This is a genomic window from Haloarcula pellucida, from assembly GCF_014647235.1.
Lineage (GTDB): Archaea > Halobacteriota > Halobacteria > Halobacteriales > Haloarculaceae > Haloarcula > Haloarcula pellucida.
In genome coordinates, this window is the sequence record NZ_BMOU01000003.1 from 346,029 (window position 1) to 402,438 (window position 56,410).

Sequence of the window (56,410 nt, forward strand, 5' to 3'; positions counted from 1 at the left end):
GGACCTTCGAGGTGACCGTTCGCGACGGAGACGCGACGGTCACCGAGAGCACCGAGCGGCCCGACGTCCGACTGGACATCGGGACCTTCACGCAGCTGTTCGTGGGCTATGGCGGCGTCGAGCGGGCCATGCTGACCGGGACTTTCCAGGCCCACACTGACGGCGTGGTCGAGACGCTGGCGACGCTCTACCCCCAGCGGTCGCTGTTCTGTCCCGACCGGTTCTGACGCAGGCCGTCTATCGGACGTTCGCGATCAGTCGGCGCTGGCCGAGGACCGCGCGACGTCGACGATGCCCTCGTCCAGTTCGGCCTCGACCTCTCGGGCGGCCTCGACCATGTTCGCCATCTTCTGGTAGGCGGCCGCACGCGGGAGCAGTTTCACCCCGCAGTCCGGGCTTATCGTCAGTTGCTCTGGCGGGACGACCTCTAGCCCGCGCTTGATATTTGCCTTGATCTCTTCGACGGACTCGACCTCGGACCGGTGGGCGTCGACGACGCCGAAGCCGATGTTCTTGGTGAACGCCGGGTCTTTGAACACGTCCAGTTGCTCGTAGTTCCCGTTGACCAGTTCGAGGTCGAACTCGTCGACGGGGAACTCCAGCATCTCCGGGTAGATACGCGAGTAGTCACCGTAACAGACGTGTAGACCGACGTAGACGTCGTCCGGGAGGTCGCTTACGATCCGCTCCAGACACTCCTCGACGATGGCGTAGTCGTCGGGCGTCGTCGCCAGCGCGGCCTCGTCGATCTGGATGTAGCGAGCGCCCGCGTCGACGAGCTTTTGGATCTCGTCGTTGACCAGTTCTGCCACTTCGAAGGCCAGTGTCGCGTCGTCCTCGTAGACCTCGTTGAAGCACCACTTCGCGAGCGTGTACGGACCGGTGATGGGGACTTTCACCGGTCGATCCGCCACCGAACTGGTGAACTCGTACTCCTCGACGAGCCACGTATCGTCGTATTCGACCTCCGTCCGGACGCTGGGTTTGTTGAAGTAGTTGTGACCCCAGACCTTGACGAGGCCGTTGAACTCGTAGCCCTCGATGCGGTCGGCGAAGTACTCGACCATCTCGTTGCGTCGCATCTCGCCGTCGGTAACGACGTCGATACCGGCCCGCTCGTGTTCGCCCGTGACGAGTCGTGCGGCGTCGTTTTTCGCTTCCTGCCACTCGGAATCGCCGAAATCCGCGTCGGGATTCTCGTACATCTCGCGGGCACGGTCGTGCCATTTCGGTTTCGGATAGGCCCCGACGATAGTCGTCAGCAGGAAGTGGTCGTTCGGGTGGTCCGCCGGCCGGAACTGGTCTCTCAGAGACGTCATGCGGACACCTCCACGGAGTCGACGGCCCGTGCCAACGTCTCCAGTTTGGCCTCACAGCGGTTCGTCGGGAGATAGAACAGTTCGGTGTTGGGGGCCGCGTACACTCGTTCCAGCGTCGCGCCGGCCCGGTCTACGAACTCGTCGATGTCGCGTCGCACGTCTGTGGCGTCCTCTAGGATCGTGTTCTGTCCGTTCACGACACCGAGCACGACCGACTCGGGGGTGCCGTACTCGTCTGCGAGTGACGTCGACCCGACACGCGAGGTGACGAGGTCATAGCCCACGCCTTCGATGGCGGCGTCGAGCAGGTGTCCGTACACGTTCTCGGGGATAGTCTCCCAGTAGGTGTGGACGAGCACCGACGCGTCGACGGCGTCGGCGACGGTGTCGATGGCCTCGCGGACGCGGACGGGTTCCTCGGTGTCGTGTACGGCCAGCGACGGTTCGAGGAGGAACAGCGTGTCGAGATCGGGACACTCCGTGGCTTCTCCCGCGAGGTACGTCGCCAGCGCCTCGAGGAATCGGTCCTCGCCGTAGAACTCGTCGGTCGCCAGTTCCGCGAGCGAATACGGGCCCGGCAGGACGCCGCAGAGAGTACCGTCGGTCGTATCAGCGGCCCGTTCGAGGTCCCGAGCCACGTCGCCGGTCGGTTCGAGCGCACCCGTCACCACGGGCTCTCGATAAAAGTTGTTGTTGTCGTAGTAGCGGACGATACCTCTGGTATCGACGTTATCGTTGACCGAGAGGACGTGTGAGAGCATATCGTCCCACCTGAGTTGCCCCTCGGTCACGAGGTCCAGCCCGGCTTCGGTCTGGGTCGCCAGCACGTCGGCCCTGGCACGGTCGTAGGCGTCCTCTACGTCGTCGTTCGCCGTCCCCGTGATCAGGTCCTGTTTCTGATGGCCCTTCAGTTCGCTGAGCTCTTCTTTGGCCCAGTCCGGGAGTGGTAGCAATCCCGTAGCCGCGGATTCGTATTCTACCATGTGTCCTATATTTTAATCATTCGCGGTTATAATACTTACTGTTCGTATTAACGATCTTGCGAGACTGCTCGGGGTCCGTCTCCTCGTGAATCCGGGTTTCGCCGACCGGTGGCCCTATATTGCATTTTGTATAGTAATAAATTTATGTCTTTGATACTATGTCTGAACCGAATGTCGAAGGCAGGAAACCGAGCAGAACGTGCCGAGGAGCTCATCGAACAGACAGGAGAGGCGTTAGACGACGGGAAACATCCCATGCGTATCTTCAACGACGACGGGATCTACGAGCGTGAACTCCAGCGCATCTTCGCAAAAACGTGGAATTTCATCGGCCACGAGTCGGAACTCGAGGAGCCGGGCGACTACGCGCGACGATACATCGGTGAAGACCCCTACATCTTCGTCCGCGACGAGGAAGGCGAACTCCACGCCTTCTACGATAGCTGCTGTCACCGCGGTGCACAGTTCGTCCGGGCCGAGCAGGGCAACACGTCCCACTTCCAATGCCCCTATCACGGTTGGACCTACCGGAACGACGGCGAGTTGACGGTCGTCCCCTACGAAGACGAACGGTACGACGACCTCGATAAGGAGGCCGCCAGCCTCGTCGAGGCCGAGGTCGAGACGTACAAGGGATTCGTCTTCGCGCGCGTCGTCGAGGACGGCCCGAGCCTCGACGAGTACCTAGAAGAGTTCAAGTGGTACCTCGACATCGCACTCGACCCCACCGAGGAGGGGCTGACCGTCGTCGGCGAACCGCGACGCGTGCGAGCGGAGGTCGACTGGAAGGTCCCCGGCGAGAACTTCGCCGGTGATTCCTACCACCTCGCGCACACGCACGGGTCCAGTTTCGAACTGGAGTACTCCTCCTCGATTTGGGAGCGGTTCGACGCCGCCGGCCCACTCTCCCAGTCGTACTCGGTGATGACCGATACGCACGCCGGGGAGTACTACCTCTTCGACGAGGAGCCGATCTACATGGACTACCCCGAGAAGATCGAAGACCACATGAACTCGGACCTCTCGGAGCGCCAGCGGGAGATGTTCAGCAAGTCGATGTTCATCACGGGGACTATCTTCCCGAACGCCTCCATCTGGCACGGGTTCAACCCCATCGGCGGGCCGTGGGCCAGCATTCGTCTCTGGCGGCCCGTCGGCCCCGGCGAATCCGAGATCGTTAGCTGGCTGCTCGTCCCGAAGGAACTCGAAGACGACGAGGAGTTCCTCGAACGGGCGAAGGCCGGCTACCAGAGCCTCTCGCCGGGTGGCGTGCTCGAAGCAGACGACACGGAGGTCTGGAGCGGTATCTCCGAGAGTTCCAACAGTGCCACCGCCATCGAGCGGGACGTCCGGGCCGACATCAGCGGCGGTCTCGAGGAAAGCGACGCCGTGCCGATCACCGACGGCTCCCACGGCCCCGGGGAGGTCATCCGGGCCGGTCCGTACCTCGACGAGGTGTACGCCCGGACCCTGTTCAACTCCTGGCACGAGTTCATGAGCGAGCAACGGTGACTCCCATGCAATCAGGTACACACCCCCAGTTGGACGAGACCGGCGACGAGTGGACCCCCGAACGGATGCAGCGGTTCTTCGAGGTCCGAGAGTTCCTGCTTCGCGAGGCGAACTTACTTGATCAGTTCGAACTCGAACGGTGGGCCGACCACCTCACGGAAGACGTCGAGATCCGCGTCCCGGTCCGCGTGGCCCGCGATGCGGGGTCGGACCGACCGGAGTACAGCGATTCGAACCACCACCTTGTGGTCGGCCACAGGGACCTCCTAGAGCGTGTGGCCCGTCTGGAGAAGGAGTACGCCTGGGCGGAAAACCCCCGCTCGCGCGTCCGCCACACCATCGGGAACGTCCAGTTGGGCGAGGTCACGGCGGACACCGTCGAGGTGTTCAACAACCAGGTCGTCTACCGCGAGCGCGGGACCGACGGCGAGTCCGACACGATCTCGGCCCGCCGCCGGAGCCACCTTCGGGAGACTGACGAGGGATTCGCACTCGCTGATCGGGACGTGTTCATCGACCACACGATCGTCCCGAGCCGTAACCTCACGCTCCCACTGCTATGACTAGCGACCGAACAGCCCCCACCGAACAGCGGCGTCGTCCCGACGACCGCGGTCTGGTGACCGACGGCGGCCCCCGAACCGACGCCCCGACAGTCACCGTCTCGCGGCTGGTGACACGCCGCGGTAAGCGCGCCTCGGTGTCGGTCCCGGCCTTCGACCAGTCAGTGTCGCTCGACGCCATTGCGCTCGAGAGCCTCACCGACCAAGACGAAGCCACAGACCCCATCGAGGCGCTCCGTCCCCGGATAGAGGATCCCGGGACCGACGCGGAGCCGACGCTGTCGATAGCCGAAGACACCATCCGCATCGTCAACGAGTACTCGGAGGCCGTCCTCACTTCGGCGGCTGACGGGCTCCGAATAACGTCGCCGCCCACCGGTCACAGCGTGGTCCTGTCCCCCCGGCACGTCTTCGACCTCGCCTTCCTCGAAGACACGTACGCGTTCACAGCTCTCCTTGCGGACCCCGTGACACTCGAAGAGAACATCGGTGCCATGCAGTCGGCCTTCGAATAACCCCGGCCGACGCGCCCCCGTCCACGGGGGTGTTTCTCCATCCATCCCAGCCCCCTCACACGTCGCTTAGGGGCCGCTACAGCGGGACATCGACCTGTCCGACCTCCTCTGCGGGTCCGCTGAGAACCGCGTCCTCGGCCCGCACCGCAACCTGTAGTTCGCCGCCCGGCGGGCGGACGGAGACCGTTCCGTCGGCGACGCCCGTCCGATCGGTGTGGTACCCGATGGCCAGCGCGCCGGTCCCGCAGGCGTCGGTCTCGTCCTCGACGCCGACCTCGTAGGTCCGCTGGTCGACGCCGCCGGCCGCCGGCGCCCACAGCGTCACGTTGATCCGCTGGGGCGGTTCGACGGTCCGCCGGACCTGCTCGGTCAGCGCTTCGAGGTTCTCTTTGGCGACGTCCCCGACCTGAACGAGGAGGTGATAGACGCCGGAGTCGACGAGCGAGACGTCGCCAAGTGCCGTCTCGACCGACAGCGTCTCGCGGAGACCGGTCTCGTCGACGCCGTCGACGTAGCTCGGTGAGCCAAGTTCCACCGTCACGCCGCCGTCTGCGTCGATGGTCGCCGCGCAGGTCCGAGCCTCCGTCTCGACGGTCACGTCAGTGTACCCCAGTACGTTGTGTGCCCACTTCGCCACGCATCTGACGCCGTTGCCACACATCGGCGACGTGGTGCCGTCCGGTTCGAAAAGCTCCATCTCGAGTGTCCGCTCCGAAAGCGGTTCGACGCGGAGCAGACCGTCGGCCCCAGTCTCGCCGCCGCGGACCGTCAGCCCGGAGTCGGAGTCACACCACTCCCGTGCCAACGCCGACGGCGAGTCGGTCGTCTCTGCTGCGGACAGGACGAAGAAGTCGTTTCCGAGCGCGTCGTATTTTTTCACAGTATTCATACTTTAAAGTAATACTTCAGGACTTAAAATCTGGCGGTGCAGCGAGATTCGCCCGTCTCACGGCGGGATGGGCCCGCTATCGGGCCTCGACGAATCGGCACGGACCCCTACAGTGGGCCGACGGGGTTGCGCAGTGACTTCCGGCAGAAGGTCTTGACCAGCGTCTTCCCGGCGTCGGTGAGGATGCTCTCTGGGTGGTACTGGATACCGATGTGGGGTTTCCGCGTGTGCCTGACGCTCATTACGACGTCGCCGTGGTCGCCCTCCTCGGCGCTCCCGGTGACCTCGATGCACTCCGGGAGCGTCGCCGGGTCGACGGCCAGCGAGTGGTACCGGCCGACCCGCAACGGGTTCGACACCTCCTCGTAGATCCCTCGACCGTCGTGGCGTATCGTCGAGGACTTTCCGTGGACGACCTCCGGTGCGTGACCCACAGTCGCCCCTTCGGCGGCACACAGTGCCTGATGGCCCAGACAGATTCCCAGCGTCGGAATCTCGGTCTGTTCGAACACCGGGATGGAGACCCCCGCATCCTGCGGTGTGCCCGGCCCCGGCGAGACGACGATGCCATCGGGGTCTAACTCCACTATCTCGTCGACGGTTATCTGGTCGTTCCGCCGGACCTCGATGTCGGCGGTGTACTCGCCGACGTACTGGACCAGATTGTACGCGAAGGAGTCGTAGTTGTCGATGACGAGAATCATCAGTCGGTCACCTCGACGGTGAAGTCGCTCTCACAGTCCAGTGCCTCGCCAACGGCCGTGACCAGTGCTCGGCCCTTGTCGAGTGTCTCGTAGAACTCCGCTTCGGGGTCCGAGTCGTCGACGATGCCGGCCCCGACCCGCAGATAGTACTTCTCGGCTCGGCGGACCAGCGTCCGTATCGTCATGTTGAACGTGGCTCGCTCGTCGAACCCGAGGACGCCGATGCTTCCGGTGTACGGGCCACGGCGTGTCGTCTCCACCTCGTCGATTATCTCCATGGTCCGTGGCTTCGGCGCGCCGGTGATGGTGCCCCCGGGGAACACCGCCGCTATCGAGTCGGGAATAGACTTATCGTCCCGACGGGTCCCCTCGACGACCGAGACGGTGTGCATCACCTCGGAGTAGCGGTCGATGCGCCGGTAGTCGGTCACCTCGACAGACCCGTACTCGGAGACCTTCCCGAGGTCGTTCCGTTCGAGGTCGACGAGCATCGCGTGTTCGGCGTGTTCTTTCTCGCTTTCGAGCAACTCCGATTCGAGCGCCTCGTCGTGTGTCTGGTCGTCCCCGCGGGGACGGGTCCCGGCGATGGGCTCTGTCACGAGGCGGTCACCGTCACAGTGTAACAACAGTTCCGGGCTCGCGGAGATGATGTCGACCCCGGGGAACTCAAGCAGTCCGGAGTATGGGGCAGGATTGACGTCCCTGAGCGCGTCGAACACCGCGACCGGGTGGACGCCGGCGTCGGAAGTGAGCCGCTGTGAGATGTTCGCCTGGAACGTATCACCGTCGCGGATGTACTCCTTGACTGTCTCTATCCGGTCGACGTACTCCGCTTTTCCGGTCTCGTTGGTGAACGTGATGTCGCTGTCGACCGGCGGCTCTGGCACCGTTTTACTTCCTTCCTGTATCGCTTCGACGTGTGTGCGGAGTCGCTTGCGGCCGGCCTCGTAGACCGCTTCGAAGTCCGCTTCGGGGGCGACGGTCGGACAACAGGTGACGACGAGTTCCGTCCGTCCCTCGTCGGTGGGCTCCTGCCAAGAAGCGATGCAGTCGAACACGCCGAACTGTAACCGGGGTAACTCCCGCTGGTCGTCGGTCGTGTTCGGGAGGTCCTCCAGTTCTCTGGCGATGTCGTAGGACAGCCACCCGAACGCGCCACACGGATACGGAACCGTACAGTTCCCCCGGACGAGGCGTTCGTCGTCTACGATGTCCTCTAGTTGGTCGAAGCTGTCGCCCTCGCCCTCGGAGCCATCGACGATGTACGCCGGTTCGACACCGAAGTACCCGTGGCCCGCCTGTCCACCCGTCGTCTCCAAATATACCCCGTTCGTATCGCCTCTGATGCGCTTGTAGGCGGTGAACGGGTCAGCGACCACCGTGGTTGCTTCGATGGGAATCCGGGCCGGTTCCGAGAGCGTCGATGCGACCGACGTGAACTCACTCTGTGTCGTGGTCACGGTCGACTCAGGTTGCATTGGTCGGCACACCCCAGGACAGTTTCATTTAGTGGTTTTATACAGTAGTAGTTTCTACTTAAGTTTTGTCCTATATTTATTAAAATAACGTGCGGCTGCCCCGCTTGCGCTCCCTCGGGTACCTTCTCGTCGCGTCTCGGTATCCACTGGCACTGCTCTGGGCTGTCCCTCTCCGGGTCGGCCCTAGAGGCGGTCCGGGGCGTCGCCAGTTGTCTCCCGGGCGGTCCGGTCTCTCCACTCGGCGGTCATCCCCATATGGACGAACAGCCTGAACGCTGCCGAGACGACGTTCTCGTCGACATCGCGGTCGACGGCGTACTCCCGGGCGCGCTCGACGACCCTGTCAGATTGCGCTTCGTCGACGAAGTCGTGGTCGTCGGACTGGAGTTTCAGCTCCCCGGCTCGTTTTGCCAGTTTCGTTCGCGTCTCGAGTAACTCGGTTATCTGCCGGTCGATATCTGCGATACTCGCTCGAACCTGTTCGAGGTCCGTCTCGGTTGGGTCGTCGGTTTGGGGCGGTACGTCGACGCCCTTCGTGTGGTTTCGCTCCATCGTCTTACCCCCCGTAGAGACACTGCCACGGTTGCTCGCGCTCGAATGCCGCACTGGCGGTCAACACTGTCTCGTCGCCGAACCGGGGGCCGACCACTTGCAGACCGACCGGGATGCCGTCGTCGTCGGTACCCGCCGGTACGGATGCCGCCGGGTGGCCGGTGTAGTTGAACGGCCACACCGGGACGTGGTCCGTCCACCACTCGACGTGCTGCTCGAAGTCCTGCGTGAGGTCGATGTCGTTGTTCCCTACCGTCGGCGTGACCAGGAGGTCGTACTCCTTGAACAGTGATTGGACCCGCTGGAACAAATCCGTCCGGATCGATGCGGTCGCCGCGAGGTCGGCCGTCGAGACCGTCTCGGCGGTGTCGAGAACCGTCTGCAGACTCCGGGAGAGGCCCGCAGGATGGGCCCGCAGGTCGAGGTCCTCCCTGACGTCGATGGTCGTCACCGTCGAAGCCATGAATGTCGAAAACGTCGTCTCGAAGGCCTCGGTGAGGTCCGCATGGGAGAACGGGAACTCCACCTCGACAGTCTCGACGGAGGCACCCGCTGCCCTGAAGGCGTCTAGAGAGTCCGCGACCGTCTCCCGGATCGCCTCGTCGACGTCGAACAGGCCGAGGTCGGGACTGTATGCGATGTCGAGGTCGGCGGCCGGGGCTTCGACTGCCCCTCGGAAATCCATGTCGACGGGTCGACTCGCGGGGTCGCCCGGGAGATGGCCGGCCATCGCCGACAGCATCTCGGCCGCGTCCTCGACCGACCGCGTTATCGGTCCGACGACGGCGTGGTGGATGCGGTTGCCGAGGACGTCCTGAAACTCGTCCCACGGAATCACTCGGTAGGAGGGTTTCAGGCCATAGACGCCACACAGCGCCGCTGGGATACGGATCGAACCACCGGAGTCGCTACCGGTCGCCAGCGGCACCATTCCTGCGGCGACGGCGGCCGCGGAGCCACCGGAGGACCCGCCGGCGTTCCGGCCGGGGTCGTGTGGGTTTGCCGTCGGTCCGACGACCTCGTTGTCGGTCATCGCCTTGTGACCCAGTTCCGGTGTGTTCGTGGTGCCGAGGACGACGGTCCCGGCCGCCTCGAGACGGTCGACGCTCACCGAGTTGGACTCGGGGACCACGTCCGCCTCGGCGAACACGCTCGACCCAGAGGTGTGTGGCACGCCGGCGACCTGCCCGGTCAGGTCCTTGATACCGACCGGGACTCCCGTCAGGGGACCGCCCCCTGTATCGCCCCGGTCGATACGGTCGGCCCGTTCCCGGGCGAGTTCGGGTGCCGTCGCGAGGAACGCGTTGACGTCTCCTTCGACACGCTCGATCCGAGCGATGTGTGCGTCGACTACCTCGCGGGCGCGCAACTCGCCGTCAGCGATCCGTTCGCGCAACTCCACCGCTGACAGGAAGCATATTTCTTCCACAGTAAACGGCTATTAATATTATGGCGACAAAGTTTTTCTGATATAACACTCCTCGTGCCGACGGCGGTCCGTCTGGACACGTGGGCCTCCACGGGCCGAAGCGTCGCGAACGGTGGGGTATCGCGTTCAGTCGGCCAGCATCAGCGTTCGCGTTCGTACTCGGGCTCTAACACGCCGTAGAACACGGCGTCGACGTACTCGCCGTCGACGTAGAAGTGTTCGCGGACCCGGCCTTCCTCCTCGAACCCGACTTTCCGGAGCAGGCGTTTCGAGGCCTCGTTGTAGTCGAACACGCGGGCATACACCTTGTGGAGGTTCAGTTCGTCGAAGCCGTACTCGACGGACAGTCGCGCTGCCGCCGTCGCGAATCCCTGTCCGGACTCCTCGGGAACGACCCAGCCACCGAGTTCCGCGCGTCTATGGACGTCACCGGCCAGTTCTAGCCACTCCATCCCGACCGGTTCTCCGTCGTGGCAGATGAGAAAATACAGGCAGTCGTCTTTCTTTCCCTCGACCAGACTCTGGACGGTCACCGGTTCGTGTTTGTTCGTCCCGTGGCGAACGTCCGGGTGGTTCCAGTGTTTGGCCAGAAACTCGTGGTCCGCTGGCTCGACCGGTCGGAGCGTGATGTCGTCACCGTAAACGTGTGGCGCACCTGGCATATACGCCCCAATAGTGGACGCACCCATATATTTTTGTGGATTCGAACCTAAAATGAATATATTTTGCCGAGGAAGCTGTGCCGGTAGCCGGCCGAGCCACATATCGGGCGACGCCAGACGTTTCGTACAACTGTGAAAGTACTAAATAAATGGGCGTTTCAGGGACCACCATGCGACACTCCCGCAACGATCGGCGGAAACGATTGACCGAGCAGGTCGGCCGGGTCCTCGCGGACGTCGGGACGCCTGTGTTGGTCTTCTTCGAGGCGGATATGCGCGAGAGCTACGACCGACTACGGTCGGCACTCGACGACCAGTACCCGGAGTCGAGCGTCTACGTCGCGGTGAAGGCGAACTTCCTACCGGACGTGTTGGGCCTGTTCTCGGAGTGGGGGGCGCGGGCCGAGGCGTTCGCCAACTGCGAGATCGAGGCCGCGATGCGGGCCGGTTTCGACCCGGGCGACGTCCTCGTGACCGGGATGAACTGGGACGCCGACAGGATCGACCGCGCGCTCGCGAGCGGTGTCGATACGTTTCTCGTCGACAATCGTTCGGACCTCGCGACGCTACGGTCGGTCGCAGTCGAGGCCGACCGCCGCTGTGACGTACTGCTTCGGGTCAACCCGGAACTGGACGTCCCGACCCACCCGGACATCGCGACCGGGACGCCCGGGAGCAAGTTCGGGATGGAGCTATCGGGTGGCGACGTGATGGCGGCCGCACGCACGGTCGCCGGCGACGACCACCTCCGTCTACACGGCCTGCAGACCCATCTTGGCAGCCAGATCGACAGTCCGACGCCCTACCAGACGGCGACGCGGGCACTCGTGGAACTGGCCGCCGATGTCGAACGCGAGACGGGCGTCGCCGTCGACACCATCGACGTAGGGGGTGGGTTTCCGGTGACGTACGACGAACAGGTTCCGCCGATCGAGGAGTACGTGTCGGTCATCGCCGAGACGGTTCACAGTGCCTGTACGGACCTCGGCATCGACCCGCCGGAACTGTGTCTCGAACCGGGGCGGTACCTCTTTGCTCCGAGCGGGGCGCTCCTCTGTTCGGTCGGCCTCCTCAAGGAGACTTCCTCGGCGACCTACGCCGTCCTCGATACGGGCAAGAACACCGTGCTGGCCCAGCAGTCGGTTCCGATTTACGCCCCCTTCACTGACGGGCCGTCCCGGGAGTACAGCGTCGCCGGCCCCCTCTGTTACTCCGGCGACGTGTTCGCAGACGGGGTGCTACTCCCGGCGTTGGACCCCGGCGACGTCGTCGCGCTGGACAGGGTCGGCGCCTACGCCATCGGTCGGGAGACGCACTTCAACGGCATGCCGATGGTCCCGGTCGTGGTCGTAGACGCCGACGGTGGGTACGAGGTCGTCCGCGAGCGCGAGACGTGTGCCGACGTGTTGCCAAGCGACGGGACCGGCGACTGAGTCAGGGCGTGACGGTCAGCAACAGTTCGTCCCGGTCTTCGAGCAACGAGAGCAGCGTCGTCATGAACTCGGTCGCGTCCGTCCCGTCGACGACGCGGTGATCGAACGACAGCGACGTCGTCATGCGCTTGCGGACGCCGATGTCACTGTCGTTTATCGCCACCGGTCTGTTCGTTATCGGGCCCAACGCGAGGATGGCGACCTGTGGGTAATTGATTATCGGGGTGCCATAGCGACCATACTCGTCGTAGCCGCCGAGGTTCGAAACGGTGAACGTCCCGCCCCGAAGGGCCGACGGTGCGAGTGTCCCCTCGCGTGCGGCCTCGGCGTGACGCCGGACCGTTCTGGCGACCTCGACGATTGACTTCTCGTCGACGTCGTCGACGACCGGCACCACCAGTCCGTCGTCGGTGTCGGTCGCGAACCCGATGTTGTAGAACTCCTTTTTGACGAGTTCGTCGGCCCGGTCGTCGACGGCGGCGTTCATCACCGGGTGGGCTTCGAGGGCCGGGACAACGGCCTTCATCAGTAGGGCCGTGTGGCCCACGTCGGTGTCGTACCGCTCGTCGAGCCGGTTCTTGACCGCGAGGAACGCGCCGGCGTCGGACTCGTACCCCGAGGAGACGTGTGGGACGATGGTCTTCGACTCGACCATCCGCTCGGAAATGCGCTTTCGAACACCGGTCAACGGTTCCCGCGTGGTCGGTCCCGCCGGGTCCTCGACCGAGTGTGGCGTCACCTCCGTAGTCGGGTGCCGTATCGCTTTCCGCGTCGACGAATCTCGCCCCGTGTCGGTTCGCACTCGGTCGATGTCGTTTCTGGTCACTCTGCCGTGTTCGGTGTCGATGGCAGTGATGTCGACGTCGTGGCGGCGTGCGTAGCGCCGCGTACTCGGCATCGCGACGACCCGTTCGGTCGTAGAGTGGGTCTGGCCGCCGCCGTTCGCGCCCGGTACCGGTGTGTCCGCAGGCGGGTCGGTCGTCGCCTCGGACCCGTCTGTCTCACCCGTCGGGACCTCGTCCGTCTCGAAGACCGCGATGACGTCACCGACTTCGACACGGCCCCCGGCGTCCACACGGAGGTCCGTCACCGTTCCGTCACAGGGGACGGGTATCTCGACGACGGCTTTCTCTGTCTCGACGTCACACAGCGGTTCGTCCTCCGTGACCGTGCCGTCCGGGTCGACGTACCACTCGAGTACCGTCGCTTCGTGCAGTCCTTCACCGATGTCGGGGAGACGGAATTCGTAGGTTGCCATTGGTCAGTAGGTGTGTTCGACGACGCTGTCCACCGCGTGTGCGATTCGTCGTGCGTCCGGAAGGTAGTCCGCTTCCACGTCGTGGCCGGGAAAGTGGACGTCGTATCCGGTGGCACGTCTGACCGGCGCCAGGAGGTGCTCGACGAGGTGTTCGTTGACGAGCGCCGAGAGTTCTGCGCCCAGACCCATCGTTCGCCGGGCCTCGTGGGCGATGACACAGCGGCCGGTCTTCTTGACCGACGCGAGGATCGTCTCGACGTCTAGCGGTGACAGCGACCGCAGGTCGAGTACCTCCACATCGGCGCTGACGCGGGTCGCCGCCCGCACCGCCTCCGGTACCATCCCACCCCACGTCAGGACTGTCACGTCGCGGCCGGTCTCGACGACGCGTGCACTCCCGAGATCGACTGTGTAAGGCGTCTCGGGAACGGCCTCGGTCTGGCTCCGATAGAGCCGTTTGGGTTCGAGGAACACGACCGGATCGGGATGTCTGATGCTCGCGGCCATGAGCCCCTTCGCGTCGACCGGTGAACTCGGGCAGACGACACGGACGCCAGGGGTGTGGACCAGAAACGACTCCGTGGACTCGGAGTGGTACTCGGCGGCCTCGACGCCGCCGCCGTAGGGAATCCGGACTGTGACGGGGACGTCGATGGCCCCGCCCGACCGCTTGTGCAGTTTCGCCAGCGTGTACATGAACTGGCCGAAAGCGGGGTAAAAAAAGCCCAGAAACTGTATCTCCGGCACCACGCGGTAGCCACGCATCGCCATCCCGACAGCCGTCCCGACGATTCCGTTCTCCGACAGCGGCGTCTCGATGACGCGCTCGGGCCCGAACTCCTCGTACAGCGACTCCGTCGCCCGGAAGACCCCACCCATCGGCCCGATATCGTACCCCAGTAACACGACACTGTCGTCACGGCGCATCTCCTGTCCCAGCGCGTCGTTGATGCCGTCGATGAGCGTCGTCTCGCTCGTCTCGCCGTCGGGGAGGCGCTCCCGGGTCGCAGACAGCGAGACGTCGTCGACGGCCGCGGCCACGTCCGTCGCGGCGTCGAACGGGTTTCCACCCCGTTGTTCGGCTTGGAGGGCGGCCCGCTGTCGCCGTTCCGTCCACGAGTCCCCGTGGAGGTGGTTGTCGAACATCCGCTCTGGGTCCGTCGTTGGGACCGAGCGCGCCCGATCGAGGGCCGCCTCGACGCGCTCAGTCGCCGCCCGCTCGATGTCGGTCACGGCCGCCGGCGTGAGGACACCGGTGTCCAGCAGGTGGGCTTCGAGGCGAGTCTTCGGGTCGCGCTCGGCCCAGAAATCGGCCTCGCGGTCGTCCCGGTAGATACTCGCCTCGTCGGCGGTGTTGTGGTTGCTCCGCCGGTAGGTGACACACTCGATGAAAGTGGCACCGCCCCCATCGGCGGCCCGTTCGACGGCCTCTCGCGTCACCTCGTACACCGCGAGCGGGTCGTTCCCGTCGACGCGTTCGTGCGGGACGCCGTGTGCGACGGCCTTCTGTGCGTACGTCTCTGCGGCCGACTGGGTGTGCGACGGGACGGAGGTCGCCCACTGGTTGTTCTGACAGACGACGACCGCTGGCGCGTCGAACACGCCGGCGAAGTTGAGCGCCTCGTGGAAGTCGCCCTCGCTGGTCGACCCGTCGCCGATGTAGGCAAGCGAGACGTGGTCCCGGTCGGCGAGCGAGTCCGCCATCGCCGACCCGACGGCGTTGGTCACGTTGACCGCCAGCGGCGCGTACATCGGCACGAAGTTGACGCCGTCGGCGCCGTCCCCCGGGAGGTGGTCAGCGACAGTTTCGGGGGCCCGACCCATCAGCCTCGCAAACTGGGCGTCGAGTGGTGCGTCCCAGTACAGCGCCGCTGCCGTCTGCCGGTAGGTCATAAACACCCAGTCGTCGGGACGGAGCGCGGCCGCCGACCCAAGCGCCACCGCCTCCTCGCCCAGCGACCGCGAGGTGATGCTGATGTCGCCGCGTCGCTGGAGGCTGATACACTTCTCCTCGAAGGCCCGTGTCAACACGATACAGCGGTAGAACGATTCGAGTTCGTCCGGACCCAAGGCCGGCATCTCGTCGACGATATCGCCCTCGGGGTCCAGTATCCGATAGAAATCCATGTCCGGCCGCGATTCGGTCCATTTGACCATCCCTGCCGTATCATTTTACTTCAGATAGATATATTTTAATATAACTAGCTAGCGTATATTTTCGACGCATCTCGCGATCCGCTTCCGGGCCGGATTCACTCCTCTAGAAGCTGTCTCGCGATGGCGGACCGTATCGACTCGCTCGTTCCTTCGATAATCGTCGTCGCACGCAGGTCCCGGTAGTACTTCTCGAGCGACGGGCCCGTCGACCCGGTGTCGGGGCCACACAGTTCGAGCCCCCTGTCGACGACGTCGATCGCCGTCTCAGAAGCGTACAGTTTCGCCATATTCGCGAGTCGCTCCGACCGTGCCTCGCCGGGTCGTTCGGACAGTGCGTGCCCGGCACGGTAGGTCAGCGACCGCGCGGCAGCGACTGACGACCTCAGGTCGAGGTAGCACGCGTCGCCACGCGGCTGTGACCGGTGGGACGGCGGACAGTCCTCGGCCGCGATCTGTTCTCCGACCCTCTCGACGACGGCGCTTGCGGCACCGAGCGCCTCGGCGGCGACTGTCGCCCGCCCCGCAGCTAAGAACGTGAGTAGCTGGGCGAACCCGTCGTCGACCTCGCCGACGAGGTTCGTCGCGGGGACCCGGACAGCGTCGAACTCGACGGCGGCGAAGTCGGCCGCACGCAGGCCGAGCGTCCCTGCCAGCGTCTCGGTCTCGATACCGGGTCGGTCACTCGGGACCAAGAACGTACTGATACCGGCGTGTCCGGCGCCGGTGTTGGTCTTTGCGAGTACCACGAGTACGTCGGCGACGCTCCCGTTCGTGACCCACGTCTTCGTTCCGTCGAGGACCCACTCGCTACCGTCGCGACGCGCCGTCGTCTCTATGCTGGCCACGTCGGAGCCGTGGTCCGGTTCCGTGATGGTGATCGCGGAGACGGCTTCCCCAGCGGCGATACGGGGTAACCATCGGGACTTCTGCTGTCGTGTCCCGTAGCGGTCGATGAGCCGAGTGCCGGCGTCGGCGCTGATCAGTGCCGTCCCGATTCCGGGGTCGGCCCGCCACAGTTCCTCCGCGATGAGCAGAGCGTCACGGACGTCCCTGCCCGGGCCGTCGAACGCCGTCGGAACCGTCGGTGCCACGAACCCATTCTCAGCCGCCTTCCGGCGAATCGCCGCCGGATAGCTCTCGTCGCGGTCGTGTTTCGCTGCCGCCGGCCGAACGTGTCGCTCGGCGAAGGACCTGACCGAGTCACGGAGGGCCTGCCGCTCGTCAGACAACGTACAGTGTGACACACCAGTTGTATCCGGCCTCTTCGAACCTTAATCATGGTGGTAAGTGATGAAACGATACAGAATCGACCCGACGAGGGACTCACAGCAGATGCTCTCCGGGTTGTCCCGTCCCGAATCGATCAGCATGGGTGAGTAGGTTCAGACGATCCGACGGTCTCTCCAGACGGTCACTGGGCCATCGACTGGGGTAGTTATCCGGATGTGACCTGCTCAATCGTAGATTGCCTGAACTATATCCCGATAGCCCGTCACTGATGAGACGAACCGATGAAAGCAGCACGTATCGACCACGTTCACCTGCGAATCCCGGAGGACGAACTCGAGCACGCGATCGAATTCTATCAGGGGCTCCTCGGGTTCCAGATCGAGGGGTTCGACGAGTACGAACGGGGCGAAACGCCGATTTTCCACGTCCGTCTCGCGCCAGAGACGATCATCCACATCAGACCGACAGACGACTTCGTACACCCTGAGCGTCAGAACTTCGACCACCTCGCGATCATACTCGAGGCGGATATCGAAGACGTCAAACAGGAACTGGAGGATGCCGGTGTGATCATCGAGCGAGAAGGGACACCAGACGGAGCGACAGGCGAAGCCCCCGCTATCTACGTTCGGGACCCGTTCGGGTATCTCATCGAACTCAAAGAGCCCGTACCGGAGACAGCATAGTCGACTAGAACGAGCAGAAACGCCCGACATTACACTACACGATTATATATGGGACGACTCATCGATGGCGATTGGAAGACTGACGCCGAATTGACCGAGAACGACCGGAAGCAACGACAGGATACCTTCCGAGAGCGGATCCACTCTGGGTCCCGATTTCCGCCGGAGCCGGGGCGCTATCACCTGTACATCGCCCGGGCCTGTCCATGGGCACACGGCGCCGTCTTGGTCCGGGCACTGCTCGGGCTCGAAGACGCGCTCTCGATGGACGTCGTCGACCCGTACCGTGGAGCGAATGGCTGGCAGTTCAGCCCCGAGAAATCCGGGTGTACGCCGGACTCACTCCACGGGTCGGACTTCCTCCACGAAGTGTACACGGAAGCCGACCCGGAGTTTACTGGGCGCGTCACCACGCCCGTCCTCTGGGACCGCGTCGAAGGGACCATCGTCAACAACGAATCTATCGAGATCATGGAGATGCTTGCGACGGCCTTCGGTGGCCACAGCGATGGTGCTGACCTGTACCCGGAGGGGAAGCGCGACCGAATCGACGCCGTCGTCGAGGAACTGTACGAACCGATCAATCAAGGTGTGTACACCGCTGGATTCGCCGACTCACAAGCGGTGTACGAGGAGGCCGTCCGGAACCTGTTCGACGCCCTCGACTACTGGGAGGAGGTCCTCGCTGACCAACGGTTTCTGGTTGGCGACGCGCTGACCCTGGCGGACCTCCGATTGTTCCCCGCGTTGGTCCGGTTCGACCCCGTCTATCACACCCATTTCAAATGTACGCTCCAGCGACTCGTCGAGTATCCGAATCTCTGGGGGTACACGCGAGACATCTATCAACACGATGGCGTTCCGGCGACTGTCAACCTCGACCACATCAAGGAGCACTACTACCAGAGTCACACAGCTATCAACCCGACCGGCTTCGTCCCCGTGGGGCCGGATATCGACTTTACGGCCCCTCACGGTCGAGGGTGACGACACGCGGCGGGTTCGACGCCGGCACGCACGGCAGACAGGACGGTGCGAGGGGCCCTAGGCAAACTATTACATGACGACTCCGAACGACTGGTATGGTCCCAGAGCCCGACGAAGAAATCGACGAGAACCACAACGCGGTTCGAGAACGCACACCGACGGCGTGTGCGGGCGTCCGATCGCTCGACCAGTTCGGAACGAAGTGGCGGCTTCGGATCCTCTACAATCTGTTCGAGGGTGACCACAGGTTCAACGAACTGAAACGAGCGTCGGGGGCGAGTTCGTATACGCTCTCACGAGTCCTCGAATCGCTCGAAGAAGACGGTATCGTCGACCGTCGTGTCGAACCGGGTCCACCCGTCGAGACACACTACAGCCTGACCCGGAAGGGAGAAGCGCTCGAGCCGGTGTTCGACGCAATCGATCAGTGGAGTACAGAGTGGCTAGCGGAGACAGACGAGGGGCCCTCAGTGTAGGTACTCGTCCAGTGCGTGGGCGGCGAGCAGTGGTACCTCGGTACTGACTAGGCGCGCTCGTTGCGCTCGCCTCACACCCTGCTGATACTGACGGCCGAAAGTTCGTGTCTCAGCGGCCATCGACGTAGACCATCGCGTTCAGCTGCGGTGCCTCCACGTGAGACCGACCGCCACCCCGACAGCGTCGAGACGGTCCAAACCGACCGCTGTGACAGCTCTCGGTCGTGGTACACGCTGGCTATGTGGCCTCCACCGATGCACCGAGGACCGACGGCAACCGGCGCCGGCCCGGACTACTGGCCGAGGACCGGCGCTTTCAGGTCGGCGACGTCCGCGAGAATCTGTTCGACTGACGCCTCGTCGACCCCGTTCGCTCGCAGCGCCGCCTCTAAGTGTTGGGCCACCGCCTGAAAGTCGCGCTCGTCGAGGTCGAGATGTGCGTGTGCCTCCCGCATATCCGCACCGGTGTACTCGACCGGACCGCCCGTGACCGAACTGATGAACTGAATCTGGTGTGCGCGCAGATCCGCCATGTTCTGGTCCTCGAAGTAGCCGACGAGTCGTTCGTCGTCGAGCACCGCATCGTAGAAGTCCGAGACGACTGCCTCGACTGCTTCGCGACCACCGATCTCGTCGTAGATGCTTCGTTCCATTGTCGCGGTGGAGAATTTTGCGAGCAGCAATAAAAACCCAGTTCCGAACACGTTCGTTCGCCCTGTGTCAGCACGTGCCGCTGTCGCTCCATCGGTGTGAGTGAATACGGCGACCGCACCCCGCGCTCGAACGACCACGACACCGGCTTCGATCCGTTCGCAGGGTCTCCGTAAGTCCCTACTGCTACCCTATACGGTGCGTAACTAATGGTCGGTCTCCCGACTTCTCGACCGAGCAATGAACGCGACCGTCGACGGGGGCGACGAGGCGCTCACCGAGAAACAGCGGCGCATCCTCGACTACCTGAAAGCGAACGCCGACACGCAAACGTACTTTAAGTCCAGACTCATCGGCCGGGAACTCGGGTTGTCCGCGAAGGAGGTCGGGACGAACATGACCGTCCTCGAGACGGGTGACTACGGTGTCACGGTCGAGAAGTGGGGGTACTCGACGTCGACGACGTGGCGGATCGAGGCGTGACGACGATGCTCGATGCCGTTCGTCGTGTCGGTCTGCGTGGTGGCGAATCCGCCGTCGAGTTCGCCGACAGAATCCCGGCAGTACCCGTCGGATCGTGCTGTGGCCGTCGGTCACGTCCACGACCAACACGCCACCGCGAGCAGTGGGATAGTACTTTGCCACCAGCCAGTCAACACGAGAAAGTGAATGATGCCCTCCGAAGGTAGTCAGTCGCGACTCACTCGTCGGACCGTACTGCACACTATGGCTGGCCTCGGCGTCGGTCTCGCGTCAACGGGGGCCGTCTCGGGTCGCTCGGCGGCCGTGGCGACGCCGACTGTCCTGACACGCAACGTGTATCTCGGACTCGACCTGACTCGACTCTTTCGAGCGGAGTCTCTCGGGGACGTAAAGCGCATCGCAGGGCAGTTTCTCGACGAAATCGACCCGTCGGTGTACGAGGCTCGGGCCGAGGCTATCGCGGGAGAGATAGCCGCGACGGACGCGGATGTCGTCGCCCTGCAGGAGGCGGCAACGTTCCGGAGTCAACGACCGAGCGACTACGGGTCCGAGAGCGAGGCGTCGGCCACAGCGGTCCTCGTCGACATGCTGGCTGAGATAACGTCGGCGCTCGCTGCCCGCGGTCTGGACTACACCGTAGCCGCCGAAACCGTCACGACCGACCTCGAACTTCCCGCGGCCACCGACGAAGGGACCGTCGACGTCCGCATCACCGACAGAGACGTGTTGCTCGTCCGCAGCGACGTAGACGTCGGGTCTGTCGTGACCGACACGTTCGATGCCGCGCTCGAACTCCAGATTCCGGACAGTAGCAAGACGGCCGTCCTCCAGCGCGGGTTCTGTTCTGCGACAGTACAGATGGGCGAGGGGACGTTTACTGCCGTCTCGACGCATCTCGAATCGGTGACAGAGCTGTTCCGCCTCTCACAGGCGAAAGAGCTACTCGACCGCGTGCCCACGGCCCAGCCAGTCGTCCTCTGTGGCGACTTCAACAGCGGTCCGGGCGGGCAGACGTACGACCGCCTGACCGCGTCCTTCGACGACGCCTACGCGGTCCGTCGTCCCGACTCGGAGGGGTACACCTGCTGTCAGGCGTCGGACGTGCGGAACGACGAGTCACAGTTGACCCGTCGAATCGACGCCGTCCTCTACCGCGGCGGGCTCCGACCGACGACGGTCCGGCGAGTCGGCCACGAACCCAGTTCCCGAGTCGAAGCCAGAGCCCACGGAGAGACCATCACTGTGTGGCCCTCGGACCACGCCGGCGTGGCCGCGACGTTCGAACTTCCGACGACGACGCCGACGGCCACACCCGAGCCGACGACGGACCCGCCCGCGTCGCCGACCGAGAGCGACTCGACGGCCACCGAAACCCCGTCGCCGACAGCCACCACGTCACCGACGGCCACAGTGGGTGGGTCTGGACCGGGGATGGGCCTCACTGCGGCCGTCGCCGGGATGGTACTGGGCGTCCTCGCTCGGGCGTTCCGCGATTGAACCGTCCCCGACCGCTGTCGGTATCACGGGATACCGCCGCTACCGGCCGTCGAACGCCGAACGCGGCCGACTCGTGCAGTATAGCTGGACAGATCTACTATCTAGCTATACCACTCCGAACTCCGATTCGAGACCGGCGTCGACGGCGTACTCGTCGTGTGGCCGAGACCGCGTGACGTCTCTGTGTGGAACGCCGATTGCTCCTGACAGATTCGCGCCGTCGACAGACAGATTTGCCAGCGCGTGGCTGCTGACGGACGGTTACGTTTCGAACTCGAAGATACGACGCAGTTCGCTCTCGATATTGGCCGTAAATGCCGCGAGGACGGTCTCGAACGTCTCTTCGCTGCCCGGAAGCGACGCCGCACGCGCGTCGACGTCGTCCGGGAGCGCGATACTGAACTCCCCGTCCCCCTGGTACACTGGTTCGCTCTCGCTGAGGACCTGTCGGTCTATCGCCCGGAGTACCTCGGAATCGTACTGGCCGTGGAGGTTCTGATAGGCGTTCGAGTACGCCGTCTCCAGTTCCTCGAAGTAGTACCGATACTTCTCCTCGAACTTGTCCGGGTCGAACTCGGTCATTGTCGAGTGCTGGCCGCACAGGCAGTAAAGCGTTCTGTGACCGGCCGCTACCCGCGTCGAACGTCACAGCCCAGTCCGTCGAGCGTCTGGAGGGCCGTATCGAGGTCCGACTCTTTGATCAGAACGTGGTCCGTGGAGAACGCCGAGAGGACGAACACCGACACGTCGGCGTCGGCCAGCGCCGACGCGACCACCGCCAGAAACCCGACGAGTTCGAACGGGAGTTCGACGTCGAAGGTCAGTCGCTTCCAGCCACGTTCCACGTCGGTGGCCGCCGCCACGGTGGGACTGGCCTCGTCGACGACGACCGTGGTCTCTGTCTCGTCCTGCACGGTCGCGAACGCGTTCGGGTCCGGTCGGTCGGTGCGGCAGACGGCGTACGCGCCATCGTCGACGCTGACTGTGGCGCCCTCCAGAAAGTCGTGTGGGTCCATGCTGGTGTCTATCGATGCCGTCCCACTAGTAGCGTCCGCTCGTCACACCGGAATGAAATCCGGGTCGACTGCGCTCAGTCGGTTGGTGTTTTCGAAGAACTGATAGAACGACTCGTAGCAGTCCGTACACTTGCCGTCGGCGTCGTACCGGAGCGTATGCCAGTCGGCGACGATGGCGCAGTACCGCTGTGCGCGCGTGAGCGCGACGTTCAGCCGGCGTGGACCGTCGACGGGCCGACCGAGAAAGCCGATATCGCCGTCGCCGTTGCTCCGGACCAGCGAGAGGACGATAGCGGTCCGCTCGCCGCCCTGAAACGAGTCGATAGTGTCGACCGTGACGCGGTCGGCACAGTCGAGGTTGTCGGCGAGCGTGTCGCGGATACACGCGAGTTGTGCCGTGTAGGGCGTGATGACGCCGATCTCCTCGGGCGGGACGTCCGCCAGCAACCCGTCGACGATGTGGGTGACCAGACGCGCCTCCGTCGGGTTGGCCTTCGAGTGCTCGACCGTCTCGACCGATCCGCCGACGTTGTACCCCTCGATAGCGGGCCTGTCGGGGAGCGGCTCGACCGCGCGGCCGTTCCGTAGCGTCCCGTCGTAGAACGTCCTGTTCGAGAAGTACGCGATGTCCCGATGCATCCGGTACTGGGTCTGGAGTTGGAGGCCGACGCCCTCGTAGACGCCGCCGTCGGCGTAGACGTGCTCGAACAGCGAGTGGCCGTAACTCGATTCGGGTGGGGCCTCGCCCGCGCTGTAGGGCGGGAGCTGTCGGTGGTCACCGGCCAGCACCGCCCGCTCGGCGCGCACGAGGGGGATACACGAGGCCGGACAGGTCGACTGGGTCGCTTCGTCGAGGACCAGGAGGTCGAACTCCCGAGCCAGCGTCGCGGCGCTGTTGTTCGTCGCCGCGACCACGTCGGCCCGGCCGGACACGTCGCTATACGCGCGAGCGACGACGTCGCTCGCCGAGTTACTGGCGTTCACGCGGTCGAGCGCGAACTCCCCCTCGCCGTGCTGTCCGTACGCGTGCAGCGACCGACGGTCCGGGCTAGCAGCCGTCGAGGCGCCAGCCACGAGGTTGTCGACGGCCTGATTGGAGTCCGCACAGACGAGGACGCTCTCGCCGGCGGCCGCCGCCCGCCGGACGACTTCGACGAGCGTCCGGGTCTTCCCGGTGCCCGGCGGCCCGTGGATACAAAACAGGTCGTCGGCCAGCAGTGCGTGTTCGACCGCGAGTTGCTGCTCTTGGTTCAGCGCCGCGTCACGCTGCTCGCTCTGTGCAGCGGCGCCGTTCGAGAACGTGATTGGACGCGTCCCCGCGAGTACCTCGCCGAGGCGGTGGTCGCGTACCCCCTCGATTGCGGCCCGCTCTCTGTCGAAGGGCACGGGATTCAACAGCGCCGTGAGTCCGACCGTCGTGTCCCTGCCAGCGAGTACGGTGTCGAGCGTCGTCGCCCCGGAGACGGCACTCCAGTCGACTCTGAGCCAGACGTTCAGCCCGCGAATGCGTTCGACCGTCGCCTCGACGGGGAACTGGTCGGGACTGCGCCCCTCGACGGCGTGGACCAGCACCTCGTTGCCCTCGTGAATCCCGAACTCGGACTCGACGAAGAACGCCCAGTCGCCGTCGCGCCGGGATTCGAGATGTGCCGGCAAGTCGACGCGGAACCGGTACTCCCCGCCATCCTCGGACCCGACTGTGTGGAGTCGTGGGATCGCGTCACCGCCGCCCTCGTACAGCGCCAGCGGCGACTGCCCGAGTGCACGCTCGCGGTTCGCTTCGCGCGTCGCCGCTCGCTCGCTCTCGACGAACGACCGGAGACCGTTTACGAGCGAATCGAGGTCGAGCGGGTTCCGGGCCGGTTCGCTGTCGTCGATCGGCGAGTCGTACGTGGGCGGATACGTCTCCGGGACGTAGTCGGAGTGCCAGAACCGGATGCGGTTCGCGAGTCGGGTCTCGCCGAAGGCGTCGGCGTCGAGGAAGTCCCTGTCGCCGTCGCGCTCGAAGACGAAAATCGGTCCGTGGAGGGAGTGGTCGGTGAACGCGACGAACGTGTCGGTGTGGTCCGCCGAGTCCGCTCCGTGGAGCGGGATACACGTCCAGTCTTCCGACGGATGTGAGAGGGCGTCGTGGTGGCCGGCGAACTCGGCGATCGGTCTGGCTGGAACGGCCGGACCGCCGTCGGCGAGGTCGGCGTCCGTGGCCGCGTGGAGGGTCGCATCCTCGAGCGCGAAGCGCCCGATGATGTGATCGAACAGGAGCGACATCTGTCAGCGCGTTTGTCCCTCTCGAATAAAACACTACGTGCCGTCGGTCCGAATCGCGTCTGACATGTTACACGTGTCTCCAGACGCGTCGGACGGGTGGCCGTATCGGCCGTGCGGCGGCGGTCAGTCGTCGCCGGTCGCTCCAGTCGCGTCAGCAATCTCTCGCACCGTCTGTAGAAGGTCGGCAACGGTTTCGAGAAGTCGTCTAGCTGCTGGAGCAGTCGTTCGGCGTCGTCCACTTCGCTCTCGCCGCTCGGTGTCTCGGTGTGCGCCCCAGCGCGGATCCCGTTCGTCGGCGGGATAGCACCGACGCACATCTCGTTCACGTTTCGTGAACATTTATGCCCTAGCTACGCCTGCTATTCCGGTATGTCCCGTCCGACTATCTCGGATCCAGCGGAGATGGACGGCAGAGTCGCCCGGACGACGGTCACCAGTTTCCGCATCGTCGACGCGCTTCGGGACCGCGACGCCGTCGGCGTCACCGAACTCGCAGACGAGTTGTCGCTCGGTAAAGGAACGGTCCACAAGCACCTGAACACGCTCCACGAGATGGAGTACGTGGTCAAGGAAAGGGGGAAGTATCGCCTCAGTCTGGGGTTTCTCGGGCTCGGTGCCAGCGTCCGCACGCGGATGCCCATCTACCGAGTCATCCAGCAACCACTGGAGAACCTGGCGGAGTCGACCGGCGAGGCCGCGAGCGTGTTGATTCCGGAACACACGTCGGGCATCTACCTCGCTCGCGTGACCACGGGCACTGAGCCGCCGGCGGAGCTGTACGAGGGCAAACGGGTGCCACTGACCGCCACGGCCGCCGGAAAGGCGATTCTCGCGTACCTCCCGGCGGACGAGCGCGACCGGATTCTCGACGAGTCGGGACTGCCGAAACTCACGGACAACACCATCACCGACCGCGAGACGATGCTCGAAGAACTCCAGACGATACACGACGACAGGACCGCACACGACAGGGGCGAACTGGAGGCAGACCGCCACTGCGTTGCGTCGCCGATCACCGACGCGGACAACACCGCCATCGCGGCCGTCTCCGTCTCGGGCCCGGCCGAGCGGATGCGCGAGAAGTCCATCCGGCAAGACTTCCCGAGCATCCTCGGGAGCACGGCGACGTCGATCAAGAACCGTGTCGCAAACGAGCAGTCGAAGCGGCAGGCGAGTGCGGACCCGAATAGATAAACCGTGGATGATACAGGTACACGCATGACCACCGACACGCCACCCAACGTCCTCGTCGTGATGTCGGACCAGCAGCGGTGGGACACGCTGGGTGCGTACGGGTGCCCCCACGACCTGACGCCGACCCTCGACAGCCTCGCCCGTGACGGCACCATCGTCGAGTGCGCGATTACCCCGCAACCGGTCTGTGCGCCGTACAGAGCGGCCTTCCACACCGGGAAGTTCGCGACGGAGGCGGGCGTCTGGCGCGAGGGGTTGGCTATCGACCCCGACGAGACGACGCTCGCCAACTGGTTCGCGGACGCCGGCTACGACGTCGGGTTCGTCGGCAACTGGCACGTCGGGGGCACCTTCGACGTACCCGTCCCCGACGAGATGCGCGGCGGCTACGAGGACTTCTGGCGGGCAGCAGACGTCCCGGAGTTCACCTCACGACCGACCGAAGGATACCTGTACGACGAGGACGGAGCGGAGGCCCCGTTCGACACCTACCGCACCGACGCCTTCGTCGACTTCGCGCTGGACGCGCTGGACGCGCTCTCAGAGCCGTTCTTCCTCGTCGTCTCGCTGGTCGAACCCCACCACCAGAACGATATGTGGACCTTCGTCGCGCCCGAGGGGTACGCCGAGCGCTACGACAAGAACCCCCACGTACCGGCCGACCTCCAGAACTGCCCGGGGGACTGGTACAGCGAACTGCCCGACTACTACGGGATGGTAAGACGGGTGGACGAGGCGATGGGGCGGCTCATCCAGCGACTTCGTGACCTCGGCATCCGCGACGACACCGTCTTCGCGTACACGTCCGACCACGGGAACCACTTCCGTACGCGCCCGGGCGAGTACAAGCGGTCGCCACACGACTCGGCCGTCCGCGTGCCGCTGCTGTTCAGCGGCCCCGGCTTCGAGGGCGGTGGCCGAATCGAACGGGTGGTCAGCGCTATCGACCTCCCGCCGACGCTGCTCGATGCCGCCGGGATAGACGTTCCAGACGAGTTCCAGGGGGATAGCCTCCTCCCGGTGATTCGCGGCGCCGAACCCGACGAGGGCGGGGAGGCGTTCGTCCAGATAAGCGAATCACAGATGGGCCGTGCCCTGCGGACGGACCGATGGAAGTACGCCGTCGCCGCGTCGAAAGAGACCGGCTGGCGCGGCGGCAACGGTGAACCCGCCAGCGATTGCTACGTCGAGCGGTACCTCTATGACCTCCGTCGGGACCCGATAGAGCGAATCAATCTCGCCGGCCGACCGAACTACCGCGACGTGGCCGACCGACTGCAGCGACGACTGCTCGACCACATCGAGACCGTCGAAGGGGACAGGCCGACGATCAAACAACTCGAACGAGGATACAAGGAGTACTGACCGCGGCCACGGGACAGTCGGACAAGACGAGCGGTACGGCCCGTTCGCAGGCCGAGACGGCCACCGACTGGCACCTGCGATATCTCTTCGCCGCCGGTGGGTGCTTCCTGACGATTGCAGCGGTGTCGAACGGACCGCTGTCAGACTCCCTGTTGTCGGGGGCGAACGTCGGCGTCGTCGTCGCGATGGTGTTTACGCTGCTCGCGGTCAGCCACTGGGCGACCGAGTCGTCGGAGACGGCCGGGGTCGCGATTCGGAGTCCGTGACTTCCTCGACCGTACAGACGATGGCCTCCCGACCGTCGGAGACGCGGACGACGAGCCCCTCGTTTCGGGCGTATCCGATAGGCGATTCACCGTCGGTTTCGGCCGCGGGAGGCAGGCGCTGCTATAGTAACAATTGAAACGATTCACACACCGACCGCACTGCCTCGTGCGGTCGGGTGTGCATTGATTTTCAATGGCTACTATAGTCTGTCGCCGAGACCCACCAGCGGCGTTCGCACGACGTCGCTCTCAGAACCGGACCGGGTCCGACCCGCGTCTCACGCTGTCGTCGACGGCGTCCCCGAGACGAACGAGTCGGCAACGGCCGGCAGGTTGAACCGCCACGAAGACGCGATAGAACAGCGCCAAAATGTATAAAATTACATTATTTTGGCCCAAAAATATTAAGTCTCGTGACGTTATTTGTCGCCACGTATGGAAGAAGACCATACAAGTCGACGAGACGTTCTGCGGGGTATCGGTGGCGTCGGACTCACGGGAGCGGCACTCACTGCCGTCGGGTCGGCGGCGGCACAGGGGAAGGCACCAGTCAAGAAGGCGACTGCTCGCAAGACCGCCCGTGCTGCGGCGGACTACTACGGCGACACCGAGGAGTTCGGTGAGTGGAGTGCAAGCGGGGTCAAAGCCCCGACGCTGTTCTACACGGACGTTCAGGACGGCGGGTCGACGACGCACGTCCCCCGGTCGTGGGTGTTCCCCATCGAGAACCGTGGCGAGGACGTGGGGTACATCAACGTCAGTGCCCGACAGACGGAGCAACCGATACTGACGTTCGGTGCGAATCGGGCCCCACAGCGGCGACTCGCAGACGCGAAACGCAAGACGCCCGCGAGCCCGAAATCCATCACCGGTCGGTTCCTCTACCGCGGCGGCGTCGAGTACTTGGTCGAATCGACGGACGTGGGTGCCGTGGACCTCCGAAGCGGAAAGCCAAAGCAACCGAAGCCAGTCGCCGACCTCGAGACACTGCTGCCCACGGGGAAGCGAAACGACAGCGGCGCAAAGGAACAGACCAGTCAAGAAGACTGGTCCGGCGATACCGACGACGAGGTGTACGGCGTGCCGAACTGGACGGAACACGACGCCGGGAACGCGAACTCGACGAGCATCGGCAGCGGTGACGACAGTTGGGACTCCTGGGACGGCTGCGTTCCGATAGCAGCCTCGATGGTTCTGGGCTTCCACGAGAACCTAGACGACAGCGACGACGACGCTCGCGAATCGCTCATCGACCGACTGCACATGGAGATGGACACGGGCGACGGGAGCCTCTGTTCGTACTGCACGTACTGGAGTAACATCCCGAGCGGGATAGAGAACTACTCCAGCGGGTCACACTCCTACAGCGCGGAGAACATCCACTCCGGGTTCAAGGGGAACGTCAAGACGCAGATCTCGAACGACAACCCCTTCATGCTCAACATGGAGAACGGTCCCTACACCGACAAGGGCGAGGGCCACTCCGTCTGTGGTATCGGCTACCGGGAAGAATCCTGTGGCTGGTTCTGCAGTGACATGTACTACAAGGTCCACAACGGCTACGACGACAGCCCGGACCTCGTCACCCACGGCGCCTGGGGCGACGTCTGCATCACGAAGGTCACGACCTAGCCAGAGCGGCCCTAGCAGACGTTCAGGAGAGGTCGTCGCAGCGGTCAGGCGAACTCGTCGGCGAAGACGATGTTTTTGGCGGCGTTGTACAGGACGTGGAGGCCGCCGTCGCTATCGGCGGTCCACGTCGCCGTTTCGGACGGCCCGCCGTCTACGGAGACCGAGACGTCGTAGTCGGCGTCGAACACGACCTCGTTGTTGAATCGCTTCGTTTCGGCGGACGCGAGGTCGACCGTCGTCTCTATCCGTGCCTCGTCACCGTCGGCGTCCGCCGCCGCGACGCGAACCGAGATGGTGGCGGCACCGTCCCGGAGGTTGTGGAGGTAGATGTCTGCCGCTCCGCGACTCGAAGCGTTCGACTCGTTGGTTCCGGTGGTTCCGTTGGCGTCGAGGGCGGAGCATCCCGACGCGACTGTGAGCGTCGTCGCGGCGAGGGATCCGAGCAGGGACCGACGGTTCAGTGGCATAATCCGTTCGAACAATCGATCCAGTCGGTGAAAAGATTGTCCCCCGAACGCCCCTGTTCTGTCGACGTCGAGTCGGCACGTCTCGCCCTCGGCCCCGGCCGAGAGAACCCAGTGGCAACTACTCGGATACCTGTCCGCAGATTTATGTGTCGTTCCCTGATGGTAGTTCGTATGGACGAGAAACGTCTCGTTGTCGCCCTGTTTGGCCTCCTCGTCACCGTCGTCGTCAGCCTCCTCGCGTACCAGTTCATCGCACCGCTTACGGTCTCTGTCTTCCTCTACTACTCGACGCGCCGCTTTCATAAATCACTCCGCCGACTCAGACTGCCGGCGAGAGTCCGCGCCGTCGTCGTCATGGCGTCGCTCGCCCTCCCCTTGCTCCTGCTCGTGAGTTATGCCGTGGTCCTCCTCGTCCTCGAAGCCCGGCAGTTCGTCGAGCAGTACGAACTCGTCAGCGTGGCCGCGACGCACGTCGACTGGCTCGGACAGTTCGAGTCGATACCCGACCTCACTGTCCAGGGCCTCTACGAGGCCTATCAGTCCGGTCAGTTGTCGCCGCTGGTCGAGTTCCTCGGCAACCACGCGACGCTGTTGACATCGGTCGTCTCGAACTTCTTTCTCAACCTCTTTGTCACCGTCATCGTCACCTACTACCTCCTGCTCGACGGCCGACGCATCCGGGAGTGGCTCTTGCGGTTCGACGACGGTGCGATCATCCGCGAGTACCTCGAAGCCGTCGACGAGGAACTCGAAGCGGTCCTGTTCGGGAACCTCCTGAACGTCCTCGCGATTTCGCTCATCGCTATCGCCGCCTTCTCGGGGTACAACGCGCTGGTCCCGGCGGCCGCCGAAGTCCCCTACCCGGCGCTGGCCGGTGCCCTGACCGGAATCGCGAGCCTCATTCCCGTCGTCGGGATGAAAATCGTCTATCTGCCGCTTACGGCCATCACCGCCCTTCCGGTGGTCCTCGGGAGCGACTCCTCGCTGCTGGTGTACGTGCTGACCTTCCTCGGGGTCGCGGTGATCGTCGTCGACACCATCCCCGACTTGCTGTTGCGGCCGTTGCTGAGCGGCGAGAACACCCACGTCGGCCTCTTGATGCTGGCGTACACGCTTGGCCCCGTCGTCCTCGGGTTCTACGGGCTCTTTTTCGCGCCGATACTGCTCGTCGTCGGACTGACCTTCGCCAACACGGCACTCCCCCGGCTCCTCGGCGCGGACGACCCCGACGGACTCCACCCCGACCAGTTGCGACTCGACGACTTCCGGTGACCGGCGGCCCGGCATAACTCGGGGGAGCCGTCACGTAGCGCTGGGACCCGTCGTATCGGCTACTGGATCAGAGCGAGACGTCTTCGCTGCGAGCGTCCGTGACGCCGGACTCGATACCCGCTCTGTCGTCGTAGTACTTCCGGCCGATGAACCCGTCTTCGAGGTTCCCGACGAGCGACGTATAGAGTTCGTCCGGCGAGTGGTAGGTGTCTTCGTCGGTGCGATTCAGGATGTCTCTGACAGTGGCCACGTCGCCCGCGGGCGTCGACAACTCCACGTCACCTAACTGCCCGACTACGGTCGTCCGGTCGGTGGGGAAATCAAACGCTTGCTCGAACAGTTGGAGGGTTTCGGAGTAACGCATCGGTACTGACCAATCGAATCCTTAATCAAAAAAGATTATGGATTTGGTCGCCCAAGGCACGCCCGAACGGAACGCTACCGGTGAGCAGTGCCGGCGGACCCGGTCGTCAGAACTCGTCGATGACGGGGATGCCGACGGTTTCGAACTCCGTCATCGACGCGAGTTTCTCGCCGGTCTGGTCGAGCGACACCGTCTCGGAGACCATCGCCGCCGGGTCGATTTTCCCGTGTGCCAGCATCCGGAATATCTCGTCGTAGCGGGGACGCGGCATCCCGATGGTCCCGATAAACTGGAGTTCGTTGGCGACCATCAGGTCGGTGGGAAGCGAGACTTCGCCGCCCTCCTCGCTCGACGTGAGCCCGATCTGGAGGTGCTGGCCGCGTTTCCGAAGGCACCGGACCGAGTTCCGACACGTCTCGGCGATGCCGAGTGCGTCGACGGAGATATCGGCGCCGCCGTCCGTAATCGCCGCCACTTCCTCGGGCACGTCTTCGACCGCGTTCGCGTTCACCGTTTCGACGGCGCCCAGTCCGGCGGCGACGTCCAGTTTCTCGTCGAACAGGTCGACGGCGACGACGTTTGCGCCCACCGCATCGGCGATGTGGACGGCAGACAGACCGACCCCGCCACACCCGTGGACAGCGACCCAGTCGCCGGCGGTGACGTCCGCCCGGTGGACGAGCGCGTGAAAGGCGGTCATGAACCGACAACCGAGACCGGCCATATCAATGGGGGCGACGCCGTCCGGGAGGCGGACGACGTTGAAGTCGGCCCACGGGACGTGGAACTGTTCACCGAACGCGCCCGGCGATTCGGGGGCCAGACCCAGTGGAAGGCGGTTGTCACAGAGGTTCGAGTGGCCGTTACGACACGAGGGACACGTCCCGTCGCCGAGGTTGAACGGAACGGTGACGCGGTCGCCCTCGCGTACTTGTTCGACGTCTTCGCCGACGTCGACGACCACACCCGCGGGTTCGTGTCCCAGTACGTGGCCGTCTTCTAACCCCCTCGACTCCCAGAGCGGGTCGCCCTGCCACGCGTGCCAGTCGCTCCGGCAGATGCCACACACCTCGGTTTCGACGACGACTCCCTCGGGGTCCGGTTCGGGTGCGTCGATATCCCTGACCGCCAGTGGTCGTCCGTGCCCAGTAAACACTGCTGCGCGCATAGTACCATATCAATCGTTGACATTCAGCATAATCGTGTGGGTGGGCTGGCACGCTGACCGAGCGCCCCGACGTTCGGGACGGCGTCGTTTCGACCGTATCGAGAGCGCGACGGAGACGGTCTCCGCCAAGTCTCTCCCAGCGACTCGGCTGTGACCGGACAGAGCGGTGTTAGACGACGGCCGCGACCCAATCGGCCGTGACGAACTTGTGCCGACAGCCCTCACAGAGTTCCATCTCCATGACCTCGCCAGTCGCGAGGTGGACGTGGTACCGCTGTGTCGGCAGGTCTTCATCACAGTTAGCACACCTCACGGGCATGTTCGGTGCTACGCGTCCGGTCGTGATAGATATTCGCACGCTAATACGTTCCGCCGGTCGCTGTCGGACCGGATGTGAACGCCGCTCACGCAACGACTATATGTAATCGAGCGTGATTGTATGCTGATGGAACACGTACGCTACGACTGTATCCGCTGCAGCAGTAAGCTGAGCTATCAGACCACGAAACACACCGGCTGTCCGGACTGCGGATTCCTGCCTCCGCACAGCGCCGACTGAGCGTCGGTCCGACTCGGTCCGAGCGGCGTTCGTCGCCGTGTGGCCACGGACTGTCAGCGTAAGCCGCACTTTTCGACCTGCGGCCGGTGTTCGGGAGACGAACGGTCCCGCGGTCGCTCGCAGGGGTCAGTTACACCGTTCGCCGAGGCCGGGGGCCCCGTCCTCGACGACGAACGTCGCGTCCGTCCGAATCGGTGCGCCCCTGTCGGTCACGTAGTCGACGACCCGGAATTCGGTGACCCAGCGGTCCGGCGTCAGCGTACAGCGAGTGTAGCCGCGCCGGCCGTTGTTGTACGCGACGTTCTCGTTCTCTTCGACGACGTATCGGCCGAGCGCGCCCGCCTCGTCGCTGTCGAAGTCGGTGTACTCGGCCCCGTCGCCGCCCGAGGAGATGGACGTCCCGACGAACTCGGTCCCGATGGTTTCGCCGTCCCGCCGTGCGCTCGTAATCTCGTTCGCCCAGTTCGAGTGGAAATCGCCCGTCACGACCACCGGGTTCCTGACGTGGTCCTCGAAGGCGTGCTTGACCGTCCGCTGGTCCGCGGCGTAGCCGTCCCACTGATCCATCCGGTAGCCGTCTTCCGCACCTTCGAGGAAGTCCATCTCCGCGAAGGGGACCTGATTCGCGAGGACGTCCCACGTCGCCGTCGACGCTTCGAGGGTCTCGACCAACCACGCCTCCTGTCGGTCGCCGAGGATGGTACGGTCCTCGCTGAACCGGGCCTGACACTCGTCGACGTTGAACGCGTCGCCACAGGCCTGATCACTTCGATAGAGGCGTGTGTCGAGGACGTCGAACTCGACGAGATCGCCGAAGGCGTAGTTTCGATAGAGCTTCTGGTCCGGACCGTCCGGTTTCTGGGCCATCCGGAACGGCATGTGCTCGTAGTAGGCTTTGAACGCCGCGGCACGGCGTTCGAGGAGGTCTCTGACGGTCTGTTCGTCGGGGTCCTGTGGCGTGTCGCCCGCCCAGTTGTTGTCGACTTCGTGGTCGTCGCGGGTGACGAGCCACGGTGCGGAGGCGTGTGCGGCCCGCAGGTCGGGGTCGGACTTGTACAGACCGTACTGCAGTCGGTAGCGATCGAGTGTCGTCGGCTCGGCCCGGTACGCCTGCGGGACAGACGTGTTCCGGACGCCGCCGTCCGGGCCGATGCCGTACTCGTAGATGTAGTCACCGAGGTGGACGACGAGGTCGAGTTCGTCCTCGGCCATGTGCGAATACGGCGTGTAGAACCCGTCGTACCACGCCTGACAGGACGCAAACGCGAACCGGAACTCGTCGGGTATGGCTCCGGGGGCAGGGGCGGTCTTCGTCCGCCCGACGGTGCTACGGTGGCCACCGGCGCTGAACTGGTAGTAGTACTCGGTGTCCGGGTCGAGATCGCGAACGTCGACGTGGACGGCGTGGGCGTTCTCGGGCCGGGCAAAGACCGTCCCCGTCTGCACGACCGGGCGCATGTCTGCTGCTTCTGCGACGGTCCACGTGACGGGGACCTTCTTCTCCGGCATCCCGCCACCGCGTTCGAGCGGCGACGGCGCGAGGCGAGTCCAGAGAATCACGGACTCCGGGAGCGGGTCACCGGAGGCGATGCCGAGAGAGAACGGGTCGCTCGTGAACCGACCGTCGTCGTCGACGGCCGTGGCGGTCCCCGAACCACCGACGATTGCGAGGGCTGTTGCACCACCGGTCCGCTGGAGGAAGCGGCGGCGACTGTGTGCGTCCGGGTCGGGCGTGGGTGGATTGTGGGTGTCCATCCACGTGGGCGTCGATAGTCGCCAGAGGTAGTCGTTTCTAATATTTCATTATAGGAATAACTCTCGGTTGACTGGTCTATGTAGGCCTTCGACAACGAGTATACCGGATTATTCAGGGCGGATGTGGCCTTCTCGATAGTATAAGCTAGTCGAAATTTCGATCGTCGCTCCTCGGTGGCAGCGGTGAGAACCGTGTTCGACTAGGCGGGGGATACTGCACCGCTCGTCACGGTCTGGTCTGCATCCAGTGCCGGGTGAGTGAGGCCGTACTCGGCGACCCTCGACGACGGCCCACGCAAAGCGCACAGCGAGTCGCGGCAGCGAAGAACACCGGGGCGTTCTGGCCCGCTGACACCGCTAACCGAAACACTACGCTCCACCCTTGCAGTGGATTTTTCCCGATGGGGAAGTGTCACTCAGAGTGTGTCATCTACGCCGGTCGAAGACGTGCTGACGGCTATCGCGACGGCGAGAGGCGTCGAGCCGAGCGACCTCGAACTGACGCTCGAAAACTACGTCGCCTGTGATGCGATTACGACGCTGACGAAACATTCCGAAGGGGCTTGGCGACTCTCGTTCGAGGTACCCGACCACGAGGTGACGCTCACGAGCGACGGCGACATCGTCGTCGACGGAACCGTCGAACGTCGTTGGACCGACGACTCGGCGCGGTTTTGAGAACGACGTGCCGCCGTCGGAGGCCGTCTGGACACGAGCGTGCCAGTCGTCGGTTACTGCCGCCGCTGTGGCGTGCCGTTGTGACCGCTCTACCGGGTAGGCATCGCCTGAACAGATAACGGATGGTTTAGCGGTGGTATCAGAGCCCGTACTATTGTAGCCGGCTACCGGCCCATGCGCATGGTCGCGTCGCCGCCGCAGGTCGGCCGACGACGCCCGCGAGGACGGCAGGTGACCCGCTCGTGAGCGCGGTTCGGGCCGTCGGAGTGCTCGTAGTCTGTCTCGCGATGGTCGCGCCAGTGCTGTCTGGAACCTCGGCCCCCGTCTCGGACACCGTAGGTGAGACGGCCGGTGGCGCGGCGACGACGGACGCGCCGGTACAGGGCACGTCCGCTGTGCGTCACGCAGCTATCGACCCGTCGCTTCGGACCGCGACTGGCGTCGTCGACGTTCGGGTCCGCGTCGCAGACGACGGCGCCGCGCCGACGGGGACTGGCGACGCCGCCATCGCGAGACTGAAACGTACGAGAGAGCGCACACAGCGACCCGTCGTCGCGTACGCCCGCGCCCACGAGGGGCTGACAGTCGAGAACCGGTTCTGGATCGTCAACAGCGTCCTCCTTCGGGCCGACCTCGCACGCGTCGACCTCCCGCGTCTCGCCGCGGTGAGGGGCGTCGTCGGAATCTACCGTCGGCGACCAGACCCGGACCGTGGGGCGTCAGCCGATGCCACCACAGCACCGGGGTCGTCGACCGCCGACCGTCAGGCACCGCAGTCGGTGACGACGGCGGCCCGCGAGAGAGCGGACTCGCAGGCGTCACCGACCGACGTCACGGCAGGCACCGCCTGGCAAGTCACAGCGACGAACGCCACGCGCGTCTGGTCGGCGTACGACACGCGGGGAAACGGGACCCGCGTCGCAGTCCTCGACAGCGGCGTCGACCCCGCTCACCCCACGCTGGACCTGTACACGACCGACGCGAGCGACCCGACGTATCCCGGGGGCTGGGCCGAGTTCGACGCGGATGGACGGCGCGTCGACGACTCTAAACCACATCTCGAAGCGGCACACGGACAGGCGACCAGCGGACTCGTCGCGGCCGGGAACGTAAGCGGGTACGAGCGGATGGGCGTCGCCCCGGAGACGGAGTTACTCCACGGCCTCGTCGACGAGCGCGAATCGGTCGTCGCTGGCATCCAGTGGGCGCTAGAGAACGACGCCGACGTCGTCAGTATCAGCAGCGTCGTGGACAGTTCGACGGCTCGCTACGCACCGCTCGTTCGGGCTATCTGGCGTGCGGAACGGCTGGGGACGGTCGTCGTCGCGGCCGCGGGCAACGACGGGCCCGGCTACGTCCGTTCGCCGGCCACCGTCTACGAGACGGTCGGCGTCGGGGCCACCGACGCCGACGGCAACGTGCTGGCGTTCTCGTCGTCCAACCGACGCGCGCTCTTCGAAGGGCCGTACAACCGTGACCGGACGCGGACGGTCCGGTACCCCCGAAGTTGGCCACTCGCGTACTCGAAGCCGGACGTCGTCGCTCCGGGCCAGGACCTCGTGGTGCCGCGGGGAACCAGTTCCGTCGGGTCGTTCGGCGGAACGAGCGGTGCCGCACCCCTGACGGCAGGGACGCTCGCACTGATGGAAAGCGCCGCAGGCCGGGAGGTCCACCCGGGCGTCCTCAAGACGGCGCTTCGCTGCTCGGCGACGCCGCCGGCGGACGCGGCGTCCACGGCCCCGGTTCGCTACGGCGGCGGAATCGTCGACGCCCGCGCCGCGACCGAGCGAGTCGTGGACGGACAGGGGATCCGCGGGCAGATCGTTACGGCCGACGGCACCCGCATCGCTCCCGCGTCCGTCTCGGTCAGCGACTGCTCGTACTACTCCTCTCACGGGGGCTCGTACGCGCTCTCGACCGATGCGGGGCGACAGACGGTGACCGTCGACGCGCCGGGCTACCGACCGAAGACCGTCGCCGTCGACGTGCCGCCGGGACGCTACGTGAACCGGACGATACGGCTCGACCGGGCGGGCCTCGTGGAGCGCTGGAACGACACGTACCCGACGGACTTCACCGCCGACGACGTCGGAACGACGCGGCTGGTGGTGTCGGAACTGGAGTCGGTTCGCGTCGACGCGGGCGCGAACAACACGGTCCCGTCCGAGAACGTCACCGTCGAGATAGCGTACGACGGCGACCCGGTCGGGGAGTTGTACGTCCACTCGCGGCTCCGGTTCGGGGAGCGGTACGAACTGCGGGCCCCGCAGACGAACTACGTCCTGCTCCAGACGCGAATCGACGGCGCGTACGAAGGCCGTCTCGAACTCGACGTCACGCTTCGAGGCGGTGGGTCAGTGGCGACGCGCCGTATCACCGCCCAGTTCTCCGAACCACCGACAGCGACGGCGACCGAAGCACCGACGGAGTCGTCCACTCCGTCACCGTCGGCGACGGCGACGCAGACGCCAACAGCCACGCCGACTGCGACGTCCACCGATACGCCCACTGCGACGCAGACCGAGATACCCACCGACACGGCGACGCAGACCGCGACGCTCACCCACACGCCCGCTGCGACGGCGACGCAGACGCCCACCGCGACGCCAACGCCGGTCCCCGCCCCAGCGCCCGAACCCCGGCAGGCGCCAGCCCCGGAACCGTCGCCCGAACGGACGGCCGCCTCGACGCCGGTCCCCACACAGTCGCCGACGACGAGACCGACACGGACGGCTACCGCGACCACGACAGACCGGTCGTCGTCACAGACCACGTCGTCGACAGTCAGCGCGACAGCGACGCGGCCGCCGACGCGTTCGGAACCGACGACGCCAATGGCGTCGACCCGAACGGTGGACCAGTCGACTACCATCGCGCCCACGACTGGCGAGAGTGGACCGGGCCTTACGATACCGCTCACCCTGTTCGTACTGCTCGCTGCCGCACTGCTCGCAACGCGCCGACAGTCTCGCTGAGACGGCGCCTGTGTCGTCCACTGCTGACCGTGGGTCCCCGTCTGGTCGTCTGAAACAGCGGGGACAGCGGGTAGAACGCGATCCGCCCCTGACTGGCGGTAAACTCGTCGAAAGCCACATCCCCAGACCCCGACGCCCGAGACGGCTGTGGTCTCACTCGTCGGTGAGACCAACCTGCTCGAACAGCGCTCGACTGTCGTAGTATATCCGGTGTTCCTGTACCGTTCCGTCGGCTATCTCGACCGTATCCATGCCTTCGAGTTCGACGCTGTTCCCGGTCGGTGGTATCTCGGCGAACTCGCCCTCGTGGGTGCCGGTCATCGTCCACTTCGCCATGACCGTCCCGCCGCTCGTGGCCATGTCCTCTATCTCCACGTGGAAGTCCGGAAACCCCTCGCGTAGCTCTCGGAGGTACGTCTCGAAGGCGTCTCGACCACGGACGGTCTCCGGATAGCCCGGGTCGTGGAGCACGAACGAGTCGGCGGCGAGCGTCGGTATCTCCGCGTAGTTGCCCTCGTTCCACAGGCGCTCGTAATCTCGTATTAGGTTCTCGACTTCTGCTGTTACTTCTGGCATTGTCTCTCCCCCGTGAACGTTCACCCATCCGCGTCCCACGTCCCTCGACAGTACAGAACGTTCGTCCGTGACGTCGGCGACGAACGTGTTAAGTATTAGCAAGGTATTCCCGCTCGCGGGTGAGTAGGGTTCGATAGACGCGAAAAACGGGGACCGAGCGTCGACGGCTCAAGGCAGGTTCGCGACGAGGTCGCGGTAGTCGTCTTCCGGCCAGGCTTTCAGCGTCTCCGAACTGACCGCGCCGGACTGCCCGATTCGGAGGAGCGCCTTGGCCGCGGCGTCGTCGTCCGGGAACTCCGTGACGGTGACGAGGTCGTGTGCTCCCATCGTGAGGTAGAACGCCTGCAGTTCGCCCCCCACGGAGTCGACGAGTTCGATGGCGCTGTCGAGGCGGTCCGGGCTATCGTCGATGTTCTCGATGCCGTGCTGGGTGTAGTCCCAGAGTGTGATGTAGGTTGGCATAGGGTCCTCGCGTCCTTCCGACGCCGCCGACGACACCGACGACACCACGCAGAACGCCGTTAGACATTCGCCTCCAGCCACGTTAACAGTCGGTACATAGTGGGTCGCTCGGGCGCTAAGAGCGGCGTACCCCAGTATCACCTGCGACCGATCACAGTCGCGGCTCCGTTCGCGCCCGGCGAGGACACGAGCGGTCGTGTCCGCGGTGGGTGAACCGCTTAGAGTTCGACCACGACGGCCTCGTACGGGCGGTAGTCGCGTCGAACGCCGCGGGCCGACGCGTCGTCGTAGTTCGAAATCAGCACGCTGGACGCCGAGACGTCGATATCCTCGGGTTCGAACGCCGCCGGATCTGCCGACCAATTGAGCACCACGAGGACCGCCTCGTCGTCGAGCGTCCGGGTGTAGGCGTACAGTTGCTCGTCGTCGGGACACAACAGGTCGTAGTCGCCGTAGACGAGTACGTCGGCGTCGTGTCTGCGGTCGATGAGGCGGCGGTAGTAGTGCCAAATAGAGTCCTCGTCGGCGATCGCGTCCGCGACGTTGACCTCGGTGTAATCGTCGTTGACGGCGAACCACGGGTCGCCGTCGGTGAAGCCGGCGTTCTCGGTGTCGTCCCACTGCATCGGCGTCCGCGCGTGGTCGCGACTCACGTAGTTTACGAACTCACGGACCTCCGCGTAGGAGTCGACGGTGCCGGCAGCGAGGAGGTCCTCGATAGCGCCGACCGTCTGTGGGTCGTCGAGGTCGGCCAGACCGTCGAACTCGGCGTTCGTCATCCCGATTTCCTCGCCCTGATAGACGAACGGGGTGCCACGCGAGGTCAGCAGGAACGTCGCGAGGAGTTTCGCGCTCTCGGTACGGTACTCGCCGTCGTCGCCGAACCGCGAGACGATTCGAGGCTGGTCGTGGTTGCCCAGATACGGCGCGTTCCAGCCGTCACCGAGGTCCCGTTGCCAGCGGGACATGATCTCCTTGAACGCTGGGAGACTCCACTCGCCCCAGCCCTCCGGGTCCCACCGACCGCCGGGGCCGGCGTCGACGCCCATGTGTTCGAAGTGGACGATCATGTCTAGCCCGTCGCCGCTCTCGCCGAGGTACTCTCGGGCCAGTTCGACGCTCGTATCGTTCATCTCGGCGACGGTCATCACGTCGTAGTTCGAGAACGTTCGCTCGTAGAGTTCGCGTAGATACTCGTGTACGCGCGGGCCGTGGCTGAACTGCTCGACGCCGGTCGGCGACCGCCCAGACGCGCCGTCCGGCAGGCCCTCTGGCTTCGAGATGTAGTTGCTGGCGTCGATGCGGAAGCCGTCGATGCCCTTCTCTAGCCACCACTCGACGAGCGACGCGATCTCGTCCCGAACGTCGGCGTTGCGCCAGTTCAGGTCCGGTTGCTTCTCGTCGAAGAGGTGGAGGTACCACTGCTCTCGAACCTCGTCGTAGGTCCACGCCGACCCGCCCATGAACGACCCCCAGTTGTTCGGCGGCTCGTCCGGCGAGCCGTCACGCCAGTAGTAGTAGTCCTCGTAACCGTCTTCGCGCCGTCGGGACCGCTGGAACCACTCGTGTTCGTCGGAGGTGTGGTTGACCACGAGGTCCATGAGCAGGCGCATCTCTCGCTCGTGGAGGGCGTCGAGCAGTGTCTCCCAGTCGGCCATCGTTCCGAACTCGTCCATGATGGCTCGGTAGTCGCTGATGTCGTAGCCGTTGTCGGCGTTCGGCGACTCGTACACCGGACACAACCAGACGACGTCGACACCGAGGTCGTCGAGGTACTCGACTTTCGCGGTGACTCCGGGCAGGTCACCGACACCGTCGCCGTCGCTGTCGTAGAAGCTCCGCGGATACACCTGATAGACGACCGCTTCCTTCCACCACTGACGGTCGCGGTCGGTCGTGGCCGTCACGCTTCGCCGAGTCATACCCGAAGGAACGGCGACTGCCACCGTAGTGTTTTCTCACACCGGACCTCGGAACGTATAGCGTGACCGACCTCCGCGGTCGAGCAGCCTCACCGGTAGAGAGTATCGTCGGCTTGTCGTCGCCTCGGGGTCTCTACTCGCTGACAACACCCGCGGCTAAAATTTGTCCGCGGCGCGGTCACGAAACGACCGCCCGGTAGTTCGGAGTAACACGAAGTTTCTCGACCACGTGAGACGCCGTGCCAACAGCACACTCGGATCGGTAGCTCGGCGCGAATTACAGTTTCCCTCGTGAGTAACTGCCGGTCGGCGGACCGGTCGCCGGTCGAAGCCGGGGTCGGGAACCGAGGCTCTCTCGCGCCGCTGTCAAATCCGGTAATTCCGTCTTACCGGGTCGCTCACGGTTCGATGGCGCGGCTTACGGGTTGTCTGGTCAAATAAAGGACGTAATACAAAGTGTACTGTCGCGATTGGTCATCCCAGTCGATGGCACGCACATCTCGACGTCGACAAAGACCGTGTGCGCTGCAGAGAGCGTTCGGCGGTCCGTTCTCGGGACGATGAGGCGCGTCCTCGTCTTGGCGCTCGTCGTTTCGCTGGTGTCGGCCCCAGCGGCACTGGCGACCGCCTCGACTACCGCCGCATCGGTGTCGGCCGGAACGGACGGCGGTGACGACGGGTACGACGACGGAGACGACGACCACGACCACGACGGAGACGACGACGGGGACGACGACCACGACGGCGGTAACGGCCGCGACACCGACGAGACGGCCGAGACAGCGAGGTTCCGTCTGGTCGACGTCGACAGGGACCTGCAGGTCGGCGAGAACGGAACCGTGTCGGTGAAACTGGAAAACGAGGGTCCCGGTGACCTCACGGACGCGACGGTCGTCTTGCAGTCGTCGAACCCGGAGATTCGGGTCGGTACCGGTCCCAACGGAAGCCGGTTCGTCGGCGACTGGGAGGACGGCGAGAAGCAGCGAGTCGAGTTCGGCGTCACCGCGACAGCGGCCGCCCGGTCCCAGAAGTATCCGCTCACGGTGACCGTCCGGTACACCAACCCGAGCGGGAACGCCACACGGTCGGCCCCGCTGTCCTTCGGTATCAGGCCCGAAAGGGCACAGCGGTTCTCGATAGACGACGTGGACGGATCACTGCGGGCCGGCGACGACGGCGACATCGAGGTCACCGTCGAGAACGACGGTCCTCGCGACGTCGAGAACGCCGTACTCGTCGTCCGCGAGACGGCGGCGGGCGTCACCGCCCTCAAGTCCGAAGTCGCACTCGGCGAGTTCGACGACGACGAGTCGGAGACCGTCGAGCTACCGTTCCGGGTCGCGAGGACGGCCAAGCCGACCAAGCGGCAGTTCGAGTTCACGGTACTGTACACGACGGCGGACGGCAACCGACGGGATAGCGGGCCGCTGTTCGCCCGAGTCAAGATTCGCGACCGGCAGGACGTCGTCGCCGTCGAGGACGTCGACTCGGACGCACAGGTCGGAGCGAGGGGGACGGTCGAGGTGACGCTAGAAAACGAGGGTGACGACGAGTTGACCGACGCCAGAGTGACGTTCTCGTCGCTGGACCCCGGGTTCCGCTTCGGGACCGCGCGCAACACGTCGCGGTTCGTCGCCGAGTGGGACGCCGGCGAGGAGCGGACCTTCGACCTGACGGCGCGGTTCGCGAACGACACGGTGACCGACGAGTACCCCGTGTCGGTCACGACCAGATACACCGACGAAGACGGCGACGAGCGAGTCGCCGACGACGTGCAGTTCGGCGTCGAACCCGACGACGAGCAGTCGTTCGAGGTCGACGACGTCGAGGGCGACCTCAGGGTCGGAGACGACGGAACGCTCGAGGGGACCGTCGAGAACGACGGGCCGAGAGACGTCGAGGACGCAGTGTTGGTCGTCCGGTCGCCCGAGGACGGCGTGACCCCGCTGAAGACGCAGGTCCCGCTGGGCGACTTCGAAGACGGCGAATCGGTCGACTTCGAGTTCCCGTTCCGCATCGCGGACACCGTCGAACCGACCGAGCGGCAGTTCGAGTTCGCCGTGCGCTATACGAACGCGGAGGGCGAGCGACGGACGAGCGACCCGCTGTTCGCGACGGCCTCGATTCGCGAGGAAGTCGACGTCGTCGAAGTCGTCGACGTCGACTCGAACGCACAGGTCGGTGACAGAGGGACGGTGGCGGTGACGCTGGTCAACGACGGCGAGGAGGACCTGACGGACGCCCGAGTGACGTTCACCGCTACGGACCGCGCGTTCAGATTCGGGAACGCGTCGAACACGTCGCGGTTCGTCCCCGAGTGGGACGCCGGCGAGGAGCGGACCTTCGACCTGACGGCGCGGTTCGGCGCGGACGCCGCGACGGACGAGTATCCAGTGCTGGTCACGACGAGATACACCGACGAAGACGGCGATACGGAGGTCGCCGACGACGTACAGTTCGGGGTCACACCGGAGGCCGAACAGCGGTTCGACGTCGACGCGCGAGCGGCGAACCTCCGCGTCGGGCGCGACGGGAGCATCAAGGGCGTCGTGGAAAACGACGGCCCGCAGGGCGCTAACTCGGCTGTCCTCCGGGTCATCACGCCGAACGAGGACATCGTCGCGCTCGAATCGGAGTACGTCCTCGGGAACTTCGACAGCGGCGACCGGGCGTTCTTCCAGTTCCCGATCCGCGTCCTCGACAGCGCGCGGCCGGGCCGCAAGCAGTTCGAGTTCGTGGTCGAGTACCGCAATCAGGACGGCGACGTCGTCGAGAGTAAGCGCCTCCCGGCACGGTACGACGTCGTCGCCGAGGCGGGGCAGTTCCAGATTCTCGACGTCGACACAGACGTGCAGGTCGGCGAGGACGGGACGGTCGCGCTCAGGATGCGCAACGTCGGCACAGAGGACATCACGAACGCCGTGGTTCAGTTAGAGTCGGTCAGCGGGGACCTGACGGTGGGTGCAGCGGGCGGGCGGAACGGGAGTCGCGCCGTCGGCCGGTGGGACGCCGGCGAGCGACGGACAGTCCGGTTTCAGGTCTCCGCACCCACCGACGCGGCCCCGCAGGAGTACCCGTTCGACGTGCGCGTCGCCTACGAGGACGAAGACGGCGACCGACAGCGGTCGGACCCCATCGCTCTGGCGCTCACACCGGCGCCCGAACAGGCGTTCGCTGTCCGAGACGTCACCGGCGACCTCGAGGTCGGTGCCGAGCGAGACCTCACGGGACGTGTCGTCAACGACGGCCCCCGCGACGTCGAGGACGTGGTCGTCGAGGTCACGTCGACGACGGAGTCGCTGGTGCCACAGGAGACCGAGTACGCCGTCGGCAACCTGTCGGCCGACGAGGCCGCCGAGTTCCGACTCCCGGTCCGCATCCCGTCGGACGCCGAGGCTATCCCGAGACAGGTCCAGTTCGTCGTTCGCTACACCAACGCCGACGGGGACCGCCGCGAGAGCAAGCGCCTCTCGTCGCGCCTCTCGGTCGACAGAGAGCGGGAGACGTTCCGAGTCGTCGCGCTGCGGGAGTCCGTACAGGCCGGTGACGACGGCAACGTCACGCTGACGCTCGAAAACGCGGGTACCACGCGGGTGCGGCAGGTGCTCGTCTCGTTGCGCTCACAGAGCGGCGAACTGGACGTCGGGGACGCGGCGAACGCGTCGCGGTTCGTCGACGAGTTGCGACCCGGCGAGCGACGGACCGTCTCCTTCCGCGTCGCCGCGCCCGAGGACGCGGGCAGCCAGCGATTTCCGCTTCGCCTCCGCGTCGACTACGAGGACAGGACCGGGGACAGTCAACCCGCGGAGACGAGGCTCCTCGGGGTGACGACCACGCCGGAGCAGTCGTTCACGGTCGTGAACGTGTCCGGGCCCCTCAGAGTGGGCGCTGAGGGAACCGTCCGGGCCAGCATACGCAACCGCGGACCGCTGGCCGTCAGCGACGCGTTCGTTACCCTCTCGGTCGGGAGCGAGAACCTGAAGGTACAGGAAAACGAGTCCGCTATCGGCCGGTTCCGGGCGGGCGAGACAGCCACCGTCTCGTTCCCCGTCGAGGTGCTTGACGAGACCGAACCCGGCGACCGACGCGTCTCCTTCGTCGTGGAGTATACGAACGCCGAAGACGAGGCACGACAGAGCGATTCGCTCCCCGGATTCGTCGCCGTCGACGGTCGGCGACCGGTGTTCGTGGTTCGCGCGGCGAACACGTCGGTCGACGTCGGGGAGAGCGACGTCATCACGCTCGTGGTCACGAACAACGTCGACGTGCCGCTCACCGACGTGGACGCCAAAGTGTTCGTCAACGACCCGCTGAGTACCGACGACGATCAGGCATTCGTCGGGCGCATCGACCCGAACGAGACCGTCAGACTCGCGTTCGCGATGAGTGCGGCCGGGGGCGCGACCCCGAAAGACTACCCGCTGTCCATCGACTTCCAGTATCAGGAACCGGACGAGGAGACGAAACTCTCGGACACGTACCGCGTCCCCGTCACGGTGCAGGAACCGGCCGGTGACGGGATTCCGTGGCTCCTGTTGCTCGCCCTCCTCGCGCTCTTGCTCGTGATTGCCGCCGCGGTGGTCCGCTACCGTCGCCGCAGACGTGTGGCGGGGCCCGACGACGAAGCGGTGACCGAATCGGCCGACGACGAGTCCGACACGCCCGCGGGGTGACCCGTGGCGCTACAGGACCGCATCCTCGGCCGGGTCAACGACCTGATCGTCAGGCGGCCCACCGGCGTCGTCGTGGCCTTCCTCCTCGTCACGGCGCTGTTTGCCCCCGGACTAGCGACCATCTCGACCGAGGCTGGGACCGAGCAGTTCACGCAGGAAAGCCCCGCTCAGACCGCGCTCGACCGGGTGAACGAGGATTTCGGGCCGACGTTCGACGCCGAGGGAGGCAGTACGCAGTTGATTCACCGGGGGCGAAACGTCCTCTCGAAACCCGAACTGCTGCGGATGCTCCGGGTCCTCGAACGCCTCGACTCCCGCGAGGAACTGCGGGTCGAATCGACGAGCAGCGCCGCGAGCACGGTCGCCCGCACGCTCGATCCGTCGGCGACGACGCTCGACGCCCAGATTCGGGCGATAGAGTCCGCCTCGCCGGGTGAAATCGACCGTGCGGTCCGGGCCGCCGCCGACCGGCCGGGCTTCCGAACGCAACTGAGCGACGACTTCAACCCCGAATCGGCCGCAGCGTCGGCGACCATCGCCGTCGTCCAGCACCGCATCCCCGGCGGCGTCGACGAGACGGCTGGGATGGGGACCGACAGCCCGCTCACCTCGATTCAGCTCAGGGCACAGCGCGTCGTCGCGGCCACGGACGGCGACATCGTCGTGTTCGGGTCGGGACTCGTCGCTCGGGAGTTCTCGGCCATCATCTTCGACTCGCTGTTCATCGTCGTGCCCGCGGCGGTGACGCTCATCTTCGTCTTCCTCGTGTACGCGTACCGGAATCCGGTCGACCTCGTGTTGGGACTGCTCTCGCTGGTCATGACCGTCGTCTGGACGATGGGCTTTCTCGGACTGGTCGGCATCCCGTTCACGCAACTGCTCATCGCAGTGCCGCCGCTGTTGCTCGCGGTCGGTATCGACTTCGGCCTCCACGCGATCAATCGGTACCGCGAGGAACGAGCGACGGGGGCCGACATCCGGCAGTCGATGGCGCTGGCAAACAGACAGTTGCTCGTCGCGTTTTTCATCGTCACCGGGACGACGGTCATCGGCTTCAGCGCCAACACGGTCAGTGACCTCGGCCCGATTCGGGAGTTCGGCATCGTCGCCGCCTTCGGCATCGTCTTTACGTTCCTCATCTTCGGCATCTTCCTCCCGGCGGCGAAGGTCACCGTCGACGAACTGTTCGACTCACTGGGAATCCCGATGCCGTTCCAGCGGCCGCTCGGCAGCGAGGGGACGCCCCTCGGTCGCGTCCTGCCGGTCGGCGTCGCCATCGCCCGACGGGCACCGACCGCGTTCGTCGTCCTCGTCCTCCTCGGATCCGTGGGGGCGGGGTACTACGGCACCGGCGTCGACACGGCGTTCTCACAGGACGACTTCCTCCCGCCCGAGGACAACCCCGACTACCTCGAAGAGTTGCCCGAACCCTTCCGACCGGGCGAGTACACCGTCACGGAGCGGACGAACTTCCTCGAAGCGAACTTCGAGGCCGCACAGGGCGACACCGTCGTCGTCTACGTACAGGGGCCGATGCGACAGGACGACGCGCTAGAGTCCATCCAGCGAGCGAGCCAGCACCCACCCGAGACGTTCGTCGCGTCGGACCGCGAGGCGGACTCGCAGAGTATCATTGGGGTCGTCCGGTCCCACACGAACGACTCGCCTTCGTTCGCTCGCCTCGTCGACCGGAGCGACGTGGACGACGACGGCATCCCCGACGACAACCTCGAAGCGATATACGACGCCCTCCTCTCGTCGTCGGCCCGCGACCGCGCGCTCCAGTTCATCACCGAGGACCTTCGCAGTACCCGAGTCGTCTACACGACGAAAGGAGACGCCGAACAGGGGGCGATCACCCGCGACGCGCGCACCGTCGCGGACCGCTACCGATTCGACGCCACCGCTACCGGCGCAGCCGTCGTCTTTCAGGACGTGGCGGACGCGATACTCGCCTCGGCGGTCCAGAGCCTCCTCATCGCGTTGGTCCTGACCGCGCTCTTTCTCCTCTTTATCTATCACGTTCTCGTCGACCGGGTCTCGCTCGGGCTTGTCAACCTCGTCCCCATCCTCGTGACCATTGCCCTGCTCGCCGGGTCGATGCGGTACTTCGACCTCCCGTTCAACGCACTCACCGCGACGATACTCTCTATCTCGCTCGGCCTCGGTATCGACTACTCCGCGCACTTCGTCCACCGGTTCGCCGACGAATACGAACTCCGTCTCGACCGTGCAGACGGTGAAGCCGGGACCGAGACGCCGATGACCGCCGTCTTCCCGGCGCTGACGGCCACCGTCACCGGCACTGGCGGTGCGCTCACCGGAAGCATGATAACGACCGTGAGCGGTATCGGCGTCCTCGTGCTGGCAATCACGCCGATACTCGGCCAGTTCGGCGTTCTCACGGCCTTGTCGATTCTCTACTCGTACCTCACCGCGATGGTCGTCACGCCGAGCGTCATCGTCGTCTGGGCGCGGTTCGTCGGATGACGGCACGAACAGTCCGCTCAGGGAGTCCCATCGCCGTGCCTCGTATCGCTCGAATCACTCCACCAGCCCGCGATGTACCACACGAGCGGCGACAGCGTCACTGCAGTCGTCAGAGTACTCCGAAAGGCGGCGGTAGTATTGTGCTTGAGAGACAAAGCAACTACGTATCAGGACGCCGTACCGTCGACCGATGAGCGAGGACGATACCCTCGAAGCGATCCGTGAGCGAAAGCGCGAGCAGATCCGTGAACGCGTCGAAACCGAGACACAGGAGTCACCGTCCGAACCGGTGGCGGTGGATAGCCGGGCCGAGTTCTCGGCGGCCGTCGATTCGCACGACGTCGTGTTGGTCGACTTCTACGCGGACTGGTGCGGGCCGTGTCAAATGCTCGAACCGGTGGTCGAATCCATCGCCGCAGACACCCGGGCGACAGTCACAAAAGTAGACGTCGACGCGAATCAGGCGCTCGCATCGGAGTTCGGCGTCCAGGGCGTTCCGACGCTCCTGCTGTTCGTCGACGGAGAGCCCGTCGAACGCCTCGTGGGGATGCAACAGAAATCACAGCTCCGCGCGCTCGTCGAAGCGTACAGCTAACGGCTGCCTACAGCTAGTGTCTCGCGTCTGACGGAGAACTCCTGCTCGGAGGCGCACAGACCGACAGTATCGTTCTATAGTGACAATTGAAACGATTCACACACCGACCGCACCGCCGTCGTGCGGTCGGGTGTGCATTGACTTTCAATGGCTACTATCGTCTTCGGCGACGACCGTCAGCGGTGAGCCCCGTGTCCCCCGACGGTCGTCGCCTTCCGAAACCGACGACACCGTCACGAGCGGGGCGGAGAGTCTCACTCGTGGAACACCACGCGTTGCTCTCCGACCGGTTCCCCCTTCGAACGGTAGGCTGCCGTGGCGCTCCTGTCGTGAAATGTGCGGTACGTGGTTCGAAGACCCACCACCGGGATAAACCCGAGCGCTTTTCTCATAGTATTGGAACACACATACAATATTAATGCGACCCGGCTCGGCGGTATACGTGTGACGATGACTGAGATAGACATCGAGCCCGCTGAGACCGTCGACGCGCGCGGGGCAGCGTGCCCGGGACCGCTGATGGACCTGATCGGTGCGATACGGAGCGCCGAGTCAGGTGCCGTCGTGTGCCTGCTGAGCGACACCGAACAGTCGCTGACGGACGTGCCCGAGTGGACCGACGAGGCCGGGTACGAACTGCTCGCGACCGAGGAGCGCGACGACCACTACGAGTTCTACGTGGAGAAGGCATGACCGAGCGCATCGTCATCGTCGGCGGCGGCACCGGCGGCACTGTCCTCGCAAACGACCTCGCGGACCGACTCGGCGCGGCGATCGACGCGGGCGACGTCGAGGTAACGTTGGTGAACGACGACCCGGACCACGTGTACAAGCCGGTGTGGCTGTACGTCCCCTTCGGCCAGCGTGAGCCCGAAGACGGACGCCGGCGACTGCGGGAACTCGTCGACGACCGGATCGAGGTCCGGATCGATCGCGTCACGGAAATCGACACCGACGCCGAGCGCCTCCGCTACCGCGACGCCGCGGTTCCGGTCGACTACGACTACCTCGTACTCGCGACCGGATCGACGCTCGCACCCGAAACGGTTCCCGGCCTCGAAGCGGGCGGGTACGACTATTACAGCGAGTCGGGGGCCAAAGCGCTCCGGGAGGAACTGCTGTCGTTCACCGAGGGCGACCTCGTCCTGAGCGTCGTCGGGACGCCACACATGTGCCCGGCGGCACCGCTTGAGTTCGTGTTCATGGCCGACGACTGGTTCCGCGAGCGCGGGCTCCGGGACGAGGTCGACATCACGTACACGTATCCCATCCAGCGCGTCCACGGCAACCCCCACATCGCCGAGTGGGCCCGTCCGCTGATGGACGAACGCGACATCTCGGTTGAGACGTTCTTCAACGCCGAGTCGGTCGATCCGGACGGGACGATCACGTCGATGGAGGGGGTCGACCTCGACTACGATCTGCTCGTGTCCATTCCGCCCCATCGTGGTATCGACCTGATCGAGAAGGCAGGACTCGGCGACGACGGTTGGGTCGACGTCGACAAGCACACGCTCGAAGCCGAGGCCGCCGAAAACGTCTACGCACTCGGAGACACGGCCGACACCGGCGTCCCGAACGCCGGAAGCGTCGCCCACTACCAGGCCGGCGTCGTCGGCCAGCGGATCGCAAGCGAGATCCGGGGACGCCCGGCGACGGCCACGTACGACGGGAAGACGCTGTGTTTCATCGAGACGGGGATGGACGCGGCGTCGTTCGTCGAGTTCGACTACGAGAGTCCGCCGTCGCCGGCACCGCCGTCCGAGAAACTCCACTGGTCGAAACTGGCGTACAACGAGTCCTACTGGCTCACCGCGCGGGGGCTCCTCTGACCATGTCCGAGGAGATTCCATCGGGGCAGCCGGAACTCGAGGCGGCCATCGAGGAGAACCCCGAAGCGGTCGCGGACCTCGTCCGACGACTCGACGCAGTCAACGAACGACTGGACGTACTCGCTCTCGGTGAGAGCGCCCTCAGCGACGAGATGGTTCGGGAACTCGCTGACACGGGCTCTACGCTTGCCGAATCGGCCGACGGACTCGCCACCGACGAGACCGTTGCACTGGCCGAGACGATCGGGGAAAACGGTGGGGAACTCCGGGCGGCGATAGAGTCGCTCGTCGTCCTACAGCAGAGCGGAACGCTGGAGACGGTAGTCGAGATGGCCGAAGTGGTGTCACTAGTGACGGCGGCACTCGACGACGAGATGGTCCGGTCGCTGGCTGGGACTGGGTCCGCCCTCGGCGAAGTCGCCCAGACCGCTGGGGAGGACGACGCACGAAACGGTATCGAGACCATGTTGGAAAGTGTCAGTGCGGCCGAGCGGGAGACGCCCGAGCGGGTCGGTCCCGTCGGACTGCTCAAAGCGTCACGTGATCCGGACGTCCAGCGCGGCCTCGGCTATCTGCTTGCGATAGCGCGGTCGATCGGCCGGTCCCAGACCGAGTGACAACCGGTCTCGCCGGTTTCGCGGTCGGTGCTACAGATTTCGGTTACTCCTCGGAGAGAGATCTCCGACGGCCTCGTCTAGACCCTCGAAGAAGCGATAGGCGTCGGCGGCGGCGTCGATTACTTCCGTTTCTTCCGTAGCTCCTCTGCCCGGAGTTCCCCCTTCGCGTGCCACGTGCGGGGGCGACACGCCACGACGAGTGCGGTGCCATAGAACACCGCGACGACACCGATGATAGCGCTGCCCGGGATCATCCCGATAGCCGCAGACGAGATCCACGACTCGGTCGAGAAGGCCGTGATCCGAATCAGCCAGGCGACCAGCAGGACGGCGAACAGCGGGAGGTACACACGCCGCAGTCGGTGCGCTATGGCCTCTTCCGCCGTTATCTTCAGGGTTGGCGTCCGGTAGTCTTCGCCGAGAGACGCACGCCAGTCTTCGTCTTCGACGCCGCTCGCGGGATCGAGGCCATACGCCCAGACGTTTTCCTGAATCGTTCGAACCCGCGTCCGCCAGATATCGTACCCACGGTAGCGGCGTGACTCGATGACGAGGAAGACCGTGAGCGTCGCGATACCCACGAGGATGATGTAGTGGGGGTTGTCGGGACTGGAGAACGCCCACGTGATGAGCGCCGCGATGACGATGACCGCCCAGTTAGTGGTGCGGTCGAGGCGTTCACGCCAGAGTTTCATCCGATGGATTTCGCCACGATAGAGGTGGGCCATCGCAGAACTCGGCCCCATATCCTCGTCGAGCATCCCGGCACCGACGTGTGGTGACGCCGCCGCGGCTTGCTCACCGTCTGTCTCGTCAGTCGAAGATGCAGTCATCCTTGGTTCCCTGTAGCGCTATTCGTCATCGGCCGCCGGAAGGGCATCTAGAACCCGCTCGAAGCGTGCACGAACCTCGTCCGCAACCGCGTCGAGGGCCGCCCCCTCGACGGCGCCGAGGAGCACGTGCGGGTCGACGGCGCTGACGCCGACCGTTCCGTCGTCCTCCTCGTAGACGATGACGTTACACGGCAAGAGCGCGCCGAGACGCAGTTCCGTCTCGAGTCCCTCGTGCGCCAGCGAGGGGTTGCAGGCACCGAGAATGCGATAGCGCCGGAACTGGTCGTCCAGATCGAGTTTCTCCGCGAACGTCGCTCGAACGTCGATATCGCACAAGACGCCGAATCCTTCGTCTTCGAGGGCCGCAGTCGTCTGGTCGACGACGTCGTCGAACTCGCCGGCCACGGCCTTGTCTATGGTATAGGGCATACTATACAATTCTCTTGGAAGGTCTTATGGGTTGTGTTCAGTTCGTGGGCGCTCTCGTGGTCATCGGGTCAGACGAGGAGTTGAATATCGGCTTCAGCCATGTCCTGTATCGCGGTCGCCGCACCGACGCCGGTAGTGACGCCGTCGTAGAAGTCGTCCTCGTCGTAGTCCATCAGTTCGATGGTCATCTGACAGGCCTGGAACTCGACTCCCATGTCGAGGCTCGTCTCGATGAGTTCCTCGATGGTCGCCGTGTCGTTGTCGTCGATTCGCTTCGCCATCATCTTCGTCGTCATCCGGTCCATCCCGGGAAGAGCGGCCAGTGCATTCGGGATGGGCATGTTGGGGTTGCCGACCGAACTCAGTTTGAGGTGCTTCGACCGCTCTTCGTGGAGAATGTCCAGTCCCCAGAACGTGTGGAAGACGGTCACCTCGTAGCCGAAGGCTGCGGCCGTACTCGCGAGGATGAGTGGGGGATACGCCATATCCAGCGTCCCCTTCGTCGCGATGATCGACATCTTCTGTGTGTCGTCCTCGCTCTCGGTCCGTGCCTCGGCTAGCTGTTCCTCTAGTTGCTCGACGCGCGTAGCCAACTCCGCGCGTGACGGCGCGTCGTCGACGGCTGCGTCCTGTGTGTCGGTACTCATCGGTGTCGAATCACTCCGTCACGCGGACGTAGTGCTTGTAGACGCCGTCACCCTCCGCTTGTTCGAGCAGTTCGACGCCGCTGGTACCAGCAGCCCAACCGTCGATGTCACTCATGCTACCGGAGTCCGTCGCGAGCACTTCCAGAACTGCACCCGCATCGAGATCGTCAACGGCGGCCTTGGTCTTGACTACCGGCATTGGGCACGATGCACCTTTCACGTCGAGCGTCTCCGTGATATCGAATTCTGCACTCATAGTTTTGATCGCTCCGTCCATCTGTATTGGAGCTATCACACAATACCATCCGAGTGGTTAAAAGAATGTTGGTTCTTGTATATACTACGAACACTTGGCTCTCCGCCACCACCCATAAAGCGCGCTTCAGACCGTTTCCGGTGGGTGAGCATCATATTCAGTGTCTCTCGGCCGCAGAATATTGTGTGTATTGTGATTTTCTATGCAAACCCTTTTGTACATCAGTCCGGTAGGAGGGAGTGTACGATATGAACGCTGAAGACTTCCCGACACCAGATGTCGAAGTCGAAACGATCGCTCCCGAACGGTTGAAAGACCGCATCGACGCGGGCGAGGAGATCGTGCTCCTCGACGCGCGCATGCAGTCCGACTACGAGGAGTGGCGTATCGACGGCGAGACCGTCACCTCGATCAACGTCCCGTACTTCGAGTTCCTCGACGACGACATCGGCGAGGACGTCCTCGATCGCATCCCCGACGACCGCGAAGTGACCGTCCTGTGTGCGAAAGGCGGTGCCAGCGAGTACGTCGCGGGCACGCTCGCAGAGCGCGGCTACGACGTCGACCACCTCGAAGACGGCATGAACGGCTGGGCGAGCATCTACGAGACCGTCGAAGTAACTGACTACGACGGCGCCGGCACGCTCCTCCAGTATCAGCGACCGTCCTCGGGCTGTCTCGGCTACCTCGTCTACGACGACGGGGAAGCCGCGGTCATCGACCCGCTGCGTGCCTTCACCGACCGCTACCTCGAGGACGCCGAGGACCTCGGCGTCGACCTGAAATACGCGCTAGACACCCACATCCACGCCGACCACATCTCGGGCGTGCGCGACCTCGACGACGAGGGCGTCGAGGGTGTCATCCCCGAGGCCGCGGTCGACCGCGGCGTCACCTACGCCGACGAACTGGCGTCCGCAGAAGACGGCGACACGTTCCAGGTCGGCGACGTTACCGTCGAGACCGTCTACACGCCCGGTCACACCACGGGTATGACGTCGTACCTCATCGGCGACAGCCTGCTGGCGACCGGCGACGGGCTGTTCGTCGAGAGCGTCGCCCGCCCCGACCTCGAAGAGGGCGACGACGGTGCGCCGGATGCCGCGCGCATGCTCTACGAGTCCCTGCAGGAGCGTGTGCTGACGCTGCCCGACGACACGCTGATCGGAGGTGCCCACTTCAGCGACGCCGCCGAGCCCGCCGCCGACGGCACCTACACGGCACCCATCGGCCGGCTCGTCGAGGAGATGGACGCGCTCACGATGGACGAACAGGCGTTCGTCGACCTGATCCTCTCGGACATGCCGCCGCGGCCAGCCAACTACGAGGACATCATCGCGACGAACCTCGGGCAGAACGCCGTCGACGACGACGAGGCGTTCACCCTCGAACTCGGGCCGAACAACTGCGCCGCGAGCCAGGACTCGCTCGCGGGTGACTGACATCGCCGATGGAGACTGAGCTACTCGTCCTACAGCTGGCCGCCGAGCTGTTCCCCAACGGGATCAGTCGCTACGCTATCGGCGGCCTGCTGGTCGGGCTCGGTGCAGTCGTGATCTACGTCGGAACGGGCATCCCGGCGGGCGCGAGCACGTTCCTCGAGTCGACGCTGTCGTACGTTTCAGACCAGTCGCGGTTCCAGCAGTACGTCAGCTCACGTGACTGGCGCGTCGTGTTCACGCTCGGCATCGTCCTCGGTGCGGCAGCGTTCGCGGCGACGGTCCAATCCGGCGTCATCACGACGTCGCTCTACGAGCCCGGAACGACCGGCCAACTGTATGAGATCGCCGGCGTGACGCTCTGGACGACTGACGTCCAGCCGTGGCGGCTGTTCTTCGGTGGCATTCTCGTCGGGATCGGGACCCGAATCGGGAAGGGCTGTACGTCCGGCCACGGCGTCTGTGGCGTCGGTTCGGCGTCGAAGACGTCCATCGTCGGCGTGGCGACGTTCCTGACCGTGGCTATCGGCACCGCGCAGGTCGTCGCTGCGCTGGGGGTGAGCCCATGAGCAATCGACACCCGCTGTTCAAGCCGCTGATCTTCGTCGGCGGCCTGATCTTCGGGTTCGGGCTCGGCTTCAGCCACATGGCGCGTCCGGAGGTCGTGCTGAACTTCCTCCAGTTCGAGGATTTCGGCCTGCTGTTCGTCATGTTCGGCGCGGCCATCGTCTCCGGCATCGCCTTCGCGGTGATGCCCAGGATTCGAGACACCGCACCGCTGACCGGCGACCGGTACGAACGGCGCCTGAAGCCGTTCGACCGGAACGTCCTCGTCGGCGGCGCCGTCTTCGGCGTCGGCTGGGGGCTCTCGGGCATCTGCCCGGGCGCGGCCTACGCCAGCCTCGGCGTCGGCAACGTCACCATCCTCTGGGCGCTCGCCGGCATGTTCGTCGGCGCGTACCTCCAGGGCTACTGGCGGAGCCGGAGCCAGACACGCGACACGGCCGCGACGGGCGCAGACTAACTCACAGCTATGGATCCCGCCCGCAGAAGCGTTCGAGGCATCTACGCACGACCTCAATCAGCAGTTCAAACGACTGTTGAGCGAAGTGACCGCTCGGGAGCAACCGGACGAAGACATCGAACCGCTCTATCATTTGAGGAACCCCGACCGTCCGTGACAGTTGTTTAACCGT

52 protein-coding genes (1 of these 52 running past the window's edge) are annotated in these 56,410 nt (G+C 64.9%); 25 read left to right on the forward strand and 27 right to left on the reverse strand.

The window, feature by feature from the left end; translation table 11 throughout:
* Window positions 1-227, forward strand: partial view of a GNAT family N-acetyltransferase gene (locus tag IEY28_RS11325; protein WP_188997474.1) — the 3' portion only. It extends 931 nt beyond the left edge of the window; the window shows 227 of its 1,158 coding nt (coding positions 932-1,158); the start codon falls outside the window, past its left edge; it ends in the stop codon at window positions 225-227.
* 27 nt (window positions 228-254) lie between these two features.
* On the opposite strand, the gene IEY28_RS11330 is transcribed toward IEY28_RS11325, so the two are convergent.
* Together IEY28_RS11330 and IEY28_RS11335 are read right to left on the reverse strand one after the other, a co-directional pair.
* On the reverse strand, window positions 255-1,319 hold the full coding sequence (locus tag IEY28_RS11330) for a methionine synthase (protein ID WP_188997477.1): 1,065 nt from the start codon (window positions 1,317-1,319) through the stop codon (window positions 255-257).
* Window positions 1,316-2,302: a 5-methyltetrahydropteroyltriglutamate--homocysteine methyltransferase gene (locus IEY28_RS11335; protein ID WP_188997479.1), complete on the reverse strand. Its 987-nt coding sequence runs from the start codon at window positions 2,300-2,302 to the stop codon at window positions 1,316-1,318. Before IEY28_RS11335 ends, IEY28_RS11330 begins: the two co-directional genes overlap by 4 nt.
* Window positions 2,303-2,473: 171 nt before the next feature.
* Here IEY28_RS11335 and IEY28_RS11340 point away from each other — a divergent pair, with 171 nt between their 5' ends.
* The 3 genes from IEY28_RS11340 to IEY28_RS11350 are packed head-to-tail and all read left to right on the forward strand — an operon-like array spanning window position 2,474 to window position 4,892.
* Window positions 2,474-3,814 carry an aromatic ring-hydroxylating oxygenase subunit alpha gene (locus IEY28_RS11340; RefSeq protein ID WP_188997481.1) on the forward strand — a complete coding sequence of 447 codons (1,341 nt, stop codon included), beginning with the start codon at window positions 2,474-2,476 and terminating at the stop codon, window positions 3,812-3,814.
* A gap of 5 nt (window positions 3,815-3,819) precedes the next feature.
* A complete protein-coding gene (locus IEY28_RS11345; RefSeq protein ID WP_188997484.1) occupies window positions 3,820-4,377 on the forward strand; it encodes an aromatic-ring-hydroxylating dioxygenase subunit beta in 558 nt (185 codons plus the stop codon).
* Window positions 4,374-4,892: a hypothetical protein gene (locus IEY28_RS11350; protein WP_188997487.1), complete on the forward strand. Its 519-nt coding sequence runs from the start codon at window positions 4,374-4,376 to the stop codon at window positions 4,890-4,892. Before IEY28_RS11345 ends, IEY28_RS11350 begins: the two co-directional genes overlap by 4 nt.
* A 76-nt stretch (window positions 4,893-4,968) precedes the next feature.
* Here the strand turns inward: IEY28_RS11350 and dapF are convergent, their stop codons facing one another.
* From dapF to IEY28_RS11380, 6 genes are all read right to left on the reverse strand, one after another.
* Complete coding sequence (gene dapF, locus IEY28_RS11355) at window positions 4,969-5,781, reverse strand: diaminopimelate epimerase (RefSeq protein WP_188997489.1); 813 nt, start codon at window positions 5,779-5,781, stop codon at window positions 4,969-4,971.
* Between the two features lie 107 nt (window positions 5,782-5,888).
* Complete coding sequence (locus tag IEY28_RS11360; protein ID WP_188997492.1) at window positions 5,889-6,485, reverse strand: anthranilate synthase component II; 597 nt, start codon at window positions 6,483-6,485, stop codon at window positions 5,889-5,891.
* On the reverse strand, window positions 6,485-7,963 hold the full coding sequence (locus IEY28_RS11365) for an anthranilate synthase component I family protein (RefSeq protein ID WP_188997495.1): 1,479 nt from the start codon (window positions 7,961-7,963) through the stop codon (window positions 6,485-6,487). Before IEY28_RS11365 ends, IEY28_RS11360 begins: the two co-directional genes overlap by 1 nt.
* Window positions 7,964-8,146: 183 nt before the next feature.
* Entirely contained in the window at window positions 8,147-8,515 is a 369-nt protein-coding gene (locus IEY28_RS11370) for a chorismate mutase (RefSeq protein ID WP_188997498.1), read from the reverse strand.
* Window positions 8,516-8,519: 4 nt separating this feature from the next.
* On the reverse strand, window positions 8,520-9,917 hold the full coding sequence (locus tag IEY28_RS11375) for an amidase (protein ID WP_220639443.1): 1,398 nt from the start codon (window positions 9,915-9,917) through the stop codon (window positions 8,520-8,522).
* Window positions 9,918-10,084: 167 nt separating this feature from the next.
* Window positions 10,085-10,606, reverse strand: a complete 522-nt coding sequence (locus IEY28_RS11380) for a GNAT family N-acetyltransferase (RefSeq protein ID WP_188997500.1) — start codon at window positions 10,604-10,606, stop codon at window positions 10,085-10,087.
* 170 nt (window positions 10,607-10,776) lie between these two features.
* Here IEY28_RS11380 and lysA point away from each other — a divergent pair, with 170 nt between their 5' ends.
* Window positions 10,777-12,039: a diaminopimelate decarboxylase gene (lysA, locus tag IEY28_RS11385; RefSeq protein WP_188997502.1), complete on the forward strand. Its 1,263-nt coding sequence runs from the start codon at window positions 10,777-10,779 to the stop codon at window positions 12,037-12,039.
* Between the two features lies 1 nt (window position 12,040).
* Here lysA and IEY28_RS11390 read toward each other — a convergent pair whose 3' ends face one another.
* The 3 genes from IEY28_RS11390 to IEY28_RS11400 form a co-directional block, all read right to left on the reverse strand.
* The gene (locus tag IEY28_RS11390; RefSeq protein WP_188997506.1) at window positions 12,041-13,297 is read right to left on the reverse strand and encodes a dihydrolipoamide acetyltransferase family protein; all 1,257 of its coding nucleotides are present in this window, start codon (window positions 13,295-13,297) and stop codon (window positions 12,041-12,043) included.
* 3 nt (window positions 13,298-13,300) lie between these two features.
* Window positions 13,301-15,454 (reverse strand): alpha-ketoacid dehydrogenase subunit alpha/beta, encoded by a 2,154-nt coding sequence (locus IEY28_RS20980; RefSeq protein ID WP_396275580.1) that lies wholly within the window; start codon window positions 15,452-15,454, stop codon window positions 13,301-13,303.
* A gap of 95 nt (window positions 15,455-15,549) precedes the next feature.
* Window positions 15,550-16,698, reverse strand: coding sequence for an acyl-CoA dehydrogenase family protein (locus IEY28_RS11400; RefSeq protein WP_188997510.1), 1,149 nt, complete (start codon window positions 16,696-16,698; stop codon window positions 15,550-15,552).
* A gap of 267 nt (window positions 16,699-16,965) precedes the next feature.
* On the opposite strand from IEY28_RS11400, the gene IEY28_RS11405 reads away from it, so the two are divergent.
* The 3 genes from IEY28_RS11405 to IEY28_RS11415 all read left to right on the forward strand — a co-directional run bounded on the left by IEY28_RS11405 (window position 16,966) and on the right by IEY28_RS11415 (window position 18,833).
* Entirely contained in the window at window positions 16,966-17,370 is a 405-nt protein-coding gene (locus IEY28_RS11405) for a VOC family protein (protein ID WP_188997521.1), read from the forward strand.
* Window positions 17,371-17,418: 48 nt separating this feature from the next.
* The gene (locus IEY28_RS11410; RefSeq protein ID WP_188997524.1) at window positions 17,419-18,357 is read left to right on the forward strand and encodes a glutathione S-transferase family protein; all 939 of its coding nucleotides are present in this window, start codon (window positions 17,419-17,421) and stop codon (window positions 18,355-18,357) included.
* 95 nt (window positions 18,358-18,452) lie between these two features.
* A complete protein-coding gene (locus tag IEY28_RS11415; RefSeq protein ID WP_188997526.1) occupies window positions 18,453-18,833 on the forward strand; it encodes a winged helix-turn-helix transcriptional regulator in 381 nt (126 codons plus the stop codon).
* Window positions 18,834-19,126: 293 nt separating this feature from the next.
* On the opposite strand, the gene IEY28_RS11420 is transcribed toward IEY28_RS11415, so the two are convergent.
* A complete protein-coding gene (locus IEY28_RS11420) occupies window positions 19,127-19,486 on the reverse strand; it encodes a group I truncated hemoglobin (RefSeq protein WP_188997529.1) in 360 nt (119 codons plus the stop codon).
* A 238-nt stretch (window positions 19,487-19,724) separates the two neighbouring features.
* On the opposite strand from IEY28_RS11420, the gene IEY28_RS11425 reads away from it, so the two are divergent.
* Together IEY28_RS11425 and IEY28_RS11430 are read left to right on the forward strand one after the other, a co-directional pair.
* Window positions 19,725-19,967 carry a DUF7123 family protein gene (locus IEY28_RS11425; protein WP_188997531.1) on the forward strand — a complete coding sequence of 81 codons (243 nt, stop codon included), beginning with the start codon at window positions 19,725-19,727 and terminating at the stop codon, window positions 19,965-19,967.
* A gap of 243 nt (window positions 19,968-20,210) precedes the next feature.
* On the forward strand, window positions 20,211-21,464 hold the full coding sequence (locus IEY28_RS11430) for an endonuclease/exonuclease/phosphatase family protein (protein ID WP_188997533.1): 1,254 nt from the start codon (window positions 20,211-20,213) through the stop codon (window positions 21,462-21,464).
* Window positions 21,465-21,725: 261 nt separating this feature from the next.
* Here the strand turns inward: IEY28_RS11430 and IEY28_RS11435 are convergent, their stop codons facing one another.
* The 3 genes from IEY28_RS11435 to IEY28_RS11445 are packed head-to-tail and all read right to left on the reverse strand — an operon-like array spanning window position 21,726 to window position 24,748.
* Window positions 21,726-22,046, reverse strand: a complete 321-nt coding sequence (locus IEY28_RS11435) for a DUF5783 family protein (RefSeq protein WP_188997536.1) — start codon at window positions 22,044-22,046, stop codon at window positions 21,726-21,728.
* Between the two features lie 47 nt (window positions 22,047-22,093).
* Window positions 22,094-22,480 carry an ACT domain-containing protein gene (locus IEY28_RS11440; RefSeq protein ID WP_188997538.1) on the reverse strand — a complete coding sequence of 129 codons (387 nt, stop codon included), beginning with the start codon at window positions 22,478-22,480 and terminating at the stop codon, window positions 22,094-22,096.
* 42 nt (window positions 22,481-22,522) lie between these two features.
* Window positions 22,523-24,748 (reverse strand): AAA domain-containing protein, encoded by a 2,226-nt coding sequence (locus tag IEY28_RS11445; protein WP_188997542.1) that lies wholly within the window; start codon window positions 24,746-24,748, stop codon window positions 22,523-22,525.
* 369 nt (window positions 24,749-25,117) lie between these two features.
* Here IEY28_RS11445 and IEY28_RS11450 point away from each other — a divergent pair, with 369 nt between their 5' ends.
* The 3 genes from IEY28_RS11450 (at window position 25,118) to IEY28_RS11460 (ending at window position 29,205) form a co-directional block, all read left to right on the forward strand.
* A complete protein-coding gene (locus IEY28_RS11450; RefSeq protein ID WP_220639445.1) occupies window positions 25,118-25,942 on the forward strand; it encodes an IclR family transcriptional regulator in 825 nt (274 codons plus the stop codon).
* Window positions 25,943-25,966: 24 nt separating this feature from the next.
* The gene (locus tag IEY28_RS11455; RefSeq protein ID WP_188997546.1) at window positions 25,967-27,307 is read left to right on the forward strand and encodes a sulfatase family protein; all 1,341 of its coding nucleotides are present in this window, start codon (window positions 25,967-25,969) and stop codon (window positions 27,305-27,307) included.
* A gap of 701 nt (window positions 27,308-28,008) precedes the next feature.
* Entirely contained in the window at window positions 28,009-29,205 is a 1,197-nt protein-coding gene (locus tag IEY28_RS11460; protein ID WP_188997549.1) for a C39 family peptidase, read from the forward strand.
* Between the two features lie 44 nt (window positions 29,206-29,249).
* On the opposite strand, the gene IEY28_RS11465 is transcribed toward IEY28_RS11460, so the two are convergent.
* Complete coding sequence (locus tag IEY28_RS11465) at window positions 29,250-29,672, reverse strand: Ig-like domain-containing protein (protein WP_188997551.1); 423 nt, start codon at window positions 29,670-29,672, stop codon at window positions 29,250-29,252.
* A gap of 171 nt (window positions 29,673-29,843) precedes the next feature.
* On the opposite strand from IEY28_RS11465, the gene IEY28_RS11470 reads away from it, so the two are divergent.
* Window positions 29,844-30,944 carry an AI-2E family transporter gene (locus IEY28_RS11470; protein ID WP_188997553.1) on the forward strand — a complete coding sequence of 367 codons (1,101 nt, stop codon included), beginning with the start codon at window positions 29,844-29,846 and terminating at the stop codon, window positions 30,942-30,944.
* 67 nt (window positions 30,945-31,011) lie between these two features.
* Here IEY28_RS11470 and IEY28_RS11475 read toward each other — a convergent pair whose 3' ends face one another.
* The 4 genes from IEY28_RS11475 to IEY28_RS11490 form a co-directional block, all read right to left on the reverse strand.
* A complete protein-coding gene (locus IEY28_RS11475; RefSeq protein WP_188997555.1) occupies window positions 31,012-31,308 on the reverse strand; it encodes a DUF5789 family protein in 297 nt (98 codons plus the stop codon).
* Between the two features lie 106 nt (window positions 31,309-31,414).
* Complete coding sequence (locus IEY28_RS11480; protein ID WP_188997557.1) at window positions 31,415-32,476, reverse strand: zinc-dependent alcohol dehydrogenase family protein; 1,062 nt, start codon at window positions 32,474-32,476, stop codon at window positions 31,415-31,417.
* A 169-nt stretch (window positions 32,477-32,645) separates the two neighbouring features.
* A complete protein-coding gene (locus IEY28_RS11485) occupies window positions 32,646-32,795 on the reverse strand; it encodes a hypothetical protein (protein WP_188997559.1) in 150 nt (49 codons plus the stop codon).
* Window positions 32,796-33,161: 366 nt separating this feature from the next.
* On the reverse strand, window positions 33,162-34,790 hold the full coding sequence (locus tag IEY28_RS11490; protein ID WP_188997561.1) for an alkaline phosphatase D family protein: 1,629 nt from the start codon (window positions 34,788-34,790) through the stop codon (window positions 33,162-33,164).
* A 423-nt stretch (window positions 34,791-35,213) separates the two neighbouring features.
* On the opposite strand from IEY28_RS11490, the gene IEY28_RS11495 reads away from it, so the two are divergent.
* On the forward strand, window positions 35,214-35,468 hold the full coding sequence (locus IEY28_RS11495; protein ID WP_188997564.1) for a HalOD1 output domain-containing protein: 255 nt from the start codon (window positions 35,214-35,216) through the stop codon (window positions 35,466-35,468).
* 242 nt (window positions 35,469-35,710) lie between these two features.
* On the forward strand, window positions 35,711-38,443 hold the full coding sequence (locus IEY28_RS11500) for a S8 family serine peptidase (protein WP_188997566.1): 2,733 nt from the start codon (window positions 35,711-35,713) through the stop codon (window positions 38,441-38,443).
* Between the two features lie 153 nt (window positions 38,444-38,596).
* Here the strand turns inward: IEY28_RS11500 and IEY28_RS11505 are convergent, their stop codons facing one another.
* From IEY28_RS11505 to IEY28_RS11515, 3 genes are all read right to left on the reverse strand, one after another.
* Complete coding sequence (locus IEY28_RS11505; RefSeq protein WP_188997568.1) at window positions 38,597-39,019, reverse strand: ester cyclase; 423 nt, start codon at window positions 39,017-39,019, stop codon at window positions 38,597-38,599.
* 168 nt (window positions 39,020-39,187) lie between these two features.
* The gene (locus tag IEY28_RS11510) at window positions 39,188-39,481 is read right to left on the reverse strand and encodes a GYD domain-containing protein (protein ID WP_188997571.1); all 294 of its coding nucleotides are present in this window, start codon (window positions 39,479-39,481) and stop codon (window positions 39,188-39,190) included.
* Between the two features lie 218 nt (window positions 39,482-39,699).
* Complete coding sequence (locus IEY28_RS11515; RefSeq protein ID WP_188997573.1) at window positions 39,700-41,403, reverse strand: glycoside hydrolase family 13 protein; 1,704 nt, start codon at window positions 41,401-41,403, stop codon at window positions 39,700-39,702.
* Between the two features lie 560 nt (window positions 41,404-41,963).
* On the opposite strand from IEY28_RS11515, the gene IEY28_RS11520 reads away from it, so the two are divergent.
* The 6 genes from IEY28_RS11520 (at window position 41,964) to IEY28_RS11545 (ending at window position 51,610) form a co-directional block, all read left to right on the forward strand.
* A complete protein-coding gene (locus IEY28_RS11520) occupies window positions 41,964-46,076 on the forward strand; it encodes a COG1361 S-layer family protein (protein ID WP_188997576.1) in 4,113 nt (1,370 codons plus the stop codon).
* Between the two features lie 3 nt (window positions 46,077-46,079).
* The gene (locus tag IEY28_RS11525) at window positions 46,080-48,566 is read left to right on the forward strand and encodes an efflux RND transporter permease subunit (RefSeq protein WP_188997579.1); all 2,487 of its coding nucleotides are present in this window, start codon (window positions 46,080-46,082) and stop codon (window positions 48,564-48,566) included.
* Between the two features lie 190 nt (window positions 48,567-48,756).
* Window positions 48,757-49,161: a thioredoxin gene (gene trxA / locus IEY28_RS11530; protein ID WP_188997582.1), complete on the forward strand. Its 405-nt coding sequence runs from the start codon at window positions 48,757-48,759 to the stop codon at window positions 49,159-49,161.
* 450 nt (window positions 49,162-49,611) lie between these two features.
* The gene (locus IEY28_RS11535; protein WP_188997587.1) at window positions 49,612-49,854 is read left to right on the forward strand and encodes a sulfurtransferase TusA family protein; all 243 of its coding nucleotides are present in this window, start codon (window positions 49,612-49,614) and stop codon (window positions 49,852-49,854) included.
* Complete coding sequence (locus IEY28_RS11540) at window positions 49,851-50,993, forward strand: NAD(P)/FAD-dependent oxidoreductase (RefSeq protein ID WP_188997589.1); 1,143 nt, start codon at window positions 49,851-49,853, stop codon at window positions 50,991-50,993. Before IEY28_RS11535 ends, IEY28_RS11540 begins: the two co-directional genes overlap by 4 nt.
* Before the next feature lie 2 nt (window positions 50,994-50,995).
* Complete coding sequence (locus IEY28_RS11545) at window positions 50,996-51,610, forward strand: DUF1641 domain-containing protein (RefSeq protein ID WP_188997591.1); 615 nt, start codon at window positions 50,996-50,998, stop codon at window positions 51,608-51,610.
* A 119-nt stretch (window positions 51,611-51,729) separates the two neighbouring features.
* On the opposite strand, the gene IEY28_RS11550 is transcribed toward IEY28_RS11545, so the two are convergent.
* The 4 genes from IEY28_RS11550 to IEY28_RS11565 form a co-directional block, all read right to left on the reverse strand.
* Window positions 51,730-52,443, reverse strand: coding sequence for a DUF2270 domain-containing protein (locus IEY28_RS11550; protein WP_188997593.1), 714 nt, complete (start codon window positions 52,441-52,443; stop codon window positions 51,730-51,732).
* A gap of 18 nt (window positions 52,444-52,461) precedes the next feature.
* Window positions 52,462-52,872 carry a DUF302 domain-containing protein gene (locus tag IEY28_RS11555; RefSeq protein WP_188997595.1) on the reverse strand — a complete coding sequence of 137 codons (411 nt, stop codon included), beginning with the start codon at window positions 52,870-52,872 and terminating at the stop codon, window positions 52,462-52,464.
* A gap of 68 nt (window positions 52,873-52,940) precedes the next feature.
* The gene (locus IEY28_RS11560; protein ID WP_188997597.1) at window positions 52,941-53,519 is read right to left on the reverse strand and encodes a DsrE/DsrF/DrsH-like family protein; all 579 of its coding nucleotides are present in this window, start codon (window positions 53,517-53,519) and stop codon (window positions 52,941-52,943) included.
* A 10-nt stretch (window positions 53,520-53,529) separates the two neighbouring features.
* A complete protein-coding gene (locus tag IEY28_RS11565) occupies window positions 53,530-53,775 on the reverse strand; it encodes a sulfurtransferase TusA family protein (protein ID WP_188997599.1) in 246 nt (81 codons plus the stop codon).
* A 248-nt stretch (window positions 53,776-54,023) separates the two neighbouring features.
* On the opposite strand from IEY28_RS11565, the gene IEY28_RS11570 reads away from it, so the two are divergent.
* Genes IEY28_RS11570 through IEY28_RS11580 form a run of 3 tightly spaced genes read left to right on the forward strand, consistent with a single transcriptional unit; the run spans window position 54,024 to window position 56,238 of the window.
* Entirely contained in the window at window positions 54,024-55,217 is a 1,194-nt protein-coding gene (locus tag IEY28_RS11570) for an MBL fold metallo-hydrolase (protein ID WP_188997601.1), read from the forward strand.
* Between the two features lie 8 nt (window positions 55,218-55,225).
* Window positions 55,226-55,783, forward strand: coding sequence for a YeeE/YedE family protein (locus IEY28_RS11575; RefSeq protein WP_188997603.1), 558 nt, complete (start codon window positions 55,226-55,228; stop codon window positions 55,781-55,783).
* The gene (locus IEY28_RS11580; protein ID WP_188997605.1) at window positions 55,780-56,238 is read left to right on the forward strand and encodes a YeeE/YedE family protein; all 459 of its coding nucleotides are present in this window, start codon (window positions 55,780-55,782) and stop codon (window positions 56,236-56,238) included. Before IEY28_RS11575 ends, IEY28_RS11580 begins: the two co-directional genes overlap by 4 nt.
* Window positions 56,239-56,410: the final 172 nt, after the last annotated feature.

What these genes read in the sequence shown, in the direction of transcription:
- IEY28_RS11380 (WP_188997500.1), bottom strand. Translation starts at nt 10,606, where the DNA reads ATGCCAGGTGCGCCACACGTTTACGGTGACGACATCACGCTCCGACCG.
- lysA (WP_188997502.1), top strand. Translation starts at nt 10,777, where the DNA reads ATGCGACACTCCCGCAACGATCGGCGGAAACGATTGACCGAGCAGGTC.
- IEY28_RS11410 (WP_188997524.1), top strand. Translation starts at nt 17,419, where the DNA reads ATGGGACGACTCATCGATGGCGATTGGAAGACTGACGCCGAATTGACC.
- IEY28_RS11350 (WP_188997487.1), top strand. Translation starts at nt 4,374, where the DNA reads ATGACTAGCGACCGAACAGCCCCCACCGAACAGCGGCGTCGTCCCGAC.
- IEY28_RS11460 (WP_188997549.1), top strand. Translation starts at nt 28,009, where the DNA reads ATGGAAGAAGACCATACAAGTCGACGAGACGTTCTGCGGGGTATCGGT.
- IEY28_RS11465 (WP_188997551.1), bottom strand. Translation starts at nt 29,672, where the DNA reads ATGCCACTGAACCGTCGGTCCCTGCTCGGATCCCTCGCCGCGACGACG.
- IEY28_RS11435 (WP_188997536.1), bottom strand. Translation starts at nt 22,046, where the DNA reads ATGACCGAGTTCGACCCGGACAAGTTCGAGGAGAAGTATCGGTACTAC.
- IEY28_RS11555 (WP_188997595.1), bottom strand. Translation starts at nt 52,872, where the DNA reads ATGCCCTATACCATAGACAAGGCCGTGGCCGGCGAGTTCGACGACGTC.
- IEY28_RS11390 (WP_188997506.1), bottom strand. Translation starts at nt 13,297, where the DNA reads ATGGCAACCTACGAATTCCGTCTCCCCGACATCGGTGAAGGACTGCAC.
- IEY28_RS11345 (WP_188997484.1), top strand. Translation starts at nt 3,820, where the DNA reads ATGCAATCAGGTACACACCCCCAGTTGGACGAGACCGGCGACGAGTGG.
- IEY28_RS11415 (WP_188997526.1), top strand. Translation starts at nt 18,453, where the DNA reads ATGGTCCCAGAGCCCGACGAAGAAATCGACGAGAACCACAACGCGGTT.
- IEY28_RS11470 (WP_188997553.1), top strand. Translation starts at nt 29,844, where the DNA reads ATGGACGAGAAACGTCTCGTTGTCGCCCTGTTTGGCCTCCTCGTCACC.
- dapF (WP_188997489.1), bottom strand. Translation starts at nt 5,781, where the DNA reads ATGAATACTGTGAAAAAATACGACGCGCTCGGAAACGACTTCTTCGTC.
- IEY28_RS11335 (WP_188997479.1), bottom strand. Translation starts at nt 2,302, where the DNA reads ATGGTAGAATACGAATCCGCGGCTACGGGATTGCTACCACTCCCGGAC.
- IEY28_RS11445 (WP_188997542.1), bottom strand. Translation starts at nt 24,748, where the DNA reads ATGTCGCTCCTGTTCGATCACATCATCGGGCGCTTCGCGCTCGAGGAT.
- IEY28_RS11455 (WP_188997546.1), top strand. Translation starts at nt 25,967, where the DNA reads ATGACCACCGACACGCCACCCAACGTCCTCGTCGTGATGTCGGACCAG.
- IEY28_RS11360 (WP_188997492.1), bottom strand. Translation starts at nt 6,485, where the DNA reads ATGATTCTCGTCATCGACAACTACGACTCCTTCGCGTACAATCTGGTC.
- IEY28_RS11340 (WP_188997481.1), top strand. Translation starts at nt 2,474, where the DNA reads ATGTCGAAGGCAGGAAACCGAGCAGAACGTGCCGAGGAGCTCATCGAA.
- IEY28_RS11370 (WP_188997498.1), bottom strand. Translation starts at nt 8,515, where the DNA reads ATGGAGCGAAACCACACGAAGGGCGTCGACGTACCGCCCCAAACCGAC.
- IEY28_RS11550 (WP_188997593.1), bottom strand. Translation starts at nt 52,443, where the DNA reads ATGACTGCATCTTCGACTGACGAGACAGACGGTGAGCAAGCCGCGGCG.
- IEY28_RS11580 (WP_188997605.1), top strand. Translation starts at nt 55,780, where the DNA reads ATGAGCAATCGACACCCGCTGTTCAAGCCGCTGATCTTCGTCGGCGGC.
- IEY28_RS11485 (WP_188997559.1), bottom strand. Translation starts at nt 32,795, where the DNA reads ATGCCCGTGAGGTGTGCTAACTGTGATGAAGACCTGCCGACACAGCGG.
- IEY28_RS11520 (WP_188997576.1), top strand. Translation starts at nt 41,964, where the DNA reads ATGAGGCGCGTCCTCGTCTTGGCGCTCGTCGTTTCGCTGGTGTCGGCC.
- IEY28_RS11365 (WP_188997495.1), bottom strand. Translation starts at nt 7,963, where the DNA reads ATGCAACCTGAGTCGACCGTGACCACGACACAGAGTGAGTTCACGTCG.
- IEY28_RS11540 (WP_188997589.1), top strand. Translation starts at nt 49,851, where the DNA reads ATGACCGAGCGCATCGTCATCGTCGGCGGCGGCACCGGCGGCACTGTC.
- IEY28_RS11450 (WP_220639445.1), top strand. Translation starts at nt 25,118, where the DNA reads ATGTCCCGTCCGACTATCTCGGATCCAGCGGAGATGGACGGCAGAGTC.
- IEY28_RS11475 (WP_188997555.1), bottom strand. Translation starts at nt 31,308, where the DNA reads ATGCGTTACTCCGAAACCCTCCAACTGTTCGAGCAAGCGTTTGATTTC.
- IEY28_RS11490 (WP_188997561.1), bottom strand. Translation starts at nt 34,790, where the DNA reads ATGGACACCCACAATCCACCCACGCCCGACCCGGACGCACACAGTCGC.
- IEY28_RS11565 (WP_188997599.1), bottom strand. Translation starts at nt 53,775, where the DNA reads ATGAGTGCAGAATTCGATATCACGGAGACGCTCGACGTGAAAGGTGCA.
- IEY28_RS20980 (WP_396275580.1), bottom strand. Translation starts at nt 15,454, where the DNA reads ATGGTCAAATGGACCGAATCGCGGCCGGACATGGATTTCTATCGGATA.
- IEY28_RS11560 (WP_188997597.1), bottom strand. Translation starts at nt 53,519, where the DNA reads ATGAGTACCGACACACAGGACGCAGCCGTCGACGACGCGCCGTCACGC.
- trxA (WP_188997582.1), top strand. Translation starts at nt 48,757, where the DNA reads ATGAGCGAGGACGATACCCTCGAAGCGATCCGTGAGCGAAAGCGCGAG.
- IEY28_RS11515 (WP_188997573.1), bottom strand. Translation starts at nt 41,403, where the DNA reads ATGACTCGGCGAAGCGTGACGGCCACGACCGACCGCGACCGTCAGTGG.
- IEY28_RS11545 (WP_188997591.1), top strand. Translation starts at nt 50,996, where the DNA reads ATGTCCGAGGAGATTCCATCGGGGCAGCCGGAACTCGAGGCGGCCATC.
- IEY28_RS11420 (WP_188997529.1), bottom strand. Translation starts at nt 19,486, where the DNA reads ATGGAACGAAGCATCTACGACGAGATCGGTGGTCGCGAAGCAGTCGAG.
- IEY28_RS11425 (WP_188997531.1), top strand. Translation starts at nt 19,725, where the DNA reads ATGAACGCGACCGTCGACGGGGGCGACGAGGCGCTCACCGAGAAACAG.
- IEY28_RS11330 (WP_188997477.1), bottom strand. Translation starts at nt 1,319, where the DNA reads ATGACGTCTCTGAGAGACCAGTTCCGGCCGGCGGACCACCCGAACGAC.
- IEY28_RS11570 (WP_188997601.1), top strand. Translation starts at nt 54,024, where the DNA reads ATGAACGCTGAAGACTTCCCGACACCAGATGTCGAAGTCGAAACGATC.
- IEY28_RS11405 (WP_188997521.1), top strand. Translation starts at nt 16,966, where the DNA reads ATGAAAGCAGCACGTATCGACCACGTTCACCTGCGAATCCCGGAGGAC.
- IEY28_RS11440 (WP_188997538.1), bottom strand. Translation starts at nt 22,480, where the DNA reads ATGGACCCACACGACTTTCTGGAGGGCGCCACAGTCAGCGTCGACGAT.
- IEY28_RS11510 (WP_188997571.1), bottom strand. Translation starts at nt 39,481, where the DNA reads ATGCCAACCTACATCACACTCTGGGACTACACCCAGCACGGCATCGAG.
- IEY28_RS11575 (WP_188997603.1), top strand. Translation starts at nt 55,226, where the DNA reads ATGGAGACTGAGCTACTCGTCCTACAGCTGGCCGCCGAGCTGTTCCCC.
- IEY28_RS11505 (WP_188997568.1), bottom strand. Translation starts at nt 39,019, where the DNA reads ATGCCAGAAGTAACAGCAGAAGTCGAGAACCTAATACGAGATTACGAG.
- IEY28_RS11480 (WP_188997557.1), bottom strand. Translation starts at nt 32,476, where the DNA reads ATGCGCGCAGCAGTGTTTACTGGGCACGGACGACCACTGGCGGTCAGG.
- IEY28_RS11430 (WP_188997533.1), top strand. Translation starts at nt 20,211, where the DNA reads ATGGCTGGCCTCGGCGTCGGTCTCGCGTCAACGGGGGCCGTCTCGGGT.
- IEY28_RS11535 (WP_188997587.1), top strand. Translation starts at nt 49,612, where the DNA reads ATGACTGAGATAGACATCGAGCCCGCTGAGACCGTCGACGCGCGCGGG.